General features: G+C 38.9%; 54 protein-coding genes (2 of these 54 only partly in view). 10 read left to right on the plus strand and 44 right to left on the minus strand.

Features of this window, described 5'->3' with window-relative positions; translation table 11 throughout:
- The 12 genes from ABE41_RS14255 to ABE41_RS14310 form a co-directional block, all read right to left on the minus strand.
- Positions 1–969, minus strand: partial view of a glyceraldehyde-3-phosphate dehydrogenase gene (locus ABE41_RS14255; RefSeq protein WP_066291568.1) — the 5' portion only. The gene continues 75 nt to the left of window position 1, outside the view; only the first 969 of its 1,044 coding nucleotides appear in the window; its start codon is at positions 967–969; the stop codon falls past the left edge of the window.
- 428 nt (positions 970–1,397) lie between these two features.
- Positions 1,398–2,003 carry a dephospho-CoA kinase gene (coaE, locus tag ABE41_RS14260; RefSeq protein WP_066291570.1) on the minus strand — a complete coding sequence of 202 codons (606 nt, stop codon included), beginning with the start codon at positions 2,001–2,003 and terminating at the stop codon, positions 1,398–1,400.
- 14 nt (positions 2,004–2,017) lie between these two features.
- The gene (gene ytaF / locus ABE41_RS14265; RefSeq protein ID WP_066291572.1) at positions 2,018–2,650 is read right to left on the minus strand and encodes a sporulation membrane protein YtaF; all 633 of its coding nucleotides are present in this window, start codon (positions 2,648–2,650) and stop codon (positions 2,018–2,020) included.
- 60 nt (positions 2,651–2,710) lie between these two features.
- Entirely contained in the window at positions 2,711–3,532 is an 822-nt protein-coding gene (gene mutM, locus ABE41_RS14270) for a DNA-formamidopyrimidine glycosylase (RefSeq protein WP_066291574.1), read from the minus strand.
- 63 nt (positions 3,533–3,595) lie between these two features.
- The gene (gene polA, locus ABE41_RS14275; RefSeq protein ID WP_066291577.1) at positions 3,596–6,232 is read right to left on the minus strand and encodes a DNA polymerase I; all 2,637 of its coding nucleotides are present in this window, start codon (positions 6,230–6,232) and stop codon (positions 3,596–3,598) included.
- 246 nt (positions 6,233–6,478) lie between these two features.
- The gene (gene pnpS / locus ABE41_RS14280; RefSeq protein WP_066291580.1) at positions 6,479–8,212 is read right to left on the minus strand and encodes a two-component system histidine kinase PnpS; all 1,734 of its coding nucleotides are present in this window, start codon (positions 8,210–8,212) and stop codon (positions 6,479–6,481) included.
- The gene (locus ABE41_RS14285) at positions 8,212–8,925 is read right to left on the minus strand and encodes a response regulator transcription factor (protein ID WP_066291583.1); all 714 of its coding nucleotides are present in this window, start codon (positions 8,923–8,925) and stop codon (positions 8,212–8,214) included. The genes pnpS and ABE41_RS14285 overlap by 1 nt, the downstream gene beginning before the upstream one ends.
- 379 nt (positions 8,926–9,304) lie before the next feature.
- Positions 9,305–9,781: a MaoC family dehydratase gene (locus tag ABE41_RS14290; protein ID WP_066291586.1), complete on the minus strand. Its 477-nt coding sequence runs from the start codon at positions 9,779–9,781 to the stop codon at positions 9,305–9,307.
- Positions 9,782–9,860: 79 nt separating this feature from the next.
- Positions 9,861–10,799 (minus strand): malate dehydrogenase, encoded by a 939-nt coding sequence (mdh, locus tag ABE41_RS14295; protein WP_066291593.1) that lies wholly within the window; start codon positions 10,797–10,799, stop codon positions 9,861–9,863.
- 78 nt (positions 10,800–10,877) lie between these two features.
- The gene (icd, locus tag ABE41_RS14300; protein WP_066291596.1) at positions 10,878–12,146 is read right to left on the minus strand and encodes an NADP-dependent isocitrate dehydrogenase; all 1,269 of its coding nucleotides are present in this window, start codon (positions 12,144–12,146) and stop codon (positions 10,878–10,880) included.
- Positions 12,147–12,257: 111 nt separating this feature from the next.
- Complete coding sequence (gene citZ / locus ABE41_RS14305; RefSeq protein ID WP_066291600.1) at positions 12,258–13,373, minus strand: citrate synthase; 1,116 nt, start codon at positions 13,371–13,373, stop codon at positions 12,258–12,260.
- A gap of 209 nt (positions 13,374–13,582) precedes the next feature.
- Positions 13,583–14,041 carry a DUF441 domain-containing protein gene (locus ABE41_RS14310; protein WP_066291601.1) on the minus strand — a complete coding sequence of 153 codons (459 nt, stop codon included), beginning with the start codon at positions 14,039–14,041 and terminating at the stop codon, positions 13,583–13,585.
- Between the two features lie 47 nt (positions 14,042–14,088).
- Between ABE41_RS14310 and ytvI the strand changes: the two genes are divergently transcribed.
- Positions 14,089–15,204: a sporulation integral membrane protein YtvI gene (gene ytvI, locus ABE41_RS14315; RefSeq protein WP_253805349.1), complete on the plus strand. Its 1,116-nt coding sequence runs from the start codon at positions 14,089–14,091 to the stop codon at positions 15,202–15,204.
- A 370-nt stretch (positions 15,205–15,574) separates the two neighbouring features.
- Here ytvI and ABE41_RS14320 read toward each other — a convergent pair whose 3' ends face one another.
- The 8 genes from ABE41_RS14320 to dnaE form a co-directional block, all read right to left on the minus strand.
- Complete coding sequence (locus ABE41_RS14320; protein ID WP_066291605.1) at positions 15,575–15,970, minus strand: FxsA family protein; 396 nt, start codon at positions 15,968–15,970, stop codon at positions 15,575–15,577.
- Positions 15,971–16,364: 394 nt separating this feature from the next.
- Positions 16,365–18,119, minus strand: coding sequence for a pyruvate kinase (pyk, locus tag ABE41_RS14325; RefSeq protein WP_066294879.1), 1,755 nt, complete (start codon positions 18,117–18,119; stop codon positions 16,365–16,367).
- An 89-nt stretch (positions 18,120–18,208) separates the two neighbouring features.
- Positions 18,209–19,168, minus strand: coding sequence for a 6-phosphofructokinase (gene pfkA, locus ABE41_RS14330; RefSeq protein WP_066291608.1), 960 nt, complete (start codon positions 19,166–19,168; stop codon positions 18,209–18,211).
- A 118-nt stretch (positions 19,169–19,286) separates the two neighbouring features.
- Positions 19,287–20,264, minus strand: coding sequence for an acetyl-CoA carboxylase carboxyl transferase subunit alpha (gene accA, locus ABE41_RS14335; protein WP_066291612.1), 978 nt, complete (start codon positions 20,262–20,264; stop codon positions 19,287–19,289).
- A gap of 2 nt (positions 20,265–20,266) precedes the next feature.
- The gene (gene accD, locus ABE41_RS14340) at positions 20,267–21,121 is read right to left on the minus strand and encodes an acetyl-CoA carboxylase, carboxyltransferase subunit beta (protein WP_066291614.1); all 855 of its coding nucleotides are present in this window, start codon (positions 21,119–21,121) and stop codon (positions 20,267–20,269) included.
- A 16-nt stretch (positions 21,122–21,137) separates the two neighbouring features.
- Positions 21,138–21,785 carry a FadR/GntR family transcriptional regulator gene (locus tag ABE41_RS14345; protein WP_066291617.1) on the minus strand — a complete coding sequence of 216 codons (648 nt, stop codon included), beginning with the start codon at positions 21,783–21,785 and terminating at the stop codon, positions 21,138–21,140.
- A gap of 20 nt (positions 21,786–21,805) precedes the next feature.
- Positions 21,806–23,047 (minus strand): NADP-dependent malic enzyme, encoded by a 1,242-nt coding sequence (locus tag ABE41_RS14350; protein ID WP_066291620.1) that lies wholly within the window; start codon positions 23,045–23,047, stop codon positions 21,806–21,808.
- Positions 23,048–23,161: 114 nt separating this feature from the next.
- On the minus strand, positions 23,162–26,545 hold the full coding sequence (gene dnaE / locus ABE41_RS14355) for a DNA polymerase III subunit alpha (protein WP_066291625.1): 3,384 nt from the start codon (positions 26,543–26,545) through the stop codon (positions 23,162–23,164).
- A gap of 162 nt (positions 26,546–26,707) precedes the next feature.
- On the opposite strand from dnaE, the gene ABE41_RS14360 reads away from it, so the two are divergent.
- The 3 genes from ABE41_RS14360 (at position 26,708) to ABE41_RS14370 (ending at position 27,852) form a co-directional block, all read left to right on the plus strand.
- Positions 26,708–27,040: a YtrH family sporulation protein gene (locus ABE41_RS14360; protein WP_066291626.1), complete on the plus strand. Its 333-nt coding sequence runs from the start codon at positions 26,708–26,710 to the stop codon at positions 27,038–27,040.
- Positions 27,040–27,549, plus strand: coding sequence for a sporulation membrane protein YtrI (ytrI, locus tag ABE41_RS14365; RefSeq protein ID WP_066291627.1), 510 nt, complete (start codon positions 27,040–27,042; stop codon positions 27,547–27,549). The genes ABE41_RS14360 and ytrI overlap by 1 nt, the downstream gene beginning before the upstream one ends.
- 120 nt (positions 27,550–27,669) lie before the next feature.
- Positions 27,670–27,852 (plus strand): YtzJ family protein, encoded by a 183-nt coding sequence (locus ABE41_RS14370; RefSeq protein WP_066291632.1) that lies wholly within the window; start codon positions 27,670–27,672, stop codon positions 27,850–27,852.
- A 70-nt stretch (positions 27,853–27,922) separates the two neighbouring features.
- Here the strand turns inward: ABE41_RS14370 and ABE41_RS14375 are convergent, their stop codons facing one another.
- Positions 27,923–28,870, minus strand: a complete 948-nt coding sequence (locus ABE41_RS14375) for a DHH family phosphoesterase (RefSeq protein WP_066291635.1) — start codon at positions 28,868–28,870, stop codon at positions 27,923–27,925.
- A gap of 85 nt (positions 28,871–28,955) precedes the next feature.
- On the opposite strand from ABE41_RS14375, the gene ABE41_RS14380 reads away from it, so the two are divergent.
- A complete protein-coding gene (locus ABE41_RS14380; RefSeq protein ID WP_066291637.1) occupies positions 28,956–29,255 on the plus strand; it encodes a YtpI family protein in 300 nt (99 codons plus the stop codon).
- A gap of 398 nt (positions 29,256–29,653) precedes the next feature.
- Here ABE41_RS14380 and ABE41_RS14385 read toward each other — a convergent pair whose 3' ends face one another.
- From ABE41_RS14385 to ABE41_RS14410, 7 genes are all read right to left on the minus strand, one after another.
- Positions 29,654–30,970, minus strand: coding sequence for a DRTGG domain-containing protein (locus ABE41_RS14385; protein WP_066291640.1), 1,317 nt, complete (start codon positions 30,968–30,970; stop codon positions 29,654–29,656).
- A gap of 82 nt (positions 30,971–31,052) precedes the next feature.
- Complete coding sequence (locus tag ABE41_RS14390; protein ID WP_066291642.1) at positions 31,053–31,292, minus strand: hypothetical protein; 240 nt, start codon at positions 31,290–31,292, stop codon at positions 31,053–31,055.
- A gap of 54 nt (positions 31,293–31,346) precedes the next feature.
- Positions 31,347–32,027, minus strand: a complete 681-nt coding sequence (locus ABE41_RS14395; protein WP_066291644.1) for a metal-dependent hydrolase — start codon at positions 32,025–32,027, stop codon at positions 31,347–31,349.
- Positions 32,028–32,169: 142 nt separating this feature from the next.
- Positions 32,170–33,294: an alanine dehydrogenase gene (ald, locus tag ABE41_RS14400; protein ID WP_066291647.1), complete on the minus strand. Its 1,125-nt coding sequence runs from the start codon at positions 33,292–33,294 to the stop codon at positions 32,170–32,172.
- Between the two features lie 358 nt (positions 33,295–33,652).
- A complete protein-coding gene (locus tag ABE41_RS21080; RefSeq protein WP_156774278.1) occupies positions 33,653–33,814 on the minus strand; it encodes a hypothetical protein in 162 nt (53 codons plus the stop codon).
- Between the two features lie 66 nt (positions 33,815–33,880).
- Entirely contained in the window at positions 33,881–35,266 is a 1,386-nt protein-coding gene (argH, locus tag ABE41_RS14405) for an argininosuccinate lyase (RefSeq protein WP_066291650.1), read from the minus strand.
- The gene (locus ABE41_RS14410; RefSeq protein ID WP_066291652.1) at positions 35,263–36,465 is read right to left on the minus strand and encodes an argininosuccinate synthase; all 1,203 of its coding nucleotides are present in this window, start codon (positions 36,463–36,465) and stop codon (positions 35,263–35,265) included. Before ABE41_RS14410 ends, argH begins: the two co-directional genes overlap by 4 nt.
- Before the next feature lie 215 nt (positions 36,466–36,680).
- Between ABE41_RS14410 and ABE41_RS14415 the strand changes: the two genes are divergently transcribed.
- Positions 36,681–36,995, plus strand: coding sequence for a hypothetical protein (locus tag ABE41_RS14415; RefSeq protein ID WP_066291654.1), 315 nt, complete (start codon positions 36,681–36,683; stop codon positions 36,993–36,995).
- A gap of 36 nt (positions 36,996–37,031) precedes the next feature.
- Here the strand turns inward: ABE41_RS14415 and ABE41_RS14420 are convergent, their stop codons facing one another.
- The 8 genes from ABE41_RS14420 to ABE41_RS14460 all read right to left on the minus strand — a co-directional run bounded on the left by ABE41_RS14420 (position 37,032) and on the right by ABE41_RS14460 (position 44,260).
- Positions 37,032–37,538 (minus strand): MogA/MoaB family molybdenum cofactor biosynthesis protein, encoded by a 507-nt coding sequence (locus ABE41_RS14420; protein ID WP_066291656.1) that lies wholly within the window; start codon positions 37,536–37,538, stop codon positions 37,032–37,034.
- Positions 37,539–37,549: 11 nt separating this feature from the next.
- Entirely contained in the window at positions 37,550–38,386 is an 837-nt protein-coding gene (locus tag ABE41_RS14425; protein ID WP_066291658.1) for an EcsC family protein, read from the minus strand.
- Between the two features lie 73 nt (positions 38,387–38,459).
- Positions 38,460–39,131: a GNAT family N-acetyltransferase gene (locus ABE41_RS14430; protein WP_066291664.1), complete on the minus strand. Its 672-nt coding sequence runs from the start codon at positions 39,129–39,131 to the stop codon at positions 38,460–38,462.
- Positions 39,132–39,507: 376 nt separating this feature from the next.
- Positions 39,508–40,695 carry an acetate kinase gene (locus ABE41_RS14440; RefSeq protein ID WP_066291671.1) on the minus strand — a complete coding sequence of 396 codons (1,188 nt, stop codon included), beginning with the start codon at positions 40,693–40,695 and terminating at the stop codon, positions 39,508–39,510.
- A 203-nt stretch (positions 40,696–40,898) separates the two neighbouring features.
- On the minus strand, positions 40,899–41,897 hold the full coding sequence (locus ABE41_RS14445; protein WP_066291673.1) for a class I SAM-dependent methyltransferase: 999 nt from the start codon (positions 41,895–41,897) through the stop codon (positions 40,899–40,901).
- A gap of 634 nt (positions 41,898–42,531) precedes the next feature.
- Positions 42,532–43,032, minus strand: a complete 501-nt coding sequence (tpx, locus tag ABE41_RS14450; protein WP_066294880.1) for a thiol peroxidase — start codon at positions 43,030–43,032, stop codon at positions 42,532–42,534.
- Between the two features lie 89 nt (positions 43,033–43,121).
- Complete coding sequence (gene ytfJ, locus ABE41_RS14455) at positions 43,122–43,586, minus strand: GerW family sporulation protein (RefSeq protein ID WP_066291675.1); 465 nt, start codon at positions 43,584–43,586, stop codon at positions 43,122–43,124.
- Between the two features lie 2 nt (positions 43,587–43,588).
- Positions 43,589–44,260 carry a DUF2953 domain-containing protein gene (locus ABE41_RS14460; RefSeq protein ID WP_066291680.1) on the minus strand — a complete coding sequence of 224 codons (672 nt, stop codon included), beginning with the start codon at positions 44,258–44,260 and terminating at the stop codon, positions 43,589–43,591.
- A gap of 146 nt (positions 44,261–44,406) precedes the next feature.
- Here ABE41_RS14460 and ABE41_RS14465 point away from each other — a divergent pair, with 146 nt between their 5' ends.
- Positions 44,407–45,204, plus strand: coding sequence for an NAD kinase (locus tag ABE41_RS14465; RefSeq protein ID WP_066291682.1), 798 nt, complete (start codon positions 44,407–44,409; stop codon positions 45,202–45,204).
- 208 nt (positions 45,205–45,412) lie between these two features.
- Here ABE41_RS14465 and ABE41_RS14470 read toward each other — a convergent pair whose 3' ends face one another.
- The 6 genes from ABE41_RS14470 to ezrA form a co-directional block, all read right to left on the minus strand.
- Complete coding sequence (locus ABE41_RS14470) at positions 45,413–47,020, minus strand: amidohydrolase (RefSeq protein WP_156774279.1); 1,608 nt, start codon at positions 47,018–47,020, stop codon at positions 45,413–45,415.
- An 85-nt stretch (positions 47,021–47,105) separates the two neighbouring features.
- Positions 47,106–48,680 (minus strand): acyl-CoA synthetase MbcS, encoded by a 1,575-nt coding sequence (gene mbcS / locus ABE41_RS14475; protein WP_066291684.1) that lies wholly within the window; start codon positions 48,678–48,680, stop codon positions 47,106–47,108.
- 142 nt (positions 48,681–48,822) lie between these two features.
- Positions 48,823–49,011, minus strand: a complete 189-nt coding sequence (locus ABE41_RS14480; protein WP_066291687.1) for an alpha/beta-type small acid-soluble spore protein — start codon at positions 49,009–49,011, stop codon at positions 48,823–48,825.
- 168 nt (positions 49,012–49,179) lie between these two features.
- Positions 49,180–50,391, minus strand: a complete 1,212-nt coding sequence (gene thiI, locus ABE41_RS14485; protein WP_066291689.1) for a tRNA uracil 4-sulfurtransferase ThiI — start codon at positions 50,389–50,391, stop codon at positions 49,180–49,182.
- Between the two features lie 5 nt (positions 50,392–50,396).
- The gene (locus tag ABE41_RS14490) at positions 50,397–51,539 is read right to left on the minus strand and encodes a cysteine desulfurase family protein (RefSeq protein ID WP_066291691.1); all 1,143 of its coding nucleotides are present in this window, start codon (positions 51,537–51,539) and stop codon (positions 50,397–50,399) included.
- 171 nt (positions 51,540–51,710) lie between these two features.
- Positions 51,711–53,402, minus strand: a complete 1,692-nt coding sequence (gene ezrA / locus ABE41_RS14495) for a septation ring formation regulator EzrA (protein WP_066291694.1) — start codon at positions 53,400–53,402, stop codon at positions 51,711–51,713.
- Between the two features lie 213 nt (positions 53,403–53,615).
- Between ezrA and hisJ the strand changes: the two genes are divergently transcribed.
- A complete protein-coding gene (hisJ, locus tag ABE41_RS14500) occupies positions 53,616–54,449 on the plus strand; it encodes a histidinol-phosphatase HisJ (protein WP_253805351.1) in 834 nt (277 codons plus the stop codon).
- Here hisJ and refZ read toward each other — a convergent pair.
- A complete protein-coding gene (gene refZ, locus ABE41_RS14505; protein ID WP_066294884.1) occupies positions 54,414–55,100 on the minus strand; it encodes a forespore capture DNA-binding protein RefZ in 687 nt (228 codons plus the stop codon). The two genes, hisJ and refZ, sit on opposite strands and share 36 nt — an antisense overlap.
- Positions 55,101–55,250: 150 nt before the next feature.
- Here refZ and ABE41_RS14510 point away from each other — a divergent pair, with 150 nt between their 5' ends.
- Positions 55,251–55,736: a GAF domain-containing protein gene (locus ABE41_RS14510; protein WP_066291697.1), complete on the plus strand. Its 486-nt coding sequence runs from the start codon at positions 55,251–55,253 to the stop codon at positions 55,734–55,736.
- A 45-nt stretch (positions 55,737–55,781) separates the two neighbouring features.
- Here ABE41_RS14510 and megL read toward each other — a convergent pair whose 3' ends face one another.
- Entirely contained in the window at positions 55,782–56,960 is a 1,179-nt protein-coding gene (gene megL, locus ABE41_RS14515) for a methionine gamma-lyase (protein WP_066291699.1), read from the minus strand.
- Positions 56,961–57,306: 346 nt separating this feature from the next.
- On the opposite strand from megL, the gene rpsD reads away from it, so the two are divergent.
- A protein-coding gene (rpsD, locus tag ABE41_RS14520; RefSeq protein ID WP_066291704.1) for a 30S ribosomal protein S4 crosses the window boundary here: on the plus strand, positions 57,307–57,671 show its 5' portion. The gene runs 238 nt beyond the window's last position; 365 of the gene's 603 nt are visible here — the first part of the coding sequence; the start codon lies at positions 57,307–57,309; its stop codon lies off the right edge, out of view.

Raw genomic sequence — 57,671 nt, forward strand, 5'->3', positions numbered from 1 at the left:
AACACGGCAAGAATAGCCCCACTCATTGTCATACCATGCCAATACCTTGACTTTATTTCCATCCATCACCATAGTCGATAGACCATCAACGATAGAAGAGTTTTCATTTCCGTTATAATCAATTGAAACTAAAGGCAGGTCACTATATTCTAATACGCCTTTCATTGATCCCTCTGCTGCTGATTGGAATGCATGATTCACTTGGTCTTTTGATACAGGAGTTTTCAATTCTACAACCACATCAACTAAAGATACATTTGGTGTTGGAACTCTAAGTGCCATTCCATTTAGTTTGCCTTCTAGATGAGGAAGAACTTTAGCAATTGCTTTAGCTGCTCCTGTTGAAGTAGGAATAATGGATGTTCCGCAAGCACGGGCACGTCTAAGGTCCTTGTGCGGGTTATCTATATTTTTTTGATCATTTGTATATGCATGAACCGTTGTCATCATACCGGATTGAACACCAAACTGGTCGTCAAGCACTTTTATAACAGGCGCAAGGCAGTTTGTAGTACAAGAAGCATTTGAAATAATATGATGTTCTGACGAAATGTAATCGCTGTCATTTACGCCCATAACAATCGTAATATCTTCATTCTTGCCTGGAGCTGTAATGATTACCTTTTTAGCACCGGCTTCAATATGAAGTCCTGCAGTTTCCTGAGATACAAATTTACCTGTTGCTTCAATTACTATATCAATTCCGAGATCACCCCAAGGCAACTCACGAGGGTCACGGGAATTCACTAAAACAACTTTTTTTCCATTAACAAAAAGGGCATCTTCTGCAGCTACAACATCTCCTGGAAAAGTCCCATGTATGGAATCGTATTTAACCATATGAGCAAGTGTTTCTGCTGGATAGCTGGCATTAACAGCTACAACCTCAAAATCATCATTCTCCATCATTTTGCGGAAGACCATTCTTCCGATTCTCCCCAAGCCATTAATTGCAATTTTTGCTTTCATGAAGCTGCTCCTTCCAATGTGTTATACTCTTTAAGGTTTCTATCTGCAATTAGTATATCATAATAACCCTCAAAAAGAACATACTTTTATTGAAATTAGGCAAAAAAGGGGCATGAATTTGTGAAATTAAAAGCTGTTTCCGTAAACATTGTTGAATTTGAAAGTTGTTAATTTCCGTTGCAGTGGCTCGCTTTACGCAGGGCGTGCGGTGAGCCCACTCCGTACTGCGTACATCGAGTGGTCTCACCTGCCCCGCTCGTCCTGCAGGACAAGGAAAGCTTCGACAGCGATACATCGCACGAAGAAAATGTGATTTTCCATTTTCGAGGAGTCTCGCCCTTCCGCTCCAATTAACTAATCAATGAAGAACTTTTGAAAATCTCTCAGCAGCAACCATCTTTTAGAAATGCGTCAATAAAAAAACAGACCTATTTCATAAAGTCTGTTTTCTTAACTTCTTGAAGAAGTCTAAGTAATTTTTGTTTCAAATCTTCTTTTGTACCATTATTCTCAATCACAACATCAGCTAATTCTTTTTTCTCATCAATCGGCATCTGAGACTTTATTCTTGAAACAGCTTGTTCCTCTGTATACCCATCCCGCTCCATCAAACGCTTAAGCTGTATGTCTGGATGAGTATAAATTAGCCATGTTTCATCTACCATGTGAGTAAGTTTACTTTCAAATAATAAAGGGATATCCATGATTACTAAAGGATTGCCGTCGCTCAAATGCAGTTCAGCTTGTTTTTTCATTTCTGACCGCACAGCAGGATGCACGATTTCATTCAGCTTTAGCCGTTTCTCAGAGTTATTAAATATAATTTCTCCTAGTTTTGCCCTGTTTAAGGTCTTGTCAGAAAGAAGAACGTCATCTCCAAAAAAAGCGACTATTTTTTCGTAAGCTTCTTTTCCAGGCATTACTACTTCCCTTGCAATAATATCAGCGTCGATGACAGGTATTCCTTGTTCGTTTAAGATAAGACTGGCTGTAGATTTCCCGGTTGCGATTCCGCCTGTTAATCCAATAATCAATGGTTTTCCTCCTGTTACATTCTTAATAAACCCATTACAATCAGTAAAATACCTGGTAGAACTGATAACCGTTTCATCCAATTCGTTTTATTAAAAAAATATAACCCTAATGCCATACCGCCCCATAAGAACAGAGCACTCATAACTGCAATTGACACTGTGGTCAAAAGAGGCGAAAGATCAATTAACGCAGCTCCAATTCCTGCTCCAAAAGCATCAAGCGACAAAGCTATTCCCAGCAGAACTGCTTCCCAGCCAGTAATGGAACCAGATTTATCTATATCAGCCATGACTGGTTTTTTTAGAATGTGAATGACGATTCCTAATGATTTTATTTCGAATAGCACTAAATTTTTTGGTTCTGTATCAATGTTTTCTTTCTCTGGTAAAAAAACCTGCCATAGAGAGTAGATTCCGATTCCAAGAAGAATTAAGCCGCCTAAAACTTCACCTGTTTTTTGAGTAATAAACTTTTCTAAGGTAAATCCGAGGAACATTGAAAATAAAAAGGTAACAGCTGAACATATTGCGATGATTAATATGGAGCGAAAAGGAATTTTAATGGATTTCATTCCATACGTTAATCCGGCTCCAAAACTGTCCAGGCTGACGGCCAGTGCCAGTAATACAAATGAGTAAGCCACCATGTCCCTGTACTCCTTTCAATTAACGGTAAATGCAGTATATGAAAGGAGTATAAAATTGGTTTATTTTTGACAGTTCTTACATATGTGAGTGCCTCTTCCTGCTACAACCATGCGTTCGATCTCATTCCCACAGATACGGCAAGGCTCACTCTTTCTTCCATACACAAACAATTTCAGCTGAAAGCCTCCAGTTTCACCCATCGAATTCGTATACGAACGGATCGTACTTCCACCATGTTTTACCGCTTCAGCTAAAATATCCGTAATAGCATTCTTTAATTTTTTTAGCTTGTGTATAGATAATTCATTAGCAGGTGTTTCAGGATGAATTTTCGCTTTAAATAATACTTCATCGACATAGATGTTTCCGATGCCTGCAATGAATGTCTGATCCAGGAGCACTGCTTTAATGCTGCGTTTTGTCTTGAAAAATAATTTTTTCATGAGTCCCGCGGTAAGGGAATCAGATAGCGGCTCAACACCTAATGAGCTTAGCGGAAGGTGATTTTCTTCAGTTCCTTTAGGATATAGGTGCATTGTACCGAATTTACGGACGTCTCTATACCTGAGTTCCGTTCCGTCTGTAAAAGAAAAGATAACATGAGTATGCTTGTCAGGTGGTTCTTCCTTATTGAACAGTCCATATTTACCTTCCATCCTCAGATGAGAAACAAGAGAATCTTCATTTAGATGAAAAATTAAAAACTTCCCTCTCCTGTACACTTCTTCAAAACTCTGACCTTTAAGCCTTAAAATAAACTCTTCTGGTACAGGATGCTTGATGATATTATCCCAATAAATTTTTATATCTTTAATAACTTTCCCTGGTAAAAATCGATTAAGAGTATTTTTCACATTTTCTACTTCAGGTAATTCAGGCACGAGTTTCACCACACTTTACTATGAAAAACAGCACCCCATAGAACGGGGATGCTGTCTTATTATTTATTTCGCTTCATACCACGAATCGCCCCAGCTTACATCCACTTTAAGAGGCACATCGAGTTGAACAGCCTGTTCCATAACTTCACAGACAATTTCCTTCAGTTTTTCAATCTCTTGTTCTGGAGCTTCAAAAATCAATTCATCATGAACAGTTAACAGCATTTTTGCTTCTAGATTTTCGTCACTGAGACGTTTATCCATATCAACCATTGCTTTCTTAATGATATCGGCCGCTGTGCCTTGAATAGGAGTATTCATGGCAGTGCGCTCAGCAAAGCTTCGCAAATTGAAATTTCTGCTGTTGATCTCCGGCAAGTAGCGGCGTCGATGAAGCAATGTAGAAACGTATCCGTTTTGTTTAGCTTCAGCAATACTATCCTTCATATATTGCTGTACACCCGGGAAGCTCTCCAGATAGGACTTAATAAATTCACCAGCTTCTTTTCTGGTTATCCCTAAGCTTTGAGATAATCCATAATCACTGATTCCATAAACGATACCAAAGTTAACAGCTTTCGCACGTCTTCGCATTTCAGATGTCACTTCATCTTGATTAACATGAAAAACATCCATGGCTGTTTTTGTATGAACATCCATCTCGCTTTGGAAAGCCTCCATCAGATTTTCATCCTGGGATATATGGGCCAGTACACGAAGCTCGATCTGAGAGTAATCCGCAGCCAGTATTTTCCATCCAGGCTGAGATGGTACAAAAGCATGTCTGATTTTTCTTCCTGCTTCCAGACGAATTGGTATGTTCTGCAGGTTCGGATCGATCGAACTAAGACGTCCTGTCTGAGCCAGCACTTGATTAAAACGAGTATGAATTCTCCCTGTATCTTCATGAACAACTTTTAACAAACCTTCAATATAAGTTGATCTTAGTTTACCTAACTGGCGGTATATTAAAATTTTATTGATTATCTCATGTTTGCCTTCTAATTTTTCTAAAACATCAACGGAGGTAGAATAACCTGTTTTTGTTTTTTTAATTGCTGGCAGATTTAATTTTTCAAAAAGAATCTCCCCAAGCTGTTTTGGGGAATTAATATTGAACGAAACGCCTGCAAGTTCATGTATATCTTTTTCAAGCATAGAAAGCTGTGCTTCTAAGTCAGTGCCCATTTCTCTCAGGGTATCTGCTTTTACCTTTACACCGATCTCTTCCATTTTAGCAAGTACTAAAGATAATGGCATCTCTAAATCATAGAACAAGTTGCTTTGTTCATTTTCTTTTAATTTGTCTGCTAATAGATCAGTTAAAATGAAGATAGCATGTGCTTTTCGGCTAAGGTGCTCTGCCAGAATATCTTCTTCAGGCAGTTTTTTCTTTGCCCCTTTTCCGTATACCTTTTCATTTGAGTCAACGGTTAGCTTTCCATACTGCTTAGCAACATCAGCCACTTCATCTAATGACTCCGATGGATTCAACAGATAAGAAGCAAGCTGGCTATCAAATTCGATGCCATTTAATTGAATCCCTTGTCTTTTTAAAGCAACGTGAGCTCTTTTAGCATCAAACATTCTCTTCTTTTGATTATTATCTTCCAGCCACTCTTTAAATTCATTTGAACCTTTAGCAAGACTTGATGAAATATAATACGTTCCGTTGTTATTGCTTATCGCATAACCTTGAATGTCAGCTTTATGATAATCCTCAGTCAGCGTTTCAACAATCAATGCGGATGGATTCTGCAGCATTTCAGCATCAATGGAAGAAACCATCTGAAAATTAAGTTCTTCTTTTTCGGTCTCTGGAAGAAGTTCTTCATCTCCGCCTAGGCGTTCCAAAAGAGATTGGAAACCGAGTTCTTTAAACAACGGAAATACAGAGGAATTTTCATACCCTTCGTAGTTCGTATCTTCTAATCCAAGCTCGATTGGTGCTTCCTTTGTAATTGTTGCAAGCTCTTTACTCATTAATGCCTGATCTTTATTTTCTGTTAACCGTTCTTTTAATTTGGCCCCTGAAATCTGATCGATCGACTCCAGCACTTTTTCTACAGAGCCATATTCTTTAATGAGCTTAATAGCCGTTTTCTCACCTACTCCCGGAACACCTGGAATATTATCTGAAGGATCGCCCATAAGACCTTTCATATCAATAATTTGATCGGGAGTAATTCCATATCGCTCGTTTACTTGTTCAACTGTATAAGCTTCTACTTCAGTTATACCTTTTCTCGTCAGAACCACTTCAACATCAGGCGTTACGAGCTGAAGCAAATCTTTATCCCCTGTAAATACTTTTACATCCCAATTGCCATCTGCAGCACTAGAAGCAAGTGTTCCGATGATATCATCCGCTTCATAATTCTCAAGTTCATATCTTTTAATCTTAAAAGCATCCAGCAGCTGTCTAATAAAAGGGAACTGCTCAGAAAGCTCAGGCGGTGTTTTTTGACGGCCGCCCTTATATTCACCAAACGTCTTATGGCGAAAAGTCGTTTTCCCCGCATCAAAAGCCACCAGCATATGCGAGGGCTTCTCATCTTCTAAAATCTTAAGAAGCATTTGTGTAAAACCATAAACAGCATTCGTATAAACACCTTTATCATTGTTTAACAGCGGTAAAGCAAAAAAAGCTCTATATGCAATACTATTTCCGTCTACCAAAACTAATTTATTTTTTCCCAAGTCCGTTACCTCCTGAGGACATTTCTCTATTTTCTATTGTATCATGACGGCTAAAAGAAACAAAAAAGAAGAAACGGTGTATATATGGATTGGAAGTTTACGATGAGATTCGATGCTTATCAATCTACAAAAAAAAGGCGAGAATCCATGGAGGACTCTCGCTAAGGGGGTACTGAAAAAGGATACTTTTATAGTACGGTTTAACTATTAATTAAAGAAAACAGCGGTGTAAAGGAATTGTAAATCTTATAACTCTAACTTTTTGGGAAAGCGAATAATGAATTGAGAACCTTCTCCAATCTTACTTTCTACCTTTATTGTACCGTGGTGCGCTTCTACTAGATGCTTTACGATAGCAAGCCCCAGACCTGTTCCGCCAGAGTTCCTGCTTCTTGCTTTATCAACTCGATAGAACCGTTCAAATATTCGGGGGATCTCACTTTCTTTAATACCTATTCCTGTATCTTTAACAGTCAGCTTCACATGTTCTTTCTTTTCTTCTACATTTACAGATACTGATCCATCTGCAGGTGTATAGTTGAGACTGTTAGATACGAGATTAATGATAATTTGCTTTAGACGCGGGGCATCCCCGTCCATCATCGGATAACCAGAAACGGATAATGAAAGTGTGATATTTTTCTTTTCAGCTTTTGGTAGTAATATCTCTATTGTTTCTTTAACCAAATCTTCGAGGTTAACTTTCTGCACATCCAAGTGGAATCCTTGCTCACTTTTTGAAAGATCCAGCAAGTCTTGTATCAAAGCTTGAAGACGGTCACTCTCATTCAAAATAATCGTTAAAAATTTATTACGAAATTCTTGATTTTCTCCTGCTCCATCTAAAAGGGTTTCAGCAAAACCTTTTAAAGAGGTAATCGGGGTTTTCAGTTCATGAGATACGTTCGCAACAAAATCTTTTCTGACCTGTTCCAGCTTCTTCAATTCAGTTATATCGTGAAACACGAGTACTATACCCCTAAGCTTACCTTTCACATCTAAGACTGGAGCACTGTATACTTCAAAGTGTTTTCGTTCAATATGAATCGGAATGACTACATTCTTTTTAACGTTCTTTTCGGTTAAATATGTTTCTTTAACGATATCTTTAATTTCTGCATGCGGGAAAACTTCGTAAAACAAGTGACCTGTCCAATAGTCAGCATGCTCTTTAAATAATTCTTTGAATGCTTTATTCACCAGGTTAATGTATCCATTCGAATCAATCAAAATCAATCCGCTGCCCATATTTTCAATCAATGTTATTAGCCTGTCATGCTGTGACTCTTGAGACTTCGTCATTTTTTCAAGATTTCGTGCCAGAACATTAAGTGAATAGTTCAGTTCCCCAATATCTTCACCGTAATATTCGTATGTTCTAGCTTTAAAATTTCCTTTAGCAAGCTCTTTTGCAGTTTGTGTTGCTTCTTCAACTGGCCGGACAATTTTATGAATAACCTTTATAGATACATATAGGATAATGACAAAACATATTAGAAAACCAATAGACATCATAATCCAGATGGATCTTTCAGCAGCTTCTGCTGCACCTTCTGGAATAGCTAACTGTATATAGCCGGGATTTTCTTTTTGCTTTCGCTCGAGCGTATAATAAATTTTACCGCTCTCATTTTTTTGAACCAGTTCATTATCAGAAGATTGCTTTTTTGGATAATAGGACGACATGTTTCTAGGACTATTTCCATCTGAAGTATATTTAACGTTCCAGTTCGAATCAAGAACATAAATTTCTCCATTTAAATCCTTTGACGCATATCTTAATAGCCTTTTAATGGTTGCAGGCTCTTCTTCAGTATTTAAGACCTGTTCAATTAACCCTAACTCTCCCGCATAAAACTGCATTCTTTTTTCTTTAACACTGTGATGAACAATGTTGCCCATAATGAGTGCAAGGAGTATAAATACCAGTAAAATCCCGAGTAAAAAAAACGTGAGTACCCGGTTTTTAAATTCGTTCATTATTGAGGCTCCTCTAATTTATACCCTAGTCCTCTTATCGTTTTAATATAGATCGGCTTTCTTGTATTCATCTCAATTTTCTCCCGAAGATGGCTGATATGAACATCCACAATTCTGGTATCTCCGACAAAATCATAGTTCCAGACAGCTGACAAAAGTTGTTCCCTAGAAAGAACCCGCCCTTTATGTCTCGCAAGGTACACTAGCAATTCAAATTCTTTTGGTGTTAATTCCAGCGCTTTCTCTTTAAAATACGCTTCATAATTTTCAGGGTAAATATCTACCTCTCCAATTTGAAGATGTTCCACTTCATCTTTTTTATGTTTTTCTGCACCAGGTTCCGCTGCTGCAGTCCGGCGGAGAATCGCCTTCACTCGTGCAACTACTTCTCTTGGACTGAATGGTTTTGTCATATAGTCATCAGCGCCTAATTCAAGACCGAGCACTTTATCAAATTCATCATCTTTAGCTGTCAGCATAAGAATTGGAATGTTTAATTTTTTTGAGCGCAGCTCTTTGCAGACTTCCAGCCCGTCCATTTCTGGAAGCATTAGATCTAGTATGATCAGGTCAGGAATTTCGCTTTCTGCTTTTTCTAGTCCGTTTTTGCCATCCATTGCTGTTACTACTTGGAATCCTGCTTGTTCTAGATTGAATTGCAACAATGTTGAAATTGAAATTTCATCTTCTACAACGAGTAACTTTTGGCTCATTCAAATTCCCACCTTTATAGCGACTTTTACAAATTTATCATACTATGTTTTTGTTAGTGTGTACAAAAAACGATAAATTTTCATACTTGCTTAACATTTTCTTTACATATTTTTTACATTCACAATTCTGTTTTTCTTAATCTTTGTTGTTTTATAAGGCATTGTCATCGCTGAATAGTTGATTTGAGCGTAAGGTGTGAGACTCCTGCGGGACAGGCGGGCAGGTGAGACACTTATAAGTGAAACGTACGAATGTGGCTCACCGCCTGCCCCGCGGAAAGCGAGCACCTGGAGCGGAAATCAACCGCTTTAATTAGCAATAAAGCACTACGAAACAACCTTCACAAAAAAAAATAAAACCCTTTCTTCAGAAAGGGTCTTAAAAATTATCCATCGTATTTGATGTAATGGGTTTTGGCGGATATGGAGGGCAAACTTGAAGTTCTGCGTACAAAACTTCAGCCCCTTCTTCATTTTTTGCAGCTGCTTTCATAGCAACCAAATGATTATCCCTGTCTACTTCTGTAATTTCAAACAAGAATGTTAGTTTTGAATAATGATATACGGGTTTTACAAAATGAAAGTTTGATTGTGTAATTGAGCTTCCTGGGCCAGGCAGGTATTTTGATACTGCCGAAGTTACCATCCCCATCAGCATAATTTGCGGTACTATAGGCTTTTTAAATGGTGTAAGTGTCGCATAATCATGCTGTATAAAGAGAGGGTTGTTATCGTTTGTTAACCCTAGATAAAGCAAAAGGTCTTTATCTTCAATCGTTTCTTGCATCTCGAGTTTCTCTCCGGCCTGGATTTCATTAATTTTCCTGCCAAGCTTTCTCTTTTTTCCGATCAGCACTTTAGTTCCCCCTTAATGTTAACGCTTTCATTGTAATAGGAGAAAAGATTCGGGACAAGCTCCCGAATCTTCTTTTTCATTATGCCAGAACTTTCATTACAGCCTTTACAGATTCTGCTGATTGATCAAGTGCAGATTTTTCTTCAACTGTTAGCTCTAATTCAATGATTTCTTCTAGACCGTTGCCGCCTAGGATTGTTGGTACTCCAAGGCAAATTCCGTTATAGCCATATTCACCTTCTAAGTAGGCGATTGAAGGAAGTACTCTGCGCTGATCCTTCACGATGGCTTCAACCATTTCAACTAATGAAGCCGCTGGTGCATAATAAGCAGATCCGTTGCCTAATAAGTTAACGATTTCACCGCCGCCTTTACGCGTGCGCTCAACAATTGCGTCCAGACGTTCTTTTGAGATTAATTTTTCTAAAGGAATACCACCCGCATAAGAGTAGCGGACTAAAGGAACCATGTCATCACCATGTCCGCCAAGAACGAAACCAGTTACGTCTTTTACAGAAAGGTTTAACTCCATAGCAACAAAAGTACGGAAACGAGCTGTATCAAGAATTCCAGATTGACCGATTACACGCTGTTTAGGGAACCCAGACTCTTTTAACACAGTATAAGTCATGGCATCAACTGGATTTGTTAATACGATAATTGTACAGTCAGGAGAATGTTTAACGATTTCCTTTGTAACACTCTTCATGATTCCCGCATTCGTATTGACAAGATCATCTCGGCTCATACCAGGTTTGCGTGCGATACCAGCAGTGATAACTACAACATCAGAACCAGCTGTATCAGCGTAATCGCTAGTACCCGTAATGGCAGCGTCAAAACCTTGAACAGGACTTGCTTCCATCATGTCGAGCGCTTTCCCTTTTGTCGGGTTCTCCATTTGAGGAATATCAACTAATACGACATCCCCGATTTCTTTTTGCCCTAAAATGAAAGCAGTTGTTGCCCCGGTAAATCCTCCACCAATAACTGAAATCTTTTTACGCTTGTTAGCCATGTCATTCCCTCCAGAAACATTATAGAAAACGTTTACTAAACTAAATTCAGCAAAGCCCCTAATTAAAGGGGCCGTTGCTTACATATTTTTAATTAGTTCGTCTGCAAACTCAGAACATTTAACTTCTGTAGCACCATCCATCAAACGTGCAAAGTCATATGTTACTACTTTACTTGCAATTGTATGTTCCATAGATGAAAGAACTAGTTTAGCTGCTTCTCCCCACCCTAAGTGTTCTAACATTAGTACACCTGAAAGGATTACAGATGAAGGGTTTACTTTATCAAGACCTGCATACTTCGGTGCAGTACCGTGAGTTGCTTCAAAAATAGCATGTCCTGTTTCGTAATTGATGTTTGCTCCAGGAGCAATTCCGATTCCGCCAACTTGAGCAGCAAGAGCATCAGAAATATAGTCACCGTTCAGGTTCATTGTTGCTACTACGTCAAATTCAGCTGGACGAGTAAGAATCTGCTGTAAGAAGATATCAGCGATTGAATCCTTAACGATGATCTTGCCTGCAGCTTCTGCATCAGCTTGTGCTTTGTCAGCTGCATCCTTGCCGCTTTCTTCAGCAATACGGTCATATTGAGCCCAAGTGAATACTTTGTCACCGAATTCAGCTTCTGCCAGCTCATAACCCCAGTTTTTAAAAGCTCCTTCAGTGTATTTCATGATGTTTCCTTTGTGAACAAGTGTTACACTCTTGCGGCCTTCGTTGATCGCATATTGGATCGCAGCACGCACTAGACGCTGTGTACCTTCAGAAGATACAGGCTTAATACCAATTCCTGATGTTTCAGGGAAACGGATTTTGTTAACACCCATTTCATCTTGAAGGAATTGAATAAGCTTTTTCACTTCGTCAGAACCGCTCGCATATTCTATACCTGCATAAATATCTTCAGTATTCTCACGGAAGATAACCATGTTAGTATCTTCAGGACGTTTTACCGGTGAAGGTACACCTTTGAAATATTGAACAGGACGTAAGCAAGTGAATAAATCTAATTCTTGTCTTAGTGCTACGTTTAGAGATCTGATTCCTCCGCCGACTGGTGTAGTTAAAGGTCCTTTAATCGCAATTATGTAATCACGAATAACATCTAAAGTCTCTGATGGAAGCCATTCTCCCGTTTGGTTAAATGCTTTTTCTCCAGCAAGAACTTCTTTCCAAACAATCTTTTTCTCACCGTTATATGCTTTTTCAACAGCAGCTTCTAATACTCTTGAAGCAGCAGCCCAGATATCTGGTCCAGTTCCGTCACCTTCGATGAAAGGGATAATCGGCTGGTTTGGTACATTCAACACTCCGTTGTCAACTGTAATACGTTCTCCGTTAGACATTCTAAATTCCTCCTATTTCTGCAAATACATTTACCATACTAGTCTACTAAAAAACATAGTGAAAAGAGAAGAAGAATCCCTTCTCTTTTATAAATGATTGTTTTTTTTTGCTTATCTTTGCTCTAATGGAACGAATTGCTGCATATCAGGTCCGATATACTCAGCACGCGGACGGATCAGACGGTTATTTTCATACTGCTCCAAGATGTGTGCGATCCAGCCGGAAACACGGCTGATAGCAAAGATTGGCGTAAATAAATCATGATCAATACCCAGGCTGTGATAAACACTCGCAGAGTAGAAATCTACGTTTGGAAGCAAGCCTTTCTTTTGCTTTAACGTTTCATCAATCTTTACACTCATTGTATACCATTTTTCTTCACCAGTTATTGAAGTTAACTGCTTAGACATCTCACGCAAATGCTTCGCACGAGGATCTCCATTTTTGTATACACGGTGTCCAAAGCCCATAATCTTTTGCTTATTTTCAATAGCTTTATCCAAGTATGATTCAACGTTTGCTTCTTCACCGATCTCAGAAAGCATCTTCATAACTTGTTCATTTGCTCCGCCATGAAGCGGCCCTTTAAGAGCACCGATTGCAGCTGTGATTCCTGAGTAGATATCGGAAAGTGTCGCAACACATACACGTGCTGTGAAAGTAGAAGCATTTAATTCATGGTCTGCATGCAGTACAAGTGCCTTATTAAAAGCAGTTTCAGAAATTTCATCAGGTTCTTTACCTGTTAGCATATATAAGAAATTAGCAGCATAGCTTAACTCTTTTTTAGGAGATAAAGGATCTTTTCCATCTCTAATACGTGCAAATGCCGTAACTAGTGAAGCCATTTGCGCCTGAAGACGGATGGCTTTTTTATAATTCCCTTCCGTAGACATATCCTCTGCATCCTTATCATACATCGCAAGTGTAGACACGATTGTACGCAAAACTGTCATTGGATGTGCGTTCTTCAAAGGAAGCGATTTCATTTGTTCCAACAATTCTGCAGGAAGCTCACTCGCTTCTGAAAGCTCTGTTTTAAACTCATCTAATTCAGATTGGTTAGGCAGTTTACCATTCCAAAGCAAGTATACAACTTCCTCAAAAGTTGCATAATCAGCTAAGTCATCAATGCTATACCCTCTATAGGTTAATACATCATCAATGATAGAGCTGACAGAAGATGTTGTTGCAACAATTCCTTCTAATCCTCTTGTAGCTGTCATGGCTATCTCTCCTTTTTTTTTCTGTTATTCTCTCTTCTCCTTTAATTGTTTCATTTTTTTAAAAATAGAAAGAGCTTACATTTTTCTTCTCAAAAAAAGAGAGAAGAAAATGAAAGACTATTTAAAGGAAATGGGACATACACATCAATTATAAACAAAAATCTGATTTTTGTGAACGGATAACGCTTAATTCATGCTTATTAAGGTGATTATGCTGTAAACATTCCAACTATTTTCATGGCAAGATATGCAATGCCTGCACCAATTAACGGACCTACAGCAACTCCTTTAAAGAGTGCCACTGCAAGTATTGTACCAAACACTAAAGCAGCGGTAATATGCGGGTCATTTTGAAGCAGCACCAGCCCTCTGCTTGCGATCACAGCCACGAAAATACCCGATAGCAGTGCAATCCATGCATAGAAAGAACGTAGTGATTCCTGCAGCTGTTTGTACCCGATATCACCTGTTGCAATAGGAATTAATACCGCTATCGTAATAATGGTGACTCCCCAATTTATACCTTTTTGCTGTATTACTGAAAACCATTTATCACCTAAACCAGTAAATTTTAACACTAATAAAAATACGATCGCGATCATGAGGGATTGGTTCTTTGCGGCCACCCCTATAATTAATAGACCAATTAAAAAAAGTAATGATTCCATAAAAAATTCCTTTCTATTTTAAGTAACAAGAAAGCAGGTGATTAACCTTGCAGCCCTATATGGTACAGCGGATTATCCGCTTCAGTTATATTATTATAATTGCTGCCGCTCTTATTTTTACAAGCTATTATGTTTCCGCCATCCTTTATCCATTTATTGCAGGTGCCTTAATTGCACTTATTATAAATCCATTTGTAGGATTTTTATCATATCGTTTTAAAATGAACAGGGCACTTGCTGTTATTATTTCGATTATAGCTCTTCTCGGGCTACTGGTCTTAATTCTCACCTTGCTTATCCAGGAAATGATGACTGGATTTGCTTATATTGCTCATGAACTGCCTTCTTATATTCAGGAGCTTGTCTTTTATTTTGAGAATTACTTTAAAACCCAAGTACTCCCCCTCTATCATGATTTACTTTCTATATACAGTAAATTAGGTACTGATCAGAAAGAAACCGTGATGGATAACATAGAAAAAATCGGAACAGGTATCACAACGAACGTAACTGGCATTACGCAGGCTGTTATTAATAGTGTGTCATTGATGATAGTGAGTTTGCCTACCTTTTTAACTGTATTTATTTTTTCTCTGCTGGCAGCATTTTTTATAAGTAAGGACTGGTATCGATTAACCGGTTTTTTAACAGGCATCTTTCCTGAGAAACTTACGTTTACTGTTAAAACGGTATATTTCGAGCTTAGAAAAGCTCTATTTGGCTTTTTGAAAGCACAGCTGACTTTGATATCGATAACAGCCTTCATCGTTTTAATCGGTCTTCTAATTCTGAGAATTGATTATGCCGTTACGATCTCTGTTTTGATAGGTGCTATCGATCTTCTTCCTTACTTAGGAACAGGAGCTGTTTTTCTCCCATGGATCGCATATTGCTTTTTAACTGGCAACTACACACTTACCATTGGGTTATCTATTCTTTATGGAGTTGTTGTTATACAAAGGCAGGTCATGGAGCCAAAACTGCTTGCCCAAACGATAGGTTTGGATCCACTGGCTACATTAGCCGCACTATTTGCAGGATTTCAGCTGTTTGGATTCGTCGGTTTGATTATAGGTCCTGTCTTCCTAGTTGTTATCCGTGCATTATATGAAGCAAAATTCTTTCATGAAATCTATCAATTTATTATGAAACCAGTAAAATAAATATAAGCTAATTTCTAAAAGATTGATGCTTTTGAACATTTTTTGTTGAGTCGGCTTCTTTGACTAGTTGATTGGAGAGCAAGGTGCGAGACTCATGCGTGCCAACCACCTGAATATACTTCTTGCAAGGCATGCGACGAGGAACACGCTTCGATGCTGTTTTGCTTGTAGACACAGGAGCACACAAACTTCCTAGAGGTGAGACTCCTAATGGTGCAAAGCCCAAGGAGGCTCACCGCCAGCCCCGCGGAAAGCGAGCAACCTGGAGCGGAAATCAAATTCTACAAATAGCAACAATGCTTGCAAAAAACTGCCTAAATATAAAAAAGAACGTCTGCACGCTGCAGCGTTCTTTTTAAATAAAGGAAATCTATGGCCGCCTAATAATATAAAACTGCCCTGATTTTATTTTATTATAAAGTTTAGCTTTGAGCCAAATCTTCACTGCTTTTCGAATCGGAGGGAACAGCAGAGAGAATCCCGCAAAGTCTGTTAGAAATCCAGGTGTTAAGAGCAATGCACCACCTACTAGAATACAGGCACCGTCAAGGACTGCATCTCCTGGCATCTGGCCGCTTGCCATCTGCATTCTAATTTTGTTTATCGTCTCTGTTCCTTCTCTTTTTGCAAGAAAAGCTCCTATTATTCCTGTTAAAAAGATAATAGCTATAGTAGCTGGAATTCCGATATACTGTCCTGCAAAAATGAAAAGTCCAACTTCGATGGCTGGCACAAGAATAAAAATAAGCAATAAAATTCTAAACATACTATATTCACCGCTTTCACTCGACAAAGAAAAGAGGGCATCTTCTTGTCTTGCTGCTTCTTTTTTTGTCTTTAATAGTACATGTTTACGTATGAAAAAAGAGAAGGTTTCGGCCCTTCTCTTTATATTTTAGCTTTTTTCTAAGAATCTTCTCTAAAAGATTGTTGCTTTTGAATAATTTGTTTCTTTCTCTTCTTTGGCAAGTTGATTGGAGCGCAAGGTGCGAGACTCCTGGGGGATCAGCGGGACAGGTGAGACACCTCAGGGCACAAAGCGCCGAGGAGGCTCACCGCACGCCCCCCGGAAAGCGAGCATCCTGGAGCGGAAATCAACGACTTTCAAGAGCAACAAAGTTTGCGGAAACACCCTTCTCTAAAGCTATAAAACTTACTTATTAGATTACATTCTTCCTGCCGTCATAAATATATCCAACTGATGCGTCGATCGTAATTTCCTGGCCATCAGTAAAAATGTCTGTCGCATTTTGAAGCCCGACGATTACAGGTATGCTCATAGATACTCCGCAAACAGCAGCATGGCTTGTAAGACCGCCTTCTTCTGTTATAACAGCAGCGGCTTTTTCAAATGCAGAGATCATATCACGATCGGTTCCAACCGTAACAAGTATTGCTCCTTTTGTCATTTTTTCAACAGCCTCTTTTGCTGTTTTCGCTATGACTACTTTACCTGACGCCGATGATTGTCCAATACCTTGCGCTTTAGCAAGTACATCTCCGATGATATGAACCTTCATCAAGTTTGTTGATCCAGATTCACCAACAGGAACTCCTGCCGTAATGACAACTAAGCTGCCATGCTTAACAGCGTCTGCTTTAAGTGCAGAATCAATCGCAACCTGGAACATTTCATCTGTCGTTGCTGCTTTCTCACCTAAAACCGGTGTAACACCCCACACTAACGCAAGCTTGCGGCAAACATCTTCATTGCTTGTTACAGCGATAATTGGTGCTTTTGGACGGTATTTTGATATCATGCGTGCAGTTTGACCTTTTTCTGTAGCAGTAATAACAGCATCAGCTTCTAAATTCAAAGCAGTAAATGAAACAGATTGTGAGATCGCATCTGTAATCGTTGTTTTGCTTTCCTTGCTCTTTGAAGATAGAAGGTTCTTATAATTTAATGAACTTTCAGCACGGCTTGCAATCTTATGCATCGTTAATACTGCTTCAACTGGATAGTTACCAGCTGCAGTTTCCCCAGATAACATGATTGCATCTGTACCGTCAAAAATAGCGTTGGCTACGTCACTCGCTTCTGCGCGTGTCGGGCGCGGGTTGCGCTGCATAGAATCAAGCATCTGTGTCGCAGTAATAACCGGCTTTCCAAGTTCATTACACTTTTTTATAAGCATTTTTTGAACAAGCGGCACTTCTTCAGCTGGAATCTCAACACCTAAATCTCCGCGCGCTACCATCAAACCATCAGAAACAGCAAGAATTTCATCAATGTTTTCGACACCTTCTTGGTTCTCGATCTTAGGGATGATTTGAATATGATTAGCTTGATGTCTGTCCAAAATTTCACGGATTTCAAGAACATCTGTTGCACGGCGAACAAAAGATGCAGCAATAAAGTCAACACCTTGCTGAATTCCAAACTCAATATCCTTTGCATCTTTGTCTGTTATGCCAGGCAGCTTCACGCTGACATTAGGTACGTTAACACCTTTCTTGTTCTTTAAAGTTCCAGAGTTTAAAATTTTCGTAGTCAGTTCTTTGCTGCCGATCTCCATAACTTCAAGCTCAATAAGTCCATCATCAAGCAAGATTCTTGATCCTACTTCAACATCTTCAACAAGACCTGGATAGGTTACTGAAATCTTTTTATCATTTCCGATTACTTCTTCCATGGATATGATAAGTTCATTTCCAGCTACAAGCTCTGCAACTCCGCCTTCAAGTGTTTGAGTACGAATTTCTGGACCTTTTGTGTCTAAAAGAATAGCAACTGTTTTGCCAAGTTCTTTTGAGGCTTCACGGATATTTTTGATTCTTTGTCCATGCTCATCAAAATCACCGTGGGAAAAATTAAGACGGGAAACATTCATTCCAGCGTTCATTAAATCTTTTAGTTTATCAATGCTTTCGCTTGCCGGACCTATAGTACAAACGATTTTTGTTTTGCGCATCATGTAAATGGCCTCCTGATTTTCTTATTCGCAAGAAGGCATCGTACAGACTGAAGATAAACATCAGCTATACGATGCTATTTTGCGGGTTATATGGATAGTTCCTGAGATAATCTGTACATATCTCTATCTATCGAATGCTTTCTAGATAAAACCTCTGTAATGTCATAATCCACAAGTTTATTATTTTCAATACCTACAGTTCGTCCAGCTTTGCCCTGCAATAGCAGTTCAACAGCTTGAGCTCCAAGACGGCTGGCTAATACACGGTCGAATGCAGTAGGTGATCCTCCGCGCTGAATATGACCCAAAACGGTCACTCTTGTTTCAAAGCCTGTCAAAGTTTCAATCTCTTTTGCAACGTCTACACCGCTTCCGCAGCCTTCTGCAACGATGATAATACTGTGCTTCTTGCCGCGTTCGTGCCCTCTTTGCAGCTTCTGTACAACTTGTTCCATTTTATGTTCTTCTTCTGGAATAAGAATTGTCTCTGCTCCATCGGCAAGTCCTGCCCAAAGTGCAAGATCACCTGCATCGCGTCCCATTACCTCAATAATATACGTCCGTTCATGCGATGTAGCTGTGTCACGGATTTTATCAATCGCATCAATAATTGTATTAAGTGCTGTATCAAAACCAATTGTGAAATCAGTTCCAGGAATGTCATTATCAATTGTTCCGGGAACCCCAATCGTAGGGTATCCTTGTTCAGATAGTTTCTTCGCTCCTTGGAATGAACCGTCACCACCGATTACAACTAATCCTTCAATTCCGTATTTTTTCAGCTGTTCAATTCCTTTTTGCTGACCTTCTGGTGTTTTAAACTCCAGGCAGCGGGCAGAATGAAGCATCGTTCCGCCTCTATGAATAATATCACCAACAGAGCCAAGCTCTAGTTTTTTTATATTCCCTGAAATCAGTCCTGCATAACCATTGTATATCCCATAAACTTCTAAATCATGATATATACCTTTTCGGACAACCGCACGAATTGCGGCATTCATACCCGGAGAATCCCCGCCGCTTGTTAAAACTCCTATCCGTTTCATGAAACCTTTCACCTCTCTAGTTCTCTCGTCTTATTAAAATATCATGTTCAAATGTTGAACACAATAGACAACAATAGGCAAAAAAATGCACCCTTCCTATAGCGGAAGAGCACATTCCTTATTTAACAACAATGGAATCGTTTACAAACCCAAATTGTCCGATATTTTTATATTTTTCATAACGCTGCTCAATTAATTCATCTTGAGACATTGAAAGTAAATTGTTCAATGAAGACTCTAAGACACTGTCAATTTCTTCTGCTTGACGTTTTGGATCTTTATGAGCTCCGCCTTTTACTTCTTCAATAATTTCATCAATAATTCCTAGCTCTTTTAAATCAGGAGCAGTTATTCTCATAGATTCAGCTGCTTTTTTGGCTAGTGAAGCATCTTTCCAGAGTATTGCAGCTGCCCCTTCTGGTGAGATAACAGAATACGTAGAGTTCTCAAGCATGTGAACATAGTTACCCACACCAAGAGCTAATGCACCCCCGCTCCCGCCTTCTCCAATCACAATACAAATAACAGGAACTGTTAATCCTGCCATTTCTACCAGATTGCGGGCGATCGCTTCACTCTGTCCTCGTTCTTCAGCCGCCTTACCAGGGTATGCACCCTTCGTATCGATAAAACAAATGATCGGCCGATTAAACTTCTCAGCCTGTTTCATCAATCTTAAAGCTTTTCGATAACCTTCTGGATGAGGCATACCAAAGTTTCTGCGCAGATTTTCTTTTGTATCTTTTCCTCTCTGGTGCCCGATCACAGTAACTGGAAGACCTTTATAAAAAGCTACTCCTCCAACGATTGCTTCATCATCACCAAATAGACGGTCTCCATGAAGTTCAATAAAGTCCGTGAATAAATAGCTGATATAATCAAGGGTAGTAGGGCGTTCAGCATGTCTGGCAATTTGTACACGATCCCATGGTTTCATCTCGGAATATGTGCTGTTTTCCAATCTAGAAAGCTTTTCCTCAAGTCTTTGAATTTCATCTGTAAGATCAATATCTTTCTCTTCCATAAAAGACTTTAATTCTGCTATTTTCTTTTCGAGTTCGTGTATCGGTCTTTCAAAATCTAGCTCTGCCGCCATGCTTAACCCCTCCCTTCTGAGTGAATCTTTAATAATGTACCCAGCGTTTTCTTCATATCGCTGCGGTGAATTACACCATCCAGCTGACCATGCTTCAATAAGAATTCTGCTGTCTGAAAATCATCCGGCAGTTCCTGTCTAATTGTCTGTTCAATGATTCTTCTGCCTGCAAACCCTATGAGTGCTTTTGGTTCGGCAAAGTTATAATCTCCTACTGATGCGAAGCTCGCTGAAACACCGCCAGTAGTCGGATGAGTCATAACGGAAATAAACAAAAGTCCCTTGTCACTGAGTTTCTTCAAAGCCACGCTTGTCTTCGCCATCTGCATAAGACTAAGAACGCCTTCTTGCATACGAGCGCCGCCTGAAGCAGTGAAGATGATAAAAGGATTTTCATTTTCGATGGCTTTCTCGATAGCACGTGTAATCTTCTCACCTACTACAGAACCCATGCTTCCCATTCTAAAACGGGAATCCATCACAGCCAGCGATACGTCCATACCACTTATTTGTCCTTCTCCTGTTACAACTGCTTCATTGATTTTTGTTTTTTTTCGGTCACTCTCAAGTTTTTCAAGATAATCAGGAAACCCCAATGGATTCTTTGAAATCATATTTGCGTCATATTCAGTAAAAGTACCCTCATCTATCAGACTCGCTATTCTTTCCTGAGAAGACATCGAATAATGGTACTGACAGCCTTGGCATACAAGCAGGTTTTTCTTTAATTCTTTCGTGACCATAATGTGCTTGCATTCCGGACATTTACTCATAATCCCTTCTGGTACATCCTGTTTTACTTTACCAGTAGGAATTGTGGCATATTTTTTCTTTTTTACGAACAATCCTTTAATCATGAATGAATAACACCACCTATTCGATTGCGTTTAGGGCATCGTTTTGTTTTGATAACAGATCCGTTAACTTTTGTGCATTCTTACCTGCAAGAAGAGAAAGAACTTCCTTGCAAAATTCTGGAGACCAATTTGAATCTGTTCCTTTTAATGATGACCCATAACCCGTAAGTTCCACATATAAACGATAAAGAAGATGATTACCGCATGACTGAATTACATTTTTTTCGAATGCTTTACAGAGATTATTGATTTCTTGAGCGCTTTGTTCCATCTTCTGTATTAACTTCTCTAGTTTACTTATATCTAAAGAAGTGATTCTCATTGTTGCAAGTTCTATGCAGTCTTTAATGACTATATTTCGTGTTTCTTGCAGATCGTGCCTGGCCTTTTCATCGTTAAGAATAAATGATGCGAGTACTTCTACCAGTCTGTGTCCTGTTGCCTCGCGAATAAAAGTACCCTCGCCTCTTCTCGTTTCGATCAAGCCAAGCAGCTCAAGAGCTCTTAAAGCTTCACGGACAGAAGATCTTCCTGCATTTAAGCGGTCACTGAGCTCTCTTTCTGAAGGGAGCTTGTCACCTGCTTTAAGACGGTCTTCCACAATAATGGCTTGAATTTTCTTTAAAATTTCAATATATACTTTTTCGGTAGGCTGGACAGACATTCCTCTCTCCTTTACCGGTTTCATTCATCTTTTCCGATGATGGCAAGTCTCTTTGTCTTTTCAGCGATGTCTGCTGGATTCACACGAATTCTTGCTACACCTGTTTCCATAGCTGCTGTTGCTACAGCTGCTGCTACCGCAGGAGCTACTCTTGGATCAAACGGAGCAGGAATAACATATTCTGCGCTTAATTCTATCGGATTAACAAGACTTGCAATAGCATGAACCGCTGCAATTTTCATTTCTTCGTTTATATGAGTTGCTCGTACATCTAAAGCTCCACGGAAAATTCCCGGGAAAGCTAATACATTGTTAACTTGGTTAGGGAAATCGGATCGGCCGGTCCCAATAACCATTGCACCTGCTTCACGTGCTTCGTGAGGCATAATTTCCGGGTTAGGATTAGCCATTGCAAAAATGATTGGCTCTGGATTCATAGATTCCACCATAGATTTAGTCAGTGCACCTTCAACAGACACGCCTACAAAAACATCTGTACCACTAATCACATCAGCAAGAGTACCTTCTTGTTTTGTTCGATTAGTAAATGATGCAACTTCTGTTTTAACAGAATTCATACCAAATGGGCGCCCTTCATAAATAGCGCCTTTCGTATCACACATAATGATGTCTTTAACACCAAAGCGGTCTAATAATTTAATAATCGCAATACCAGCTGCACCTGCACCGTTTACGACTACTTTGATTTTAGACATTTCACGGCCGGTTAATTTCAGTGCGTTAACGAGACCTGCCAAGGTAACAATAGCGGTTCCGTGCTGATCATCGTGAAAGATAGGGATATTTGTTTCTTTTTTCAATCGTTCTTCAACTACAAAACAATTAGGTGCTGCAATATCTTCTAAATTCACACCGCCAAAAGTAGGCTCCAGCAGCTTAACCGTTTCAACAATCTTATCCACGTCCGTTGTGCTTAAACAGATTGGAAAAGCATCAACGCCTGCGAAACTTTTAAACAATACTGCTTTTCCTTCCATAACAGGGAGAGCTGCTTCAGGACCAATATTGCCTAAACCTAATACAGCTGTTCCGTCTGAGACAACAGCTACAGTATTCCCTTTCATCGTATAATCATAGACTTTTGATTTGTCATCATAAATATCCTTACAAGGTTCTGCAACACCAGGAGAATAGGCAAGGCTTAAATCCTTTGCATTACGTACTGGCACCTTTGATTTTGATTCCAGTTTTCCTTGATGTGTTCTGTGCATGTGTAGAGCTTCTTCTCGTAAAGTAGACATCGTTTCATCTCCTAATGTTTTTATATTTAAGGTTGATGAGTCAAATTAGGAGGTGGTCAGACCACTGTTATTGACTCATCCATTATATCAAATGTTAACAAGCTGTAAAGTTTTTTAATTTCTTTTAAATGCTATGTTACCTTCGCCTGCAACGGATTTAAGCTCCAAGAGCAAATCCTCTGTAGCATCAATCTTTTGTGAGATCTGAACTTTTTGTTTTGTTTCTTCATAGATCAAAACAACGGGAATGTTTCCTATTGATTGATCCAATATTTGCTTGATCGCGTTCAAATATTCTGGTGAATGATGCTGTTTATCGATTTTGATAAACAAAGCAGCTTGCTCTTTTACTTTCAGTTCATGCAGCGGCTTGCATTTACTTATCAATACTTGCAATGCATCATTTCGCTGTTCAACACTTCCTTCCAAAAACAGTTGCTCTCCTTTTTGCAGAAGCCCATGATATGACTCGTACACTTTTGGGAAAACGACAGCCTCAATCTCACCGCTTTCATCACTTATTGAAAGAAAGGCCATTAGTTCTCCTTTTTTTGTTTTTATAACGCGGACTTTATCTATTAAAACACCAAGTCGTACAGAAGGGTTTTTTCCCTCAATACTAGCTATGTCAGTTGCTGTCCAGCTTTTAAGCACAGTGCGGAATCTTTCTAAAGGGTGTGATGAGAAGAAAAAACCTAATGATTCTTTCTCGAATTTCAGTTTCTCACTATCCTGAAAAGGCTGAACATGGACATAAGAAGGTTTAGGGAGATTAATATCATCATCAAACAGGTACATCTGATTTTTTCTCGATATTTCCTGAAATTCTTCTCCATATTCAATTGCTGTTTCGAGAGAAGCTAGCAATACAGCTCTATCTTCTCCTAAATCATCCATCGCTCCTGCAAAAATCAAAGACTCCAGTGTTCTTTTGTTCACAATTTTTTGGGGACACCGAGCGCATATATCAAATAGGTCTTGAAATGGCTCTTTTTTATTTTCCTGCATCAAGGTATGAATGGCATTTATTCCTACGTTTTTTATGGCCAAAAGACCAAAGCGGATTCCTGATTCTTCTGGTGTAAAAATTGCTGTACTCTTTTTAATAGAGGGAGGGAAAATCGGAACTCCCTTTTGCATCGATTCCTTAATATACTGATTTACTTTATCATGATTGCCAATAACGCTAGAAAGTAATGCTGCCATAAAATGAATCGGGTAATTTGCCTTTAAAAAGGCGAGCTGATAAGCGATAACACTGTAAGCTACTGCATGGCTTCTTGGAAAACCATAATCAGCAAACCGTACAATCAGATCATATAAAGCATCTGCAGACTTTTCATCATATCCCTGTTTTAAACAGCCTGCAACAAAATGTTCGCGTTCTTTCATTAAAATTTCACGCTTTTTCTTTCCTACTGCTCTTCTTAGCAGATCTGCTTCACCTAGTGTAAAGCCAGCTGCTTTTGTTGCGATCTGCATGATCTGTTCCTGGTATACGATAACTCCGTACGTGTTCTTTAAAATAGGTTCCAGATCAGGATGCATGTACTCCACTGTTTTCAGTCCGTTTTTGCCAGCGATATAATCTGGTATGTTCTTCATAGGTCCTGGTCTGTATAAGGCATTGACAGCAACAATGTCTTCAAATTCAGTCGGCTTAAGCTGCTGCAGAACTTTTCGCATGCCATCCGATTCTAATTGAAAAACTCCTGTCGTGTCTCCTTGTGAAAGAAGTTCAAAAGTTTTTGGATCAGTAAACGATATTTCATTCAGATTGATCTTGATTTGTTCATTTTTTTCTATAGAATGCAAAATATTTTCGATTAATGAAAGATTGCGCAGACCGAGAAAATCCATTTTCAATAGCCCGGCAGCTTCAAGCCACTCCATACTGTACTGAGTTAACGCAATTCCATCATGTCCTGTTTGCAAGGGAACCGTCTGCACAAGAGGGTTTCGGGAGAGTACCACCCCTGCAGCATGGGTTGAGGCATGCCTCGGAAGACTCTCAAGTTTCATCGCAATTTCAATAAGCTTTTTAACACTTGGATCTGATTGAAACGCCTGCTGTAAACCATGTGATTCTTGTAATGCATTTTCTAAAGAGATTCCTGGTCTAGAAGGAATATTTTTCGCAGTTTGATCAATCAGGCCCGGAGGCAAGTCCATTACTCTGCCTGCGTCTCTAACAGCAGCTCTTGCAGCAAGCGTACCGAAAGTAATAATTTGAGCTACATAATCTGTACCGTACTTTTCCGCAACATACTTCAAAACTTCATCGCGGCGATTATCCGGGAAATCTATGTCAATATCAGGCATCGTAATCCGTTCAGGATTAAGAAACCGTTCAAAAATGAGACTATGATGAATCGGATCCACATTGGTGATCTCAAGCACATATGCAACTAAAGATCCCGCAGCCGAACCTCTTCCAGGTCCGGTTATCATCTTTACATCATGTGCATACTTCATAAAATCCCATACGATCAGGAAATAATCTTCAAAATTCATGTTCTTAATAGTATTAAGCTCATATTGGAGACGGTTTTCGATTTCAGGAGTCACCGTATCAAATCTATTCTTTACACCTTTTAAGCATAACTCTGTCAAATATTCAAAACTGTCTCTATCACCCGGAACAGGATATTTCGGAAGTGCAATCTCTCCTAAAGTGAGCTCAAGGCTGCACATGTCCGCTAGTCTTTGAGTTTCTTCTAATACTTCAGATGAATGGGAGAATAACCTTTCCATTTCACTGTGAGATTTAAAATAAAATTCTCCTGTAGGCAGTTTATACCTGTCAGGATTATTTATCTTCTCTCCATTTTTGATGCAAACTAGAACATCATGAGCCTTTGCATCCTCTGCATGTAAATAATAGGTTTCATGCGCACAAAGGAGCGGAAGATTAAATTCTCTTGCAATGGACTGAAGTTGAAGGTTTAATGTTTTCTCAAAGCCTGTACCATGATCCTCCAGACCAATGTAGAAACGTTCCGGAAAAACATCTTGATAAAAACGAATACATCTTTCCAGCAAATTCGCTTTACTTCTTTCAGCGGAAAGATACTGTTGAATCTCCCCTTCTGGACCTGAAGATAAAGCAATCAGACCTTTAGAATGTATGGAAAGTTCTTCATGTGTTACAGGTGTGATATCTCCACCCTGCTTTGTTTGCATTAGTGTCGATAGCCTTAGCAGATTCTGATATCCTTCATTGTTTTGTGCATATAAAAGGATTTTACTCCATTGTTCTGTATGTGAATCACTTTCTGAATCTGATTTTCTAATTTCCGCCTCTAAACCTAAAATTGGTTTTATACCCGCTTTTTTGCACGCCGTATAAAATTTTAATGCTCCATACATATTGGCTTTATCTGTTAATGCCAATGCAGAAAAACCTGATTCAGCTGCTCGTTCTACAAGTGCGTCTATGCGGCAAGAACTTTCGAGAAGAGAATACTCGCTATGTATATGCAGAGGAACAAATCCCATACCTTCACTTCCTTTTTTGCACCTATTTCCAACTCCATTATAGTATAGAAGTCAGAGTGTGTTAATGAAACAAGCTATGCGATTTCCGTTAAACTCTTTATCTGTAAAACGAGCATACTCTTCTTTTATTATCCATACATTGGATAATAGAGGAGGGTTCTCATGGTACGCGATTTTTTTGCAAATATAATTCTTGATTTTGCTATTGCATTTGGTGTGCTTCTAGGAGGAGCGCTTATAGGCGGACTCGCAGCATTTCTTGTTGGAAAAGCCCCTATTCTCGAAATGATGGAACTGGCTAAAAAACTAAAAATCTGGGCAATCGTTGCAGCAATCGGAGGCACATTTGATACCATATCAAACTTTGAAAGAAGCTTTGAAAATGGAGCAACTTTTGAGATTTTTAAGCAGCTCACCTATATCTTTGTTGCAATAGCAGGTGCTAATACGGCAATTATATTAATTCAATGGCTAAGCCAGGAACAAATAGACTAATGAGGATTCCGCCGCTCTATCACCGAAAAGGCTATCAGCGTTTTTTTGCAGGAGTCGCCATCGGCTTCATCATCGGCTGGGCATTTTTCCTTTTTCAAGGCGGGTTAGCGCATGAACGACTAATTCATTTAGTAAAAGAACAAAAGTCAGAGTTAGATGATTACAAGAAAAAAAATGAAATTCTCACTTCTGATGATAAGAAAGCAAATGAAGAACTGGCAAAGAAATTCAAACTGCATGAAATTAATGTCCGTTTTTCAAATACCTCATCTGATAAATTATCTAACCTGACTAAGCTGCATTTAACAAAAGCAGTTGAGGATGATCTGGAGCATCTGATAGGTGAGGATACCGAGACAATCGCAAAAAGTCATGTTTTACTCGAACAAGCTATCGAAAATAAGCCGTTTCAGCTTGATGATGAACAAAAATACGAGGTGAAAATTGATCATTTATATCTGACCACAGGAATACTCCGAATTTATATTTCAGCGCGTGTGATTGAATGAATATGCATAAATTATGGTCTAAATATTACGTTTTTATGAATCTTTAGGCAGCAGAATAGCATTCACCCCACTTTTTGTATAGAATATTATTAAAAGAGTGAATATTGGGGGGAAACTACAATGATTATTAATCGAAAAGAACTTGCACGTGAAAAGGTTAAAGAATTGCAGAATGGTTTCTCTGCTTTCGCAGAAACGAAAGAAGTAGCAGAATTAATTAAAAGAGAGCTTGCTAAGTTAAACTTTAAAGTTCATGAAGATGTAACGGACCTAGGCTCTTGGTTTATCCCAGAAAAAAATTAATGAATGACACATTTGAAGATTTATTTGCAAGCCTTCGAATGTGTAAAAAGGCCCCCCGATGAGGCCTTTTTTATTTGGTTTTATATTCAATACATGCTTTCCTTAATTCTGAAAGAACAGATTGAGTCTCTTCATTTGTATATACAGTTGCTCCTGATGCTCTAGGGTGTCCTCCACCATTAAACTTAGCTGCAATCTTATTTACAACCGGTCCTTTTGAACGAAGTCTGACCCTTATTTGATCAGGCTCATCCACAAAGAAAACCCATGCTAACAGGCCTTCAACATGCGAGAATGAATTTACCAAAAGTGAAGCCTCACTCGCACTTGCATCATATTTCTGTAATGTTTCTTCTGTGAGATGAATATAACCGACACATTCATCTACAATTGAAAAATGCTGAAGAACATAACCATTTAATCTTACCAGTTTCTCTGAAATTTTATAAAGGTTCTCATGAATCTCAGAAGGTGCAAAACCTGTTTCTATCAGCATTGCTGCATATCTATGTGTCTTTTCTGTTGTATTCGAATACAAGAACCGCCCTGTATCACCAATAATGCCAGCATATAAAAGTCTTGCTGAATTACTGTTTAGCTCCAAGCCCTTATCAGCACCAAAAAGATAAAAATCCATAATCATTTCACTTGTAGAGCTTGCCGCTGTATCTACCCAAACTAAATCACCATACGGATCTTCATTTGGATGATGATCAATCTTTATAACCGTTTCACCTAAAGTGTAACGCGTATCACTGACTCTTGGAGAATTTGCCGTATCGCAAATAATGACTAAAGATCCTCTGTACATCTCGTCTTCGACAGTATCCATTTTATTTAAGAAGATAAGACTATCATCCTCTTCCCCTACTGCATATACTTCCTTCTCAGGAAAGCTTGCCTTAATTATGGCAGCAAGTCCGCCTTGTGAGCCAAGCGCATCGGGATCTGGTCTTACATGTCTGTGAATAATAATTCGTTCATATTGATTAATTTTATTTAAAATTTCCTCTTTCATAATGAACTCCTTTTACACCTAGTTGTGGCAATTCTGGTTTTAAACGTTTACAATATAGTGGAGTAAATACTTGGGGGAATTTTCAATGCCGATTTTTATTATCCTTATTATACTTTCTTTTGCTCTTTATGTGTTTTATAAAGTTCGTGAAGTTCGTGCAAAAGAGCCTTTTTATAAACAATGGACTGGGACAAAAGCAAAGATGGCGCTTGGGGCATTTTTGGCTTCCTTTGGATTAAACGAATTAACAGCTGTAGAAGGCCGTGTTCAGCTTTGGGTGGCTCTTATTTTCCTGGCATACGGAATCGTTCTTTTACTGATGAACTGGAAAATGTACAAGCATTTTTTAACACTTGCTCGTCAAGAAGCAAAAGAAACGAACTGAAAATAGTATGAAAAAGTCCCTCCGAAGGGGACTTTTTTCTTTGGCTGTTTTCGTAAGCTTTGTTGCTCGTGGAAGTGGTTGATCTCCGTTTCAGATGCTCGCCACCTCGACACTCTGCGTCCTTAGGTGTCTCACCTGTCACACTGATCCTAAGTGGGACAGGTGAGACCATTTAATGTCGCATAGCGACAAATGGGCTCACCGCACACCCTGCGAAAAGCGAGCCCTGTAACGGAAATTAACGTCTTACAAAAGCAACAAAGTTTACGAAAACAGCCTTTAAAAAAAATCGTTTCTAAAAGAATGCTGCTTGGTGATTTGTTTTGTTGAGACCCTTTGCTGACAAGGGAGTATAATGTGCGAGCATCCTGGAGCGGAAATTAACAGCATCCGAATTTTTATGAACGGTGATCGATTAATTGAGCCATCATCATAGCCTTTCCTGCAATCTTACCATCATGATATATCTCAACATCTACTTTTCCAAATTTCCTGCTCACTTCCAGCACTCTAGGAACAAATTGTATTTCACTCTCTATCTGAACAGGCTTAATATAATAAAAGGTTACGTTCTCAACGACTACATCACCTTTTTTAATTCTTCTTAAAGCCTTACGAGCTGTTTCTGTTACTAGTGTCATTAATACGCCGTACGAAACTGTTCCTAAATGATTCGTCATTTGCGGAGTGATTTTACAGGTAAAGTTAACTTCATTCTCATACTTATGTTCTTTTAATTCGGTCGTGATTAAATCATCGAATGTCGCACCAACTTGAGGCTGTTTCTGCATCATCTGCATCGCCTTTAACACATCTTGCCGGGTTAAGATTCCTATCAGTTTATGTGAAGAACCTGTAACCGGAAGCAGCTCAATGCCTTCCCAAATCATCATGTGTGCACATGCTGCGACAGATGTTTTTTCCGTTACTGTTAATGGTGATCGTGTCATTACTTTTTCAATATTCATGTCCTCGGATACACCAATAATATCTTTCGATGTTACTACACCGGTTACACGATTCGATTGATCTACTACAGGATAACGGCTATGCATTGTTTCACGGTTAAGTTCATGCCAGCGCTCGACCTTATCGTGCTGAAAAAGATAGTGTGTTTCATCAATTGGAATTAGAATATCTGAAGCGAGTACGATATCTTTTTTAATTAACCGGTCATGAATCGCCTTATTGATCATTGTCGCAACAGTAAACGTATCATAACTCGTAGAGATAACCGGCAGTTCCAATTCGTCAGCAAGTCTTTTCACTTCTTCTTCCGTGTCAAATCCACCTGTGATCAAAATAGCACTGCCAGCCTTCAATCCTAACCCATGAGCATTAATACGGTTACCGACAATCAATAAACTTCCCGCATCAACATAGCGCATCATCGCTTCTAGTTTCATTGCACCGATCACAAATTTGTGTAAGGTTTTATGAAGTCCAGCTCGGCCTCCAAGTACCTGTCCTTCAACAATATTAACAACTTCGGCAAATGTTAATTTTTCAATATTGCTTTTCGCTTGCCGTTCAATCCGAATGGTCCCTACACGCTCAATAGTGCTGACAATCCCTTGGTTTTCTGCTTCTTTAATCGCGCGATAGGCCGTTCCTTCACTAACTGTTAAATCTTTTGCGATTTGCCGAACGGAGATTTTCGACCCAACATCAAGCTCTATAATATGCTGCAATATTTGTTCATGCTTTGTTAGCATTGCATTCACCGTTCCTTTTATCTGTATCTATCTGTTTCAGTTAATTGACTAATACAGATTATACAGGCAATGGAACAGAAACTCAACTTTCCATGTGTATCCTTTTTCGTGACTTTTGATTAACAAAAGCCTGTCTCTTAACTGTTCTTTTTCTAGCTTCATTTTTATTAAACAGTAAACTTAATACCAGCATTCCGGCAAATCCTGTCCAGGCAATTGAAAAAAAGGTTTGCATCGTAAGTCCTTCAAATGATAATGCAGGTAATCCCACGTAAATTAATACAACGAGCATAAGTAACTTTGCTATTTTTTCCTGACTCATAAAACAACCTCCCTTACTATAATTCGTATGCATAGAAAGGGAGGTTAGAATCATTTATATATTTAAGCTTTCACCGCTCTGCATCACTTTTCCTTTACTTCCGAGCTTGGACACAAAAGAGCTTTCTGGATCTTGTTCGATAGGCGGGAAGGTATTGTAATGAATAGGAACGGTTATATGAGCTCCGATCCATTCCGCTGCGATTAAGGCATCTTCTGGTCCCATCGTAAAATTATCTCCTATCGGCAAGAAGGCCGCATCAGGTTTCTCCAGTTCACCGATCATTTTCATATCGGAAAAGAGTGCAGTGTCCCCTGCATGATAAAGGGTTTTATTGTCAGAGGAGAATAAAATTCCTGCAGGCATACCTGTATAGACGACTGTTCCGTCTTCTTCCTCGTAACTAGATCCATGAAAGGCTTGTGTGAATTTCACTTTTCCCCATGAAAATTTACGGCTGCCTCCGATATGCATCGGGTGTGTTTCTACACCTTTTGAAGCAATGTAGTTTGCAAGTTCAAACGGTGCAACAACCAAGCTGTTATTTTTCTTTGCGATTTCAACTGTGTCGCCAACATGATCATTATGACCATGCGTTAAAAGAATTACATCTGCTTTAACATCTTCAACGCTGATTTTACATTGACCATTTCCATTAATAAAAGGGTCGATCCAAACAGAGTGCTCACCGGTTTGAATTTCAAGTACAGAATGTCCATGATACGTCACTTTCATTATAAATACACCCTCCTTCAAATAATAGGATTCGTTATTGCATCCTACTTTCCTTTTCATACCCTATTATAGGACATAAAAAAAGTCCGATTCCAGCCCAGAAGGAATTAAAGGCTGAAACTCGGACTTTTATTCTTTTCAGTTATTGTTTTTGAGCCAGAATTGAACCTGCGTCTTTGTAGTCTAACTGATGAGATTCTGCAACTGCTTTATAGGTTACAAAGCCATCGAGTGTATTAATACCTTTTAATAATGCTTCATTATCCAGACACGCTCTAACATATCCTTTGTTAGCAATCTGCAATGCATATGGAACCGTTACGTTAGTCAAACCAATTGTAGATGTACGCGGAACAGCCCCTGGCATATTCGCCACCGCATAATGCAATACACCATGTTTTTCATAAGTAGGATTATCATGAGTCGTAATCCGATCAACTGTTTCAAAAATTCCGCCCTGGTCGATAGCTACGTCAACGATAACAGAACCTGGCTGCATTCCCTTAATCATCTCTTCGGTTACCAGTTTCGGTGCCCTTGCACCCGGAATCAGAACTGCACCAATAACTAGAGCCGACTCTTGAACAGCAAGTGCTATGTTAAGAGGGTTCGATATCAGAGTATTGATCTCGACACCAAAAATATCATCGAGATGACGAAGACGTTCAGGGTTTAAATCGATAATGGTAACGTCTGCACCAAGACCCATAGCAATTTTGGCTGCATTCGTTCCCACAACTCCGCCGCCAATAACAGTTACCTTTCCGCGCCTTACACCTGGAATTCCGCTTAGCAGAATCCCAAGTCCGCCTTTAGGCTTCTCTAAAAACTGTGCGCCGATTTGTGCGGCCATTCTTCCAGCAACTTCACTCATCGGTGTCAACAGAGGCAGCGTTCCATTTGGAAGCTGAACGGTTTCGTACGCAATTCCGATTACTTTGTTTTCAGTTAAAGCTTTTGTCAATTCAGGTTCAGGAGCCAGATGCAGATAAGTGAATAAAATCAGACCTTCACGAAAAAAACAGTACTCTTCCGGCAATGGTTCTTTAACTTTCATAACCATTTCCATTGACCACGCTTGGGTCGGAGTCTCAACAATCACTCCGCCTGCACCTTCGTATTCTTCGTCTGAAAAACCAGATCCAATACCTGCACCTCTTTGTATAAAAACTTCATGGCCAGACGCCACTAAATTTAGTACACCAGCAGGAGTCATTGCAACTCTGTTTTCATTATTTTTAATTTCAGTCGGTACACCGATCTTCACTGCATTCCCTCCCTGAAAGTTATTGGAAATTTTTTCTTCATATCTATAGTTACCATACCACCAAAAAACTAAAATAAAAAGACGGATTTATTTCTATATGTAAGACAGCTTTTAATGTTCCCGAATTAATATAGAAACATTCATTGAACGTGATTAAAGGAAGCGAGTACGTGTCGAAGCATGGCCGAAAATTACGTATTTTTCATTTAATTTGCGATTTTTAGAAATAACGTGCGATTAATAAAATTAACGCGTGTTTTTCTTAAATAAGGTGTGATTATGTAATCTGCGATGTGAAAATATACACGCGATTTCAAAAAAAAGGATAACTCCCGGCGAGTTATCCCTACTTTTTTGCCTATTGAAGACTTTCCTCTTCGTCTAACTTTGTGCGCTGCTGACCTTGATCAACTTTATCAACTACTCCGCTTTGGTAAGCTTCAGTAATCTGCTGATGAACGGTCATTTCGCCTTCTTGATCATATTCCAGCTGCTGATTCGGATGCTTCTCATTTTGCATTTTACTTCCTCCTTCGATATAGAAACCTTGTCATTAGTTTCTGTCTTCAGAAGAAAGTTATCTCGGTTAATTACTGGAAATAAATACGGCGGATTTTGCTGCCTCAAGCTGCTGTCGCACTGCTTGGAATCCAGTTCCACCTTCAGAATTTCTTTTTTCAACTGCAGTCTTAGGAGAAAGTGCCTCATACAAATCCTCTTGTACGATCGGACACCACTCTTTATATTCCTCAAGACTAATATCAAGCAAGTAGCATCCCTTTTGAATGCAATGAAGAACCATCTGTCCTACTAGTTCATGCGCTTCTCTAAAAGGAATCCCATTTTTCGCAAGATAATCTGCAAGTTCAGTTGCATTAGAAAAATCTTGATGGACGGCTTTGTTCATTCGGTCCTCATTAATTTTTATTTCATTCATCATGCCAGTCATAATGCTCAAACACCCTTTGACTGTTTTGACAGCATCAAATACCGGCTCTTTGTCTTCTTGCATGTCTTTGTTATATGCAAGGGGAAGACCTTTCATTAATGTAAGCAATGAAAGAAGGGAACCATACACTCTTCCGCTTTTTCCGCGAATCAGCTCAGCCATATCCGGATTCTTTTTTTGCGGCATCATGCTGCTGCCGGTAGTGAAGCTGTCACTGATCTCGATAAACCCAAATTCTTCAGATGACCAGAGGATCAGTTCTTCACAAAAACGTGATAAATGCATCATGATCATTGAAGCATTGCTGCAGGATTCGATAGCAAAATCTCGATCACTGACTGCGTCTAAGCTGTTCAAATATTTTTTAGAGAATCCTAGTTCGTTCATTGTTACATTTCGATCAATCGGAAATGTTGTTCCAGCAAGTGCACCGGCTCCAAGCGGCATAATATCTGTTCTTTTCAAACTGTCTTGCAGCCTCTCTTTATCTCGTTCAAGCATCCAAAAATATGCTAATAGATGATGAGCAAATGAAACAGGCTGTGCACGCTGAAGATGCGTGTACCCAGGAATGATTGTTTCAACATGGTCTTCAGCTAAATTCAGCAGTGAGTTTTGAAGTTCATTAATTTGATCTATAATCTCGAGGGTTTCTTCTTTTACGAAAAGATGAAAATCAGTTGCCACTTGGTCATTTCGGCTTCTTGCCGTATGGAGTTTTCCGCCATCCGGACCGATTTGATCAGTAAGCAGTTTCTCAAGGTTCAAATGTATGTCTTCATACTTTACTGAATACTCCAGCTTGCCTTCCTGCTCTTGTACTTGAAGATCTTGAAGACCATTTTTTATATTTTCATATGCACTCTCTTCGATAATTCCACTTTGGAATAACATTTTGGCATGAGCAAGGCTGCCTTTAATGTCATGACTAGCTAGTTGTTTATCAAAAGAAATGGAAGCTCCAAATTCATCTACCCATTCTTCCGGCTGTTTCGAAAAACGGCCACCCCATAATTTCTTCACACTTTCACCTCATTTTTTTGAACCATGCTGCTAACTTTTGTAGGCAGACCCCATAATGAAATAAATCCTTTTGCAGCACCGTGATCAAACATGTCGTCAGATGTATAAGTAGCAAGTTTTTCATCGTATAGTGAATAAGGTGATTTTCTTCCTTCCACAATTGCGTGGCCTTTGAAGAATTTAACTCGCACAGTTCCTGTTACATAAGTTTGTGTTTCATCTAAAAAGGCTTTTAATGATGCATTTAATGGAGAGAACCAAAGGCCTTCATAGATTAATTCAGTCATTTTCTTTTCGATGATCGGCTTAAAATGAGCGACTTCTTTTACAAGTGTCAGATCTTCAAGCTCTTTATGTGCTTTAATTAACGTCGTCGCTGCAGGGCATTCATACACTTCACGTGATTTAATTCCAACCAGTCGATTTTCTACATGGTCAATACGTCCAACACCATGTGCACCGCCCCATTCGTTAAGCTGATCAATTAGCTTTTCAAGTGAAACGTTCTTTCCGTTTAATGAAACTGGAACTCCTTTTTCGAATCCGATTTCGACGATTTGAGGCTCATCTGGTGTATTTTCCAGTGCAGCTGTCATCTCATATGCTTCTTCTGGAGGAGCTGCCCAGGGATCTTCTAAAATCCCACACTCATTGCTTCTTCCCCATAAGTTCTGGTCAATAGAAAAAGGATTTTCTTTTTTAATCGGAACAGGAATATCATGTTGTTTCGCATATTGAATCTCTTCTTCACGAGACCAGCTCCATTCACGCACCGGCGCTAATACTTCGAGATCCGGAGCTAATGCTGCAACAGAAACTTCAAATCGAACTTGGTCGTTCCCTTTTCCTGTACATCCATGAGCAACTGCAGTTGCTCCGTATTTTTTAGCTGTTTCTACTAATTTTTTTGCGATTAAAGGTCTGCTCAATGCAGAAATCAGCGGATATTTCCCTTCATACAATGCATGTGACTGCAGTGCAACTAATGCATATTCTTCTGCGTATTCTTTTTGGACATCTAATACGATAGATTCTGAAGCTCCAATTGATAAAGCTTTTGATTGAATAAATGGAAGGTCCTTGCCTTCTCCAACATCCAAGCATAATGCAATTACCTCATAACCCTTTTCTGCCAGCCATGGAATTGCCACCGATGTATCTAATCCTCCAGAGTACGCTAAAACTACCTTTTTTCCCATATGATATCTCTCCTCCTGAAAACCTGTTAATGTATATTTTATTTATTTTTATACATAATTGTTTATAAAAATACCATTTATAATAATACATACTATAACAAAAAGAGAGAAGAAAATGCAAGGTTATTCTTTAAAATGTATAAAAATAATATCAATGATTATTCTGGCTTCAGAGCAGCGCCTTTTGTACAATGGAAGTAAGAGGTGATGATCGGATGCATAACAATTTTGTTTGGGATGAGAAGCTTGGAATTTCAGTTCCTAATTTGCATAAATCATGGGAAGCTTATGAAAGGGCCGAACAAGCAGCCATTCTGCTGCAATGGGAAAAGATTAGAGGTGCGATTCCAGACCGAATTAGAGAAATTGAAACACAAATTAATAAACTTCAAGACCGGTTGTCTATTGAAGAAAACTTTGAGTTATCCTGTGAATTTAACCAAAAAATTGCAAGCCAAGCATCCATCATTAATGATCTCTGGCTTTGGTATAGGTTAAACCAGCAGGTAACATCGAAAATACACGGATAAAATACAAAAAAAAGAGGGTGCCTATGCATCCTCTTTTTATTTATGAAGCTGTTGTACGATATGCGTAAGTTCCGGCAAAATTAGTTTTTTCATTCCGAGCTTTACAGCACCTGATGAACCTGGCAGTGCGAAAATAGCCGTTTTCCCATGCACACCGGCAACAGCACGGCTCAGCATAGCTCCTGACCCAATATCTTCTGTATAACTTAACATACGGAAAAGCTCCCCGAACCCGGTGACTTCTTTTTCAAATAATGACGTTAAGGATTCTATCGTTACATCTCTCGGAGCAATCCCTGTTCCTCCATTAAATATGACGACATCGATATTTTCATCTTTAATAGCAAACTGAGCAGCTTCATGAATCAGGCTCTTGTCATCCTTTATAATTCTATACTCACGAATGTCATGATTTTGTTCAATTAGAAATGAACGGATGAGCTTGCCGCTTTTGTCCGTATCTTCATTTCTCGTATCACTTACGGTTACAATCATGCATCTTGCTTTCTCCGGTGCAAGCGCCTTATGTTCTTGTATACTCATAAAATGAACACCTATCCGTTATATTTTTCATTTAGATATCTTTTTTGATAAAACTTATGTGCGATTTCAGTTATTTTTCTTGATTGCTGGTAGTTCATAACAGCACCCACAGCCATACCGAAAATAGGCAAACCTTGAGTCAGCTTCTTTCTGAGAAGCAAGATCGCCATCATCTTTACGATTTGCTGTATAGGATGGGACATCCATGATATATCAGCTATTACATCTTTGCCTGAATAAAAAATTGGATCTTCTTCTTCACGAAGCTCTTCCATAAGTTCATCCCACTTTTCTTGCTGATAACGTTTCGGCATCGTAGCTGCATGATACACTTTTAACGAGCGCATCATTTCAGATGGTCTCTGAATATCATAGCCATAGTGCATGGCAATAGACTGAACTGACCGTATACCAAGTGCGACCATAGCTGGAAAATCCGTTCCTAGAAAAAGCAATCCTCCAGTTCCCGCGAGTCCTCCTTGAGAAAAAGATAATATTCGGTTGCGTGCAATTTGCTGATCTGCCATATAAGATAACTGATCAATCGAACATTTTTTCAAATCTTCAATTTCAAAAATATCATCTCGAAAGACCCGCGCTTCAGAAAGGAGTCTTTGTTTCATATCCAGCTGAAATTGAGAGTTTTGTATAAGAGCATGGATGTGAAAAAGAACAGAATCAACATATTCACCGATCGTTTCCTGCATCTCTTCTGATAAAAGATCCATCTGTCTTGTTGCCCATTTTTCATATGTACGCCCAAAATCTGTTGGTTCATAAGTAAAAAAATGATCTTCCCAGCTTTTGATTTCTTGCCAGATTTGTTCTTCGCGTTCTGTTAATGGCATGCCGCTCCTCCTTTAACCTTTTTTATAGTTTATAATAACCGCTGGATTAAGTAAAAAATCAGTAGTAAAGTATTTAGCAGCCAGACTTAAAAGGGTTCTTCCATTCCATCAGCAATCCATAATGATGGGACTCTTCATCCTCTAAGTATCCCGGTACAAGCATTAGAGGTGTTCTGCCGCAGCGCAGCAAAAATGATATGACTTGATCATGGATTTCTCCATTCACTACTTTTTCAATATATTGCTCTGGCGTCAGCTCATTTGCATACTTATGATATCCGGGCATTCTTCCCCCTCCTAACAATCGGTCAAGATTCAAATGTATGACTGCCTCATACATGGATTGCATAAGAAGTTTGCCGAGATCAAGTTTTCTAAAAGAGGGACGTATGCATATATCAACAATATAAAGAGTATTTCCGTTTTTGTTATGTGTTTTAATATAGCCGCTGTCAGTAATCTCTTCCCAAGTATGCTTTGGAGATTCTGGATTAAAGCCTACTAACAGCCCGGTAATGGATCCAGCAAGAACTCCGTCAATCTCCACACATAGTGCTCCCTCAGGAAAAAGTGTGATGTGATTATTCAGCTGTTCTTCGTTCCACCAAAGGTCTGAAGGAAATGGAGGAGGAAAGCTTTCCTTTTGAATTTGAATAAGTTCATCAAAATCTTCTTTCACATAATTTCGGACAATTGCTTTTACATTCTTTTCTTTCCTATATAAATATTGTTCCTTTTTGTACATGAATAGATCTCTCTCCCTTTTCAGTTTGAGCAAACTCAGTTAAAGGTACTTTAAAGGATTTACGCTATCTTGGTCTGTTTTCCTTCAATAAATATAAAAAAGGCTGTTTTCGTATACATTGTTGTTTTGTGAAAGTTGTTGCTTTCCGTTCCAGGTACTCGCTTTCCGCGGGGCAGGCGGCGAGCCACATTCGAACGTTTCACTTATAAGTGTCTCACCTGCCCGCCAGTCCCGCAGGAGTCTCGCACCTTCCCATCCAATCAACTTTTCAATGATGAATTTCAAAATCTCTCCGCAGCAACATTCTTTTAAAAATAAGCCCAAAAAAAACAACCTTTCTTCATGTGTGTAACCATGAAAAAAGATTGTTTATCAACTACATCGCTATACGCATAGTATCTCTAGCGATCATAACTTCTTCGTTTGTAGGAATGACAATTACTTTTACAGGTGAATGAGGATAGCTGATAAATGCCTCTTTCCCGCGGACCTGATTTAGAGCAGGATCCCAATAAACACCCATAAATTCTAATCCGCGCAGTACACGCTCACGAACTGCTGTACTGTTTTCACCGATTCCTGCTGTAAAGATGATAGCATCGATTCCTGCCATTCTCGCTGCGTAAGAACCGATGTATTTGTGGATACGGCTTGCAAATACTTCTAGAGCAAGCTCAGCACGTTCATTTCCTTGCTCCGCTTCACTTTCAATATCACGAAGGTCAGATGAGAAACCAGAAACGCCAAGCATACCACTCTTATTGTTTAGAACATTTAATACTTCTTCAGCACTTTGACCCGTCTTTTGCATGATATAAGGAATTAACGAGGGGTCAATGTTACCAGAACGAGTTCCCATTGTTACACCTGCTAAAGGAGTGAATCCCATAGATGTATCGATCGATTTCCCGCCTTCAATTGCAGCGATACTTGCTCCGTTACCAAGGTGGCATGAAAGAAGGCGAAGCTGCTCAACCGGACGGCCAAGAAGTTCAGCCGCTCTTTCAGAAACATACTTATGGCTTGTACCGTGGAAACCATATTTACGGATTCCGTATTGCTCATAGTACTCGTATGGCAAGCTGTACAAGAATGATTTTTCTGGCATTGATTGATGGAAAGCTGTATCGAATACAGCCACTGCTGGTACATTCGGCAATACATTTTTGAACGCCTTGATTCCCACAACGTTTGCAGGGTTATGCAATGGAGCAAGATACGAAATCTCTTCGATTTCTTTTAATACTTCTTCCGTAATTAATACTGAATCATTAAACTTTTCTCCTCCGTGTACAACACGGTGGCCAATTCCTTCAATTTCATCAAGGGAAGAAATAATATTATGTTTGATCAATTTATCTAAAAGCATGGAAACAGCTTCAGAGTGGTCTTGAATATCTTTTACTTCTTTTATTTTTTCACCATTAACTTCAATTGTGAAAATAGAATCGTTCAAACCGATACGTTCAACAAGTCCTTTAGTTAAAACTTCTTCTTCTGGCATTTGCAGAAGCTGAAACTTTAAGGACGAACTTCCGGCATTAATTGCAATAATTTTAGCCAAAATAGCCATCTCCTTCATATTCAATGAAAAAGAAGAGCGCTTTGGTGCACACTTCTAACTCATTAATACTATAATCCTTCCTTATTTAAACATTGCCCCTATTTATAATCAAGGCTGTAAAACGCTTACAACTTATATTCATGCAATTCAGATTTGAATGCGTTTGCAACATCAAAAAAAACAGCATAGGTTATCCCACGCTGTTATTTTTCACGTTCCCATTCAGTTTTAAACCACTCATTTATTTGTTCCATCACATTCGCAAGTCCTGCTTTATTCGAGAAGGAGGGAAGCTGCGCTAGCATTGCTTGTTTAGGTTTTATAGTTCCTTCGCCATTTTTCTGAAGTATAAGGACACTTTTTGCATGGACGGTTGATTTAAATAGAGATTCAGGAAGCTGAAGCAATCCTAAAACTGATACATGTTCTTTAATCCAAGCTTTCAACAAACCTGATTGCTCGCTTTCAAAAAGATTGTTAGGAACAATAAATATTCCGATTCCAGTTTCCTTCAGATGATGTACAGCTTGCTCAATGATGAGATGGTGTGCGTATGTGTGGCCCTCTTTTTCACTGACTTTAAACACTTTAGCACTTTCGTCATCTGGGTAGTATCCAACCGGAAGATCAGCTACGACTACGTCAACTGGATCAGCATAAAGAGGTTTAATCACATCTTGATGAAAGAGTTCAACTTTATGTTTTTGAATATTTGCATTTACCCAAGCTAAACGCAATAGAGTTTCATCTACTTCCACACCAAACGCTTCACATTGCTTTTCTTTAAGCTGGTTTAATACAGCTGTCAATAAGTTACCTGAACCTGTTACAGGATCCAGCAGTGTAAGATGTTCAGCTTTTTTCATAAATTTTTGAACGAGATAGCCCGTAAATAAAGCTACAGCATCAGGAGTCATTGCGTGATGCGGCTGCACTGCTTCTTTCATTCCTTTTAAAACTGCAAGCTGAAATGCCTTTCGCAATTCTTCCTTGCCGTATTCAGCAAGATTAACCTTTTTATATTCATCGGTTAATACACTTACAAGCTCTTTTGGATATTCTTTAGGGATCTCTTGAAAAAATAGATTTTCTCCAGTTTCTACGAGAGCATCTAAATAAGGGAGATCAAGCTTCTCCTTAATTGCTGTTGCAGTATTATCCATTACTATAAACATTTTTTCTACATCTTTAAAATTACTCATTACCGCGTCCTCCTATGTTTGCACAGGAAACATTTTAACAAATGAAGTGCATGATATACAATCTAAAGGTTTAGAGACTGTTTTTGTAAACTTTGTTGCTTTTGAAAGTTGTTAATTTCCGTTACAGGACTCGCTTTCCGCAGGGTGTGCGGTGAGCCCATTCGTCGCCTTGCGACATTGAATGGTCTCACCTGTCCCACTCATCCTGCTGGAGTCTCGTCCTTCCACTCCAATTAACTTTTCAGTGAAGCACTTTGTGATAGCCTCTCAGTAGCAACAATCTCTAAGAAAGGCTGTTTTCTTAAGGATTGCTGCTTATGGCTTTTTCTATTTTCATCATTTGCAAGTTGATTGGAGCACAAGGTGCGTGCCTACCACATGAGAAGCTTCTTGCTAGGCATGCGACGAGGAAGCTTACCTCGTTAGCAATTACTTGTAGACGCAGGAGCAAAGATACTTCTAAGAAGCGGTCAGGTGGAGACTCCTAATGGCGCAAAGCGGCAGGAGGCTCACCGCACGCCCCGTGGAAAGCGAGCAACCTGGAGCGGATATCAACTACTTTCAAGAGCAACGATAAGAAAAAAGCTTATAAAAAATCTCCGGTACAGATTTGCACCGGAGATGACTGGTTTGTTTATTTTGCAGCTTTAGCAGCTTCAATGGCTGCTTCATAATTTGGATGACTCGTTACTTCGTCTACATATTCAACATATGTAATTTTGTCCGAGCTATCGATTACGAATACAGAGCGCGCAAGAAGACGAAGCTCTTCAATTGCAACACCATAAGCTTTACCAAACGAAAGATCACGGTGGTCAGATAGTGTTTGAACATTTTCAATACCCGCTGCAGCACACCATCTTTTTTGTGCAAATGGCAAATCTACAGAGATCGTTAATACTTTTACATTTCCAAGCTTTGAAGCTTCTTCATTAAAACGGCGAACTTCTGCATCACACACACCTGTATCAACTGAAGGTACAGCTGCGATTAGTCTTACACTGCCTTTTGAATCTGCCAGAGTAACTTCTGACATATCATTTGCAAGAACTTTAAAATCTGGAGCTTGATCCCCCGCTTTTAACTGGTTTCCTAGTAAAGTGACTGGTTTTTCTTTAAATGTTACGCTCATGATCAAATAACTCCTCCTTTAAATTTATGTACTTCCCTATTCATCTTAAAACATCGCAGAAGAAAAAGCTAACAAGATGTTAGCTTCCTTTTTTAAAACTCATTTGTTTGTGTGTTTGCAGACCCTTTTTGCTTATTTTTATTCATCAAATGCTGCAGCTTATCGATAACGCCAGGAGCTAAGTCTAAAATTCTTTCATATAGATGCGTACTGTTGTCAAGGTGAATGGTTTTTATACCTGTATTGCTTACAACTAGGAATGCGATTGGAGTAATTGAAACTCCGCCCCCGCTTCCTCCACCAAACGGCATTTCTTTTGAACCGTTCGAAGACCCTTGCTGAGAGCCTTGAGACCCTTGAGATGATTGTTGAGATTCCTGCTGATTTCCGAATTCACTTCCTCCAGCTGCAAATCCAAACCCAACTTTTGAAACGGTAAGGATTACACTCCCGTCAGGAGTTTCAACAGGGTCTCCGATAATTGTATTAACATCGATCATTTCTTTAAGATTTTCCATAGCGGTTTTCATTAAACCCTGGATTGGATGTTCACTCATTTTTACACTCCTCCAGTCATATATTCAGAATTTACGTGAGATGAACGTCTTGATTTCCGCCAAGACTTCAATATTTTTAACATAACGACAATAGCATGCCCGATTTTAAAAGAAACCATACAGGATAGCCTTGTTTCACTGTGCATTCCTTGAAAAACCGGAACTACAGAGATCGATGGCGTTCCTTTTAAAAGGAAAAAGGTATTGATCAGCTGCAAGACGATCCCTTTAATTCCCCATACTGTTCCAGCTGCAATTGCTGATGATGAAGCCTCACCGAGACCTATAGCGCTATGCCATTCCAACTGAGAAACTTTTATCTTTTTTAAGAAGTATGCAATTATCCGATACAGGTTTTGAACATGTTTTAATGTTTTTTGAAACGATTCATACTGATTTTTTATTTGTTTAAATGAAATTTTCTTTTTCTTTTCTTTCTTCTGCCCCATACTCGTTTGCTTTTCTTCTCTTATCTTTACTGAATGGTCTTTTGCATCAATTTGGACAATCGGTATATGCAATGTGTATCGAATAATCCGATACATACGCAGCGTAATCTGTATATCACTGTTGTCGTTGCGATGCACAAAATGAAGCGCTACATTCAGCGTTGAGAACATCAAAATAAGAAATAAAAATAAAAAAATTCCTAATATAATTAAAATCCATTCCATAAAAGCTCTTCCCTTCTGTTTTTCAGTATAGGCAAGCGACGTTTAATCTAAACGTAATGAGAATGTCTGATACAATGTAATAGGAATCAATAATTTAAGACCGAACACAATAACTGTGGAGAATCATTTAAAAGGAGGAATGGAAGATGCCAGAAAGAAATAAGATTTTCTTTTTCTATAAAAGAGAAGAGTCTATTCTCGAAAAAGCTGAAGGATTAAAATCTTTAGCAGAAAGAGAAGGATTTGAAGTTGTGGAAAATGAAAAGGAAGCCAACATTATTGCAAGTATAGGCGGTGACGGATCGTTTTTGCAGGCAGTACGCAAAACGGGTTTTAGAGAAGATTGTTTATATGTGGGAGTAAGTACACTGGATTCGGAATTTTATTGTGACTTTCATGTCGACGATCAAGCTGGGATGATCGAAGCAATGAAAAACGAACAGATCGAAGTTCGTAAGTATCCGGCACTTTCCGTTACGATAGATGGACAAGGTTCTTTTTATTGCCTGAACGAATGTTCACTTCGTTCTTCTATTATTAGAACACTTGAAATCGATGTTTTTATTGATGATCTTTATTTTGAAACTTTCCGCGGAGACGGTTTAATCATATCCACGCCTACTGGAAGTACAGCTTATAATAAATCAGTCAACGGTGCAGTGGTTGATCCAATGCTAGCATGCTATCAGATCAGTGAGCTTGCTTCTTTAAACAATAATCAGTATCGTACGCTCGGTTCATCATTTATTTTGAGTGATAACCGAAAAATGTCCTTAAAGATCAAACATGATAACAGCCATTATCCGATTATCGGAATGGATAACGAAGCGATGAGTATTAAACATTGCGAGAGCCTGAGTTTTGAAATTACAGAGAAAAGAATTAAAACGGTAAAACTAAAAGATAATTCATTCTGGCATAAAGTGAAAAGAAGCTTTTTGTAGAGGTCTAAACGAGTTCGTTTAAGTTTAATAACATGAAAAAAGCAGGTTTCCGTCTGGGAACCTGCTTTTTTTAATCTGATATATATAGCTTATCCATGTGCAAAATTGAACTTATGAGCCTTCAAATGAATTTATAGGCTTTTCGACAATGTTAGCTTTCTATTCTTAGTAAAAGAACTACAGCCTGCATTGTTATGCAGGCTGTTTCTTATTCTGATCTTACTTTATTATCGGATTGGCAGAATGCGATCTCACCTTCTACTATTGTGTAAACTACTTCAGCTTTCAGTAACTCATCAATAGGCACAGTAAACAAATCACGGTCATAAACCGTAAAATCTGCGGCATAGCCTTCTTTAATATATCCTCTAAAATGCTCTTGCTGTATAGCTGCAGCACTTCCATAAGTGTATAGACCGATCGCTTCATGTCTCGTAAGCTTTTGCTCTGGAACATATCCTTCATGGTCTTCTCCAGGCTTTCTTCGTGCATTTGCTGCATAAATACCCAGTAGCGGATCAACTGGTTCTATTGGGGCATCTGATCCTCCCGCACAAATAATACCCTCATCCAATAAGGTTCTAAAAGCATAAGCATACGGAATCCGTTCTGTACCGAGACGCTCAATCAGCCATGGGAAGTCCGATGCTACAAAACCTGGCTGAACATCTAAAATAACGGATAGCTTTTTTATCTCTTCAATCAAAAACTCTGATACTAAACCTGCATGAATTAAACGGTCTCTGCCACCAAGAGGCGGACATTTTTTAATCGTTTCAATCGTTTTCTGCAGAGCCATATCACCAATGGTATGAACGGCGATATTCATGTTTTCTTTTCGTGCTTTTTGAATCAGGTTTAATAGTTCATCGTCTTCGTGAATATAAACACCAGAGGTTTCGGGAGCATCATTATATGGATGAGAAAGCCATGCTGTCCGTCCTCCAAAAGCTCCATCCCCGAAAATTTTCATGGCACCATATTCTACAAATGGCAGCTGATAATTTTGTTTAACCTTCTTAAAATCATCAAGTGCCTCATGATGAACGAGTAAATGAGCTTTAAATTTCACATGATCTTCTTCAAAAACCTTTTTGTAAGCTTTTAATGGCCTTTCAACATATCCATAATAACTAAGATCCTCTGTATGGCCACCGGTTAATCCTAAAGAGAGCAAGTATTCAACGGATGTTTTTAATGCTTTGTTCAAATATTCCTGTGAAACCTCCGGAACTGCTTTTTTTACTAGGTCAGCCGCACTGTCATGCAATAAACCAGTAGGTTCCCCGTCAGCATCCCTTTTAATAATACCGCCAGCAGGATCAGGTGTTTCACTCGTAATACCAGCTAACTCAAGAGCTTTTGAATTTGCTAAAAATGCATGACGGCACACTCTTGATAATAAAACCGGACGACCATCAGAAATGGCATCTAATTCGTGCTTGTGAAAAATTTTCCGGTCAATAAAATTGTTCTCGTTCCATCCCTCGCCAAGCAGCCACTCATCTTTACCCAAAGTTTGCGCTTTTTCTTTAAGCGCTTTTTCCATTTCTTCTGCAGAAGTCATTTCTGAGAGATCTAACCTTATAAGCTTTTCACCATGACCAATGAGATGCAGATGACTGTCAACAAATCCGGGAAACATCACATTGCCTTCCAAATCAACAGTACGAGTAATTTCACTGCCATACAAAACATGCAGCTCATTTTTAGTTCCCGTTTTTTCAATCTTCCCTTCCTTTACAAATACTGCCTCACATTGATCACCTTCACTGACCATCGTATATATTTTTCCGTTGTGAAACAAAGTCCCCACTATACTACCACCTTTGTACATTTGCTTTTTTGTATTATAACGGTTTTCAGAATAAAAAGCAGACAAAAGCCTGCTTTTTTCAACCTTATCTCGTTTTCGATGCTTCTAACTGACGAAGCTCGATGCGCCGGATCTTTCCTGATGTCGTTTTTGGAAGATCGCTCACATACTCAATCAAGCGGGGATATTTATAAGGTGCTGTCAGTTGTTTAACATGTTCCTGCAATTCTGGTGTTAATGCTTCTTTACTCGCTGATTCATCTCTTAATACTACAAATGCTTTTACAATATGTCCTCTAATTTCATCTGGACTTGCCACAACAGCACACTCTTTTACCGCTGGGTGCTTTACAAGGGCATCCTCCACTTCAAATGGACCAATCGTATAGCCTGATGAAATAATGATGTCATCTCCTCTTCCTTCAAACCAGAAATACCCGTCATCATCTTTCTTCGCTTTATCGCCTGTAACGTAATAATCTCCTCTAAAAGCCATCAACGTTCGATCCTGATCTTTATAATACTCTTTAAATAGTGCAGGGCAATTTTTGTGAACCGCAATATCACCGACTTCACCAGCCTTTACTGGAACACCATTCTCATCAATGATCTCAACATCATTTCCTGGTGTTGGTTTCCCCATAGATCCAGGCTTAATTTCCATACCTTCCATAGTTCCAACCAGCAAAGTATTTTCCGTTTGGCCATATCCGTCACGGACTTTAACATGGAAATACTTTTCAAACGTATCAATTACTTCTCTATTTAAAGGTTCTCCTGCGGAAACAGCACTTCTTAAATGCGGTAAACGATACTGATCGAGATTGTCCACTTTTGCCATTAATCGATATTCTGTCGGGGTGCAGCATAAAACAGAAATCTGTTCATTCTCTAGCAGAGCTAAATATTTTTGAGGATCAAACTTCCCCTGATAAACGAATCCTGCAGCTCCTGTACCCAAAGTGGAAAGAAATGGGCTCCAAATCCACTTTTGCCAGCCAGGTCCTGCCGTAGCCCATACTTTATCGTTCTCGGAAATATTTAACCAGCTTTTAGCTGCAGTACGGATATGTGCATATGCCCATCCATGTGTATGTACAACACCTTTAGGCTGTCCAGTTGTTCCTGATGTGTAGGATAGAAATGCCATATCATCCTTTGAAGTTTTTGGCGCCTTATAGGAAACGCTTACATTCTCTGTTATTGCATTTAAACTTAACCAATTTTCCGTGTCACCGTTAGTGCTTATTTTGTATGTAAGAGTCGGAAGAGCGTCTTTTATTTCGTTTACCTGTTCTGTGTACTGATGGTCTGCAATAATTGCTTTTGCTTCACTATGCTGAACACGGTAGCTCAAGTCTTTAGCTCTAAGCATTTCGGAACAAGGAATAACTGTGATACCTGCTTTTAAACACGCGATATAAACAGCGTACGTTTCAATTAATCGCGGCATAATAACAAGAACTCGATCTCCCTTACCTAAACCCAATTCCTCAAGTGAATTAGCAATTTGGTTTGATCGTTCTATTAACTTTTTATAGGTTATGGTTTGTTTTTCATTGTCTTCGTTCATCCAGATTAGAGCCGTTTTTTCGGGGTTCTCTGCGTATTTTTCAATTTCCATTGTTAAATTGTAGATACTTGGAGCTGCCAAGTTCATTTCAACATCCACCCTTTCGTATACCTCATAGTTGACTACAATTAACATTATAATATATTTTAGAAAATTTTTAAAATTTAGTCAGCGGATAAGGACATATTAAAAGGAGCGGGGACAACCCGCTCCGTTAGCCATTTATTATTTACTTTGTGAATCCACCTAGAGCTTGAGCTACTAGACGCTTAGTGATTTCTCCACCTACAGATCCGTTAGCGCGAGAAGTTGAATCTGGTCCAAGGTTTACACCGAATTCAGAAGCGATTTCATATTTCATTTGGTCAACAGCTTGTTGTGCACCTGGCACTACTAATTGGTTGCTTTGGTTTGCCATTTTGTTTCACCTCCTTCGTACTAATAATGTGTGACGAAATGGCCGTTTCAATTCTTGGAAATTGTTGTGTGTATTGCCATTTCACAAGGTTTTGTCTCTTTCTTACCGTTCAATTAGTAACGTAAGTCGAATAATAAAAGCCTGCACAAAAATGTGCAGGCTTTACAATTAAAACAGATCTTCAAACGTATTTTCTGTTGTTTTGCCTTCTTCAAGGATAATGGTTTCAACATTTCGAACCGCTTCTTCTATCAATTCTTCCAAATTCTCAATATTTTTTTCGAACCATATCGCCTTATCACGCTTCGGCTTAGTTTTTGGAGCAGATGGCAAGAAGATTGTACAACAATCTTCATATGGACGAATTGAGATATCATAAGTTCCGATTTTATGGGAGATATTCATAATTTCCTGCTTGTCCATTGTGATAACCGGGCGCAGAATAGGCATGTTTGTTACTTCGTTTATAGCATACATGCTGTGCATCGTCTGGCTGGCTACTTGTCCAAGATTTTCTCCGTTTGCAATTGCCATTGCATGGTTGCTTTCAGCAAGCTTTTCCGTTATTCTCAGCATTACACGTCTCATGATGGTCATGCTGTAGCTTGCTGGAATCTTATCTTTTATCGTTTGCTGTATCGTTGTAAACGGAACGATATGGAGCTTGATCTTCCCTCCGCTATAGCGTGTCAGTTCCTGTGTTAGATCAACAACTTTTTGTTTAGCGCGTTCGCTTGTAAATGGAGGGCTGTGAAAATGAACACCTTCTATACGGACTCCGCGTTTCATTGTTAGATATCCTGCAACAGGACTGTCAATTCCGCCAGAAAGCATGAGCATTGCTTTTCCGCCAACACCTATCGGCAGTCCGCCAGCTCCCTCATATGTCTGGCAGCTGATATACGTCCCTGTATCTTTAACTTCTACTTTCACATTTACATCAGGATGATGAACATCAACTGTAAGACCATCTGTATGCTCTAAAAGGTAGCCCCCCACTTCGCGGTTAAGCTGCATGGAGTTTACAGGAAAAGATTTTAATGAACGCTTTCCCGTTACTTTAAAAGTCCCTTTTTGAACCATCGCTTCTTTGAGTGCAAGTAAAGCTGCTTTTTGGATTTCTGCTAACTCATTTTCCGCTCTAAGTGCAAGGCTGATCGAGTGAATACCAAAGATGTCCTGAAGTGCCTTTACAACAGGCTCATGCGGCTCGCCATTCAATTCAACAACGATTCGGTCAAATAATTTAGCCATTTTTAGCTTGTCATATTGACGAAGCTTTCTTTTTACAGTGACAAATAATTGAGATTCGAAATGTCTTCTGTTTTTCCCTTTTAGAGATAATTCTCCATAGCGTACAACTAAATGATCATAAAGCATTTATATTACCTCATTACCTTTTTAAAATTTAAAATCTCTTCTTCTAATGCGATTAACGTGCTTTTAGCCTCTTCGACTGTGTTGTCATAAGATGTGCTGATCCGAATTGCTGTAGAAGCGCGTTGTTCACCAAGGCCCATTTCCAATAGGATCCTGCTCGCGCCTCCTTGTTTAGAAGAACATGCAGAACGTGTCGAAACAAATATATCTCTTTTATCAAGAGCGTGAATCAATACCTCTGGTTTAATGCCCTCTACAGAAAAATTAACGATATGAGGAGCTGAATAGTTCTCTGGCGTATTGAGCTCTACACTCTCTATTTTTTTCAATCCTTCTGTAAATACTTGCTTTACTGCCAGCATCTTTTCTTTTTTGATGCGCATCTCATCCAATGTTAACCGCAAAGCCTTTGCCATGGAAGCAATTCCAGCCACATTTTCTGTTCCTGCACGCTTTCGATACTCCTGTTCACCGCCTGTAAATAAGGCAGAAAGAGTTACACCGTTTTTTACATATAGCAAACCGGTTCCTTTCAAGCCATGTATCTTATGAGCAGATAAGGTACAAAGGTCTATTCCCCATTCTCTTAGCTGCAGAGGAACTTTCCCGATTCCTTGAACATTGTCGACATGAAAAAAGATCTTTTTGTGATCTTTTAGAATCTCACCGATTTCTTTTATAGGCTGAATCGTTCCTGTCTCATTATTTACATGCAGCATCGAAACAAGAACCGTATCAGGGCGTAATGCCCGCTTTAAATCTTCTAATGAAGTCATTCCTGCCTCATTCACTGGCAAATAAGTAACTTCAAATCCCTGTGTCTCTAAATATTGAAACGACTCATAAGATGAAGCATGTTCTACAGCTGTAGTAATTAAGTGTTTCCCGCGATTTTGGTGCTGGTATGCAATTCCTTTTATTGCTATATTGTTACCCTCAGTTCCACCTGAAGTAAAAACTATTTCAGATGACGTGACAGCTAACAAATCAGCAATTGACTTCCTTGCTGCTATTAGCAGCTTCTCTGCTTCTCCACCTTTAGAATGAAGTGAAGATGGATTAGCAAAATATTTTTGAGAAACCGTAATAAATGTATCAAGTACTTCCTTATATGGCTTAGTTGTAGCACTATTATCGAGATAAATCATCGTTGAATCCTCCAATTAAAACATACCGTCCACAAATGCACATTACAATATCATATCACAATTCAAATGCCGTGGCATCTATGCAATATCTACTAAATAGTCTTTGCAAGAAGGTGAAATTCACTCTTTTACAACAGTAAAAAAACTGCAGGAAATAGATCCTGACAGTTCTTATACATGTGATTTCATATTGATTTCCATTTCTTTTAGTATTCCTGGCTGCACACTTTCAATGGCAGAAGCCGCAATCTGAAGTGCATCATCGTACTGATAATTTCGGAACGCAATTTCAGCTTCAATCAATCTGATGGAAACCGATTGATAAGAACTTCTAAATCTGTTTCCATATTGAATAAGCTTTTCAGCCAGAAATGCATTCTCAATCATTTGGGATGTCTCTTCATAGCCTTCGTTCACAGCATCATGGGCTTTATTGAGTACATAAGATACATCAGACATTTCTAAAGGCTTTTCATCAAGCTTTTTTGAAACTTCTATAATGTATTCTTCTGCTTTTCCAATCGTAATTAAATAATGTTCTGGAAGACCAGGAAGATTGCTTTTTTGAACCATTCGTCTTGCTTCCAGAAGCTTTCTTCTTAATTCTTTAAGACTCTGCTTTGTCTCTAATTCGTCTTTTCTTAGATTATGAAGCATCTCTTCATACACCTTTTGAGAACGCTGAAGTTCTTCCATTTGTTTCTGCATTTCTTCCATCATTTCGCGAATAACAGAAAATGACTCTTTTTTCTCATCGATTGATTCTTGGATAATAATGAATCGGCTTTGAAGCTTGTGGAAAAGCTTTTCAATTTTCTTTTGCATGTCAGCTTCATTCTGTTCAATTAAATAAGTGGAAGAAACAACTTCTGTCTCCACTTTAAGATTATCAATGCGTTCCTGCAGGTTTTGTATGTTAAATGTAAAGATCTCTCTCTCTTTAATAACAAACTGTTTGGAATGCACTTCATTTTCTAGCATTTCATAGAGCTGGTCCATTTTCTGAATAAGCTCATCCATATCCTTTTGAGCAGATTCTAGTTCCAATTCAAATACTTTATTTAATGCTACTTCATTTAATTGTTTTAAAGAGGAAATCTCTTTTTCAATTCCAATGTGATGCAGTACATAACCTTGCTGTTCCATTTCTACAAAGCATGCACTAAGCTCTTTTAAAGAGACAGGTATATCAGATTGCAAAATGACAAGAAGCTCAGGAACACCTTGCATCTTGGTCTTGCAATCAGATATGCGGTTTAAACTTTCAACAAGTCTTTGTCTCGCTTCAAGATGGCTGCCTTGAACAGTTAGTGATTCAAACGTTTCAAACAGCGATTTAATTTCATCTAATTCTTTATCAAAAAGCGTTGCAGTTTGTCCTAGCGCGCGAATATGTGTTAAATAATACTTCTTTGCCTCCTGCAGCTTTTCTTTCGCTTCTACGATTTCTTCTCTATTAAGTTCTTCACTCGTCACCAATTCATTAATTTCAGAAGTTATTTCTTTCATTCTGGCATCCATGCCGTCTAGTGCTTTATTTACACCAGTTAGAATGTTGCGGGCTTTTTTAAATCGGTATTTGTCAGTATACTCTTCTGCGTCAAAAAGGTCTTCTTCAAGATTAGGAAGGTGGGTCGTAACCATCTCATCCCATTCCTGTCGCCACATTTCAAATTTTTCTTCTGTTTCCCCGATCATCGCCATTCCCTTAACCCTTGAAATTTCTTCTGTTAAAGGACGGTTCATAATTTGCATTTTCCATGCTTCCAAGCGGTCAATTTCTTTATATATTCTTCGGCGCGACATGGTACCGTAAAGGATTAATGCTAGGAATGTAACTATGGCAATGACTATGTATATCATTGGAGGCACCCCTTCTACTGTTCTATTTCTTTAATTCCCTGTATTATGTATTAATAATTTCATTTTCTATTTGATAGGTTTATCTGTGTATAAAATTGCAGTTTAATGCTTTTATGATAACATGTAAACACACATTTGACGCAAAAAAATTGCATAATTTGATAATTTTTTTCCAAATTAATGAAGATTTTGTCGAAAGGAGGAGGAAAAAGGTTGTATTATGATGGACACGTTCATACTCCATTTTGTCCGCATGGTTCTAATGACACATTCGAAAAGTATATTGAAAGAGCTATATCCCTTGGAATAAAAGGCATTTCGTTTACTGAACATGCCCCATTACCTAAAAATTTTGCAGATCCCACTCCTGCTAAAGACAGTGCAATGCTGTATTCAGATTTGAATCATTATTTTCAAAAACTGCAAAAAGTAAAAAAGACTTACAAAAAATTCATCACGATTAAAACAGGTTTGGAAATTGATTTTATTGAAGGATATGAACAGGAGACAGAACAATTGCTTCGGGAAGTTTCGCCTGAACTGGACGATGCCATTCTTTCTGTCCACTTTTTGCAGATCGAGGGAAAACATTTTTGCATGGATTATGATGAGAATGTTTTTGAAGAGATGGTCAGGAAATCGGGAAGTTTAGCTTTAGTTTATAAAAATTATTTTTCTGCAGTGAAAAAATCTGTTAAACACTCATTCAAAAGCTTTCAACCGCTTAGAATCGGTCATATAACTCTAGCTAAAAAGTTTCAGAAGCTGTTCCCAGCAGATTTCAGTATCGAAGAAGACATCCATAATATTTTAATTGAAATCTCTGAGCGAGGAATGTCTTTAGACTACAATGGCGCTGGTGCTGTTAAACCTTTTTGTGGGGAGCCTTATCCGCCAAGCTGGATTATTAAAGAAGCGCAGAAAAGAAAAATCCCTCTCGTATACGGGTCAGACGCCCATAGCGCTAAGGGACTCGGTCAAGGACTTGAACAACTAGATCAATATGCAAAATTAACTTCCCCACTTCTCTTGGATAGAGCCAAATAATGGCGCTTGAACAGCAGACAGCAGGGGATTTTTTCTTTCGGTTTGGCACACGCACTTATCAAACCAATTAACCATCCACTTTTTGTAAGGTTTAATGAAAGTCTCCGTTTCCGCTGAAATCTGATAGACTTCAGATAAATACAAGGGATGCAAAAACGGTAGCATCATCATATCTTTAAATTGAATCGTCAAAAAATCTATTGGCTGTTTCCGGAACTCCTTTTTCTTCATACCTTTCTCAAACATCGTTTGCAAAAAATATTTTTCTTTTACAAGATAAGTTGACATCAGTTCACGAACAAGAGTTGAATCGAGCGTCATTTCCCGATAAACGAATCGAGCAAGCGGCAGATTCTTTTGCTGGTAAACCAATAGCGTCTCTACAAGTTCAATAAAACTGCCTTTAACCGATGAAGACCTTGAAGTATGATACACGATCTCGATTCTTCTGATATACCCTTCAAAAAATGAAGTGATCAGTTCTTCAAGCAGCCCCTTTTTACCGCCAAAGTGGTATGAGATCAGTGCGAGGTTCACACCTGCTTTTTTTGCGATCTGTCTTACAGTCGTACCTTTAAACCCTTGGCTTGTAAAAAGATAAATAGCTGCTTCAGCAATTTTAAGCTTCGTTTCTGCTGTATCTTTCTTCATTTTTTTCACCGTCCTTCCTTATGTATAAAATTCTTCTGCCGAAGACATAAACCTTTAATAATCGCTCGACAAATAAGGGCTCAAGGGTGTATAGTTCAACATAATTTGATAGGATAGAATAAACAATTTATCAGGTTTGGAGGAATCTTGATGTTTTCCGTTCAACAATATAGTACTGACAGAAATAAAGCTTATGATCTTTTGTGCAAACAGCTTTCAGCACTTCTTGCAGGTGAAACAAATGCAACAGCAAATTTAGCTAATGCATCTGCTTTGTTAAATCAATTCTTGGATAGAGTAAATTGGGTTGGTTTTTACACATTTGAAGAAGAATCAAACCAGCTTGTTTTAGGACCTTTCCAAGGACTTCCTGCTTGTGTAAGAATCCCTTTAGGAAAAGGTGTTTGTGGTACATCTGCTCAAAATCAGGAAACTCTTGTCGTTAAAGATGTACACGAATTTCCAGGTCACATCGCATGCGATGCAGCATCTCAATCAGAAATCGTCGTTCCTCTTGTAAAAAACGGGAAGCTTTTAGGCGTTCTAGATATCGACAGCCCTGAAAAAGAAAGATTCGATGAAGTGGATCGGGAGAATTTAGAAAAGTTTACAAACATATTGCTTCAACACATTTAATCAAAATTAAAAAGCACTGAGCAAAAACTGCTCAGTGCTTTTTGATTATATTTTATTTAATGCCTGTTCCAGGTCACTCCAGATATCTTCCCAAGCTTCTAGACCAATGGATAAACGCAGAAGCTGATCATTAATTCCCATTTGCTTTCTGCTTTCTTCAGGAACAACCGCATGGGTCATGGTTGCAGGGTGCTGAATCAGAGTTTCTGCGTCTCCAAGACTGACCGCAATTTTTATTAATTGTAACGAATTCATAAAAGATTGAGCAGCAGCTTTATCTCCTTTAATCTGAAAACTTATAAGACCTCCTGCATTTTTCATTTGCTTATTTGCCAGTTCGTATTGAGGAAATTCGGGGTCACCAGGGAACAGAATCGTTTCTACTGCTGGATGTTCTTTTAGCAATTCTGAAAGTTTTTTTGCATTTTCACAATGACGGTCCATTCGTACAGGCAATGTCTTTATACCGCGCAGCAGCAGCCATGCATCAAATGGAGACATGACACCGCCTATATCTTTTTGAGTTGTCATAGCAAGATGACTCATAAGTTCATTGCTGCCTACTGCCAGCCCGCCTATAACATCACCATGGCCGCATAAATATTTTGTTGCGCTATGAATGACAACATCACAACCTAATTCAAGCGGACGCTGCAAGTATGGCGAAGAAAAAGTATTATCTACCACAACAGGTATACCATATTCCTTTGCGATCCTTGCTACCATTTCTATATCCACAAGCTTCATTGTAGGATTAATTGGAGACTCAATATAAATGACAGTTGTATGATCTGTAATAGATCCTCGTATAGAATCTTCATCACTCATGGAGTGAAAATCGTGTGTGATATGATATTTCTCTTCCATTAGCTGCAAAAGACCGAACGTACAGCCATACACACCTTCTGAACAAAGAATATGATCACCCGTTTTAGTAAGACCAAGTAAAATAGCTGATACTGCAGCCATTCCGGATCCAAAAGCCAGTCCTTTTTCACCACTTTCCATAGAAGCAATCCGTTCTTCAAGCATCGCAACAGTTGGATTGCTTAACCGTGAATAAATGTATCCTTCTTGTTCACCAGCAAAACGGCTTGCTCCAGTTTCAGCGGTATCAAACACAAACGTAGACGTCTGAAATATTGGAGGAGACAAACTTCCATGATGCTGCAGAGCATGATAGCCTTTATGAATTACTTCAGTTTCAAAGCGTTTTGTATCCATCTCGAGTTCTCCTTTTAGGACGATTTAAAAATGTAAGCGCTTTCTTAATTATTATCATATATGATTGAGTACTTTTTTACAAATTGTCCTCTAAAATTTTTGTGTGTATAACAGGCATGGTTGACATAAGGGACAAAAAAAGTTTATACTGTTCTTTGTGTAAAATAAGTAGCACTGTGCCCATCAACAGTTATTATTTTGTACCTTGATTTTTCAAATCAGGGAACACCGTGTAGCTTCATGGCTGCTGAAGTGAAAGTGTTTTTCATACAAAATAAGCTCTTGAAAAGGTCATAGTCACTGTATTGTTTTAACACAAAACAAACAAGTGAAGGAGGAGTCATTAATGGCTCGTTATACAGGTTCAACATGGAAAGTTTCCCGTCGTCTTGGAATTTCTCTAAGCGGAACAGGAAAAGAATTATCAAAGCGTCCTTACGCTCCAGGACAACATGGTCCTACTCAACGTAAGAAAATCTCTGAATATGGTTTACAACTACAAGAGAAGCAAAAGCTTCGTTTCATGTACGGTGTAAATGAGCGTCAATTCCGCCGCATTTTCAATGATGCTGGTAAAATGCCTGGTATCCATGGTGAAAACTTCATGGCTCTATTAGAAGCTCGTTTAGACAACGTTGTTTACCGTCTTGGTCTTGCTCGCACACGCCGTGCAGCTCGTCAATTAGTAAACCACGGTCACATCACAGTAAA

It is taken from the genome of Fictibacillus arsenicus, from assembly GCF_001642935.1.
Lineage (GTDB): Bacteria > Bacillota > Bacilli > Bacillales > Fictibacillaceae > Fictibacillus > Fictibacillus arsenicus_B.

Coding starts and splice junctions, on each gene's coding strand:
- ABE41_RS14465 (WP_066291682.1), top strand. CDS start 44,407: ATGCCAGAAAGAAATAAGATTTTCTTTTTCTATAAAAGAGAAGAGTCT.
- icd (WP_066291596.1), bottom strand. CDS start 12,146: ATGTCTAACGGAGAACGTATTACAGTTGACAACGGAGTGTTGAATGTA.
- ABE41_RS14460 (WP_066291680.1), bottom strand. CDS start 44,260: ATGGAATGGATTTTAATTATATTAGGAATTTTTTTATTTTTATTTCTT.
- ABE41_RS14380 (WP_066291637.1), top strand. CDS start 28,956: ATGCCGATTTTTATTATCCTTATTATACTTTCTTTTGCTCTTTATGTG.
- ABE41_RS14445 (WP_066291673.1), bottom strand. CDS start 41,897: ATGAGTAATTTTAAAGATGTAGAAAAAATGTTTATAGTAATGGATAAT.
- megL (WP_066291699.1), bottom strand. CDS start 56,960: ATGGATACAAAACGCTTTGAAACTGAAGTAATTCATAAAGGCTATCAT.
- ABE41_RS14285 (WP_066291583.1), bottom strand. CDS start 8,925: ATGAGCCAAAAGTTACTCGTTGTAGAAGATGAAATTTCAATTTCAACA.
- ytrI (WP_066291627.1), top strand. CDS start 27,040: ATGAGGATTCCGCCGCTCTATCACCGAAAAGGCTATCAGCGTTTTTTT.
- accD (WP_066291614.1), bottom strand. CDS start 21,121: ATGATTAAAGGATTGTTCGTAAAAAAGAAAAAATATGCCACAATTCCT.
- ABE41_RS14430 (WP_066291664.1), bottom strand. CDS start 39,131: ATGTACAAAAAGGAACAATATTTATATAGGAAAGAAAAGAATGTAAAA.
- ABE41_RS21080 (WP_156774278.1), bottom strand. CDS start 33,814: ATGCAAAATGAGAAGCATCCGAATCAGCAGCTGGAATATGATCAAGAA.
- accA (WP_066291612.1), bottom strand. CDS start 20,264: ATGGCGGCAGAGCTAGATTTTGAAAGACCGATACACGAACTCGAAAAG.
- ABE41_RS14415 (WP_066291654.1), top strand. CDS start 36,681: ATGCATAACAATTTTGTTTGGGATGAGAAGCTTGGAATTTCAGTTCCT.
- ABE41_RS14375 (WP_066291635.1), bottom strand. CDS start 28,870: ATGAAAGAGGAAATTTTAAATAAAATTAATCAATATGAACGAATTATT.
- ytfJ (WP_066291675.1), bottom strand. CDS start 43,586: ATGAGTGAACATCCAATCCAGGGTTTAATGAAAACCGCTATGGAAAAT.
- ABE41_RS14310 (WP_066291601.1), bottom strand. CDS start 14,041: ATGGAATCATTACTTTTTTTAATTGGTCTATTAATTATAGGGGTGGCC.
- ABE41_RS14320 (WP_066291605.1), bottom strand. CDS start 15,970: ATGTTTAGAATTTTATTGCTTATTTTTATTCTTGTGCCAGCCATCGAA.
- ABE41_RS14350 (WP_066291620.1), bottom strand. CDS start 23,047: ATGTCTACTTTACGAGAAGAAGCTCTACACATGCACAGAACACATCAA.
- mbcS (WP_066291684.1), bottom strand. CDS start 48,680: ATGAACTTGGCAGCTCCAAGTATCTACAATTTAACAATGGAAATTGAA.
- ABE41_RS14490 (WP_066291691.1), bottom strand. CDS start 51,539: ATGATTTATCTCGATAATAGTGCTACAACTAAGCCATATAAGGAAGTA.
- citZ (WP_066291600.1), bottom strand. CDS start 13,373: ATGACAGCTACAAGAGGATTAGAAGGAATTGTTGCAACAACATCTTCT.
- pnpS (WP_066291580.1), bottom strand. CDS start 8,212: ATGAACGAATTTAAAAACCGGGTACTCACGTTTTTTTTACTCGGGATT.
- ABE41_RS14385 (WP_066291640.1), bottom strand. CDS start 30,970: ATGCTAACAAAGCATGAACAAATATTGCAGCATATTATAGAGCTTGAT.
- mdh (WP_066291593.1), bottom strand. CDS start 10,799: ATGGCTAACAAGCGTAAAAAGATTTCAGTTATTGGTGGAGGATTTACC.
- ABE41_RS14410 (WP_066291652.1), bottom strand. CDS start 36,465: ATGGGAAAAAAGGTAGTTTTAGCGTACTCTGGAGGATTAGATACATCG.
- pyk (WP_066294879.1), bottom strand. CDS start 18,119: ATGCGCAAAACAAAAATCGTTTGTACTATAGGTCCGGCAAGCGAAAGC.
- ABE41_RS14395 (WP_066291644.1), bottom strand. CDS start 32,027: ATGAAAGTGACGTATCATGGACATTCTGTACTTGAAATTCAAACCGGT.
- pfkA (WP_066291608.1), bottom strand. CDS start 19,168: ATGAAACGGATAGGAGTTTTAACAAGCGGCGGGGATTCTCCGGGTATG.
- ABE41_RS14425 (WP_066291658.1), bottom strand. CDS start 38,386: ATGCCATTAACAGAACGCGAAGAACAAATCTGGCAAGAAATCAAAAGC.
- refZ (WP_066294884.1), bottom strand. CDS start 55,100: ATGAAGAAAGATACAGCAGAAACGAAGCTTAAAATTGCTGAAGCAGCT.
- ytaF (WP_066291572.1), bottom strand. CDS start 2,650: ATGGTGGCTTACTCATTTGTATTACTGGCACTGGCCGTCAGCCTGGAC.
- ABE41_RS14370 (WP_066291632.1), top strand. CDS start 27,670: ATGATTATTAATCGAAAAGAACTTGCACGTGAAAAGGTTAAAGAATTG.
- ABE41_RS14480 (WP_066291687.1), bottom strand. CDS start 49,011: ATGGCAAACCAAAGCAACCAATTAGTAGTGCCAGGTGCACAACAAGCT.
- ezrA (WP_066291694.1), bottom strand. CDS start 53,402: ATGATATACATAGTCATTGCCATAGTTACATTCCTAGCATTAATCCTT.
- ABE41_RS14390 (WP_066291642.1), bottom strand. CDS start 31,292: ATGAGTCAGGAAAAAATAGCAAAGTTACTTATGCTCGTTGTATTAATT.
- dnaE (WP_066291625.1), bottom strand. CDS start 26,545: ATGGGATTTGTTCCTCTGCATATACATAGCGAGTATTCTCTTCTCGAA.
- ABE41_RS14360 (WP_066291626.1), top strand. CDS start 26,708: ATGGTACGCGATTTTTTTGCAAATATAATTCTTGATTTTGCTATTGCA.
- thiI (WP_066291689.1), bottom strand. CDS start 50,391: ATGCTTTATGATCATTTAGTTGTACGCTATGGAGAATTATCTCTAAAA.
- ABE41_RS14420 (WP_066291656.1), bottom strand. CDS start 37,538: ATGAGTATACAAGAACATAAGGCGCTTGCACCGGAGAAAGCAAGATGC.
- ABE41_RS14345 (WP_066291617.1), bottom strand. CDS start 21,785: ATGTCTGTCCAGCCTACCGAAAAAGTATATATTGAAATTTTAAAGAAA.
- ABE41_RS14510 (WP_066291697.1), top strand. CDS start 55,251: ATGTTTTCCGTTCAACAATATAGTACTGACAGAAATAAAGCTTATGAT.